Origin of the sequence: Streptomyces rubrogriseus (assembly GCF_027947575.1) — a bacterium.
Classification (GTDB): Bacteria; Actinomycetota; Actinomycetes; order Streptomycetales; family Streptomycetaceae; genus Streptomyces; species Streptomyces rubrogriseus.
The window spans coordinates 7,733,423-7,789,577 of record NZ_CP116256.1; the positions used below are offsets into that span (position 1 = coordinate 7,733,423).

Annotated in this window: 56 protein-coding genes and 1 pseudogene (2 of these 57 cut by a window edge); 23 read left to right on the forward strand and 34 right to left on the reverse strand. The window is 70.8% G+C overall.

Features of this window, described 5'->3' with window-relative positions:
• From Sru02f_RS34765 to Sru02f_RS34795, 7 genes are all read left to right on the forward strand, one after another.
• Positions 1-118, forward strand: the final stretch of a protein-coding gene (locus Sru02f_RS34765) for a M56 family metallopeptidase (RefSeq protein ID WP_109035760.1). The gene continues 821 nt to the left of window position 1, outside the view; the window shows 118 of its 939 coding nt (coding positions 822-939); its start codon lies beyond the left edge, outside the window; it ends in the stop codon at positions 116-118.
• 167 nt (positions 119-285) lie between these two features.
• Entirely contained in the window at positions 286-1,074 is a 789-nt protein-coding gene (locus Sru02f_RS34770; protein ID WP_109035757.1) for a GntR family transcriptional regulator, read from the forward strand.
• Positions 1,075-1,116: 42 nt separating this feature from the next.
• The gene (locus tag Sru02f_RS34775) at positions 1,117-1,344 is read left to right on the forward strand and encodes a 4Fe-4S dicluster domain-containing protein (protein WP_030145386.1); all 228 of its coding nucleotides are present in this window, start codon (positions 1,117-1,119) and stop codon (positions 1,342-1,344) included.
• A gap of 14 nt (positions 1,345-1,358) precedes the next feature.
• Entirely contained in the window at positions 1,359-2,744 is a 1,386-nt protein-coding gene (locus tag Sru02f_RS34780) for an ABC transporter substrate-binding protein (RefSeq protein ID WP_109035755.1), read from the forward strand.
• Positions 2,741-3,640, forward strand: coding sequence for an ABC transporter permease (locus tag Sru02f_RS34785; protein WP_109035753.1), 900 nt, complete (start codon positions 2,741-2,743; stop codon positions 3,638-3,640). The genes Sru02f_RS34780 and Sru02f_RS34785 overlap by 4 nt, the downstream gene beginning before the upstream one ends.
• Positions 3,618-4,436: an ABC transporter ATP-binding protein gene (locus Sru02f_RS34790; RefSeq protein WP_109035751.1), complete on the forward strand. Its 819-nt coding sequence runs from the start codon at positions 3,618-3,620 to the stop codon at positions 4,434-4,436. The genes Sru02f_RS34785 and Sru02f_RS34790 overlap by 23 nt, the downstream gene beginning before the upstream one ends.
• Positions 4,437-4,447: 11 nt before the next feature.
• Positions 4,448-7,168 carry a fumarate reductase/succinate dehydrogenase flavoprotein subunit gene (locus Sru02f_RS34795; protein ID WP_109035749.1) on the forward strand — a complete coding sequence of 907 codons (2,721 nt, stop codon included), beginning with the start codon at positions 4,448-4,450 and terminating at the stop codon, positions 7,166-7,168.
• A 30-nt stretch (positions 7,169-7,198) separates the two neighbouring features.
• Here the strand turns inward: Sru02f_RS34795 and recQ are convergent, their stop codons facing one another.
• Complete coding sequence (recQ, locus tag Sru02f_RS34800; RefSeq protein ID WP_109035854.1) at positions 7,199-9,223, reverse strand: DNA helicase RecQ; 2,025 nt, start codon at positions 9,221-9,223, stop codon at positions 7,199-7,201.
• 192 nt (positions 9,224-9,415) lie between these two features.
• Between recQ and Sru02f_RS34805 the strand changes: the two are divergent.
• Positions 9,416-10,014, forward strand: a pseudogene (locus tag Sru02f_RS34805) (Uma2 family endonuclease).
• 84 nt (positions 10,015-10,098) lie between these two features.
• On the opposite strand, the gene nuoN reads toward Sru02f_RS34805, so the two are convergent.
• Genes nuoN through Sru02f_RS34875 form a run of 14 tightly spaced genes read right to left on the reverse strand, consistent with a single transcriptional unit; the run spans position 10,099 to position 26,237 of the window.
• Positions 10,099-11,757, reverse strand: coding sequence for an NADH-quinone oxidoreductase subunit NuoN (nuoN, locus tag Sru02f_RS34810; RefSeq protein WP_109035747.1), 1,659 nt, complete (start codon positions 11,755-11,757; stop codon positions 10,099-10,101).
• Positions 11,754-13,325 carry an NADH-quinone oxidoreductase subunit M gene (locus Sru02f_RS34815; RefSeq protein WP_109035745.1) on the reverse strand — a complete coding sequence of 524 codons (1,572 nt, stop codon included), beginning with the start codon at positions 13,323-13,325 and terminating at the stop codon, positions 11,754-11,756. The genes nuoN and Sru02f_RS34815 overlap by 4 nt, the downstream gene beginning before the upstream one ends.
• Positions 13,326-13,330: 5 nt before the next feature.
• Entirely contained in the window at positions 13,331-15,295 is a 1,965-nt protein-coding gene (gene nuoL, locus Sru02f_RS34820; RefSeq protein ID WP_109035744.1) for an NADH-quinone oxidoreductase subunit L, read from the reverse strand.
• A gap of 14 nt (positions 15,296-15,309) precedes the next feature.
• A complete protein-coding gene (gene nuoK, locus Sru02f_RS34825; protein ID WP_003974374.1) occupies positions 15,310-15,609 on the reverse strand; it encodes an NADH-quinone oxidoreductase subunit NuoK in 300 nt (99 codons plus the stop codon).
• Positions 15,606-16,463 (reverse strand): NADH-quinone oxidoreductase subunit J, encoded by an 858-nt coding sequence (locus Sru02f_RS34830; protein WP_109035742.1) that lies wholly within the window; start codon positions 16,461-16,463, stop codon positions 15,606-15,608. Before Sru02f_RS34830 ends, nuoK begins: the two co-directional genes overlap by 4 nt.
• Entirely contained in the window at positions 16,460-17,137 is a 678-nt protein-coding gene (gene nuoI, locus Sru02f_RS34835; RefSeq protein WP_162833256.1) for an NADH-quinone oxidoreductase subunit NuoI, read from the reverse strand. Before nuoI ends, Sru02f_RS34830 begins: the two co-directional genes overlap by 4 nt.
• A complete protein-coding gene (gene nuoH, locus Sru02f_RS34840; protein ID WP_109035740.1) occupies positions 17,130-18,527 on the reverse strand; it encodes an NADH-quinone oxidoreductase subunit NuoH in 1,398 nt (465 codons plus the stop codon). The genes nuoI and nuoH overlap by 8 nt, the downstream gene beginning before the upstream one ends.
• Positions 18,524-21,028 (reverse strand): NADH-quinone oxidoreductase subunit G, encoded by a 2,505-nt coding sequence (locus Sru02f_RS34845; RefSeq protein ID WP_109035738.1) that lies wholly within the window; start codon positions 21,026-21,028, stop codon positions 18,524-18,526. The genes nuoH and Sru02f_RS34845 overlap by 4 nt, the downstream gene beginning before the upstream one ends.
• Positions 21,025-22,374: an NADH-quinone oxidoreductase subunit NuoF gene (gene nuoF, locus Sru02f_RS34850; protein WP_003974379.1), complete on the reverse strand. Its 1,350-nt coding sequence runs from the start codon at positions 22,372-22,374 to the stop codon at positions 21,025-21,027. Before nuoF ends, Sru02f_RS34845 begins: the two co-directional genes overlap by 4 nt.
• A complete protein-coding gene (gene nuoE / locus Sru02f_RS34855; protein ID WP_109035736.1) occupies positions 22,371-23,243 on the reverse strand; it encodes an NADH-quinone oxidoreductase subunit NuoE in 873 nt (290 codons plus the stop codon). Before nuoE ends, nuoF begins: the two co-directional genes overlap by 4 nt.
• Positions 23,240-24,562 carry an NADH-quinone oxidoreductase subunit D gene (locus tag Sru02f_RS34860; protein ID WP_030145370.1) on the reverse strand — a complete coding sequence of 441 codons (1,323 nt, stop codon included), beginning with the start codon at positions 24,560-24,562 and terminating at the stop codon, positions 23,240-23,242. Before Sru02f_RS34860 ends, nuoE begins: the two co-directional genes overlap by 4 nt.
• On the reverse strand, positions 24,559-25,314 hold the full coding sequence (locus Sru02f_RS34865) for an NADH-quinone oxidoreductase subunit C (protein ID WP_109035734.1): 756 nt from the start codon (positions 25,312-25,314) through the stop codon (positions 24,559-24,561). Before Sru02f_RS34865 ends, Sru02f_RS34860 begins: the two co-directional genes overlap by 4 nt.
• Positions 25,311-25,865: a NuoB/complex I 20 kDa subunit family protein gene (locus Sru02f_RS34870; RefSeq protein WP_031035164.1), complete on the reverse strand. Its 555-nt coding sequence runs from the start codon at positions 25,863-25,865 to the stop codon at positions 25,311-25,313. Before Sru02f_RS34870 ends, Sru02f_RS34865 begins: the two co-directional genes overlap by 4 nt.
• Before the next feature lie 12 nt (positions 25,866-25,877).
• Positions 25,878-26,237 carry an NADH-quinone oxidoreductase subunit A gene (locus tag Sru02f_RS34875; RefSeq protein WP_003974383.1) on the reverse strand — a complete coding sequence of 120 codons (360 nt, stop codon included), beginning with the start codon at positions 26,235-26,237 and terminating at the stop codon, positions 25,878-25,880.
• Positions 26,238-27,002: 765 nt separating this feature from the next.
• Between Sru02f_RS34875 and Sru02f_RS34880 the strand changes: the two genes are divergently transcribed.
• Together Sru02f_RS34880 and def are read left to right on the forward strand one after the other, a co-directional pair.
• Complete coding sequence (locus tag Sru02f_RS34880) at positions 27,003-27,830, forward strand: C40 family peptidase (RefSeq protein WP_109035732.1); 828 nt, start codon at positions 27,003-27,005, stop codon at positions 27,828-27,830.
• 131 nt (positions 27,831-27,961) lie between these two features.
• Positions 27,962-28,588: a peptide deformylase gene (def, locus tag Sru02f_RS34885; protein ID WP_109035730.1), complete on the forward strand. Its 627-nt coding sequence runs from the start codon at positions 27,962-27,964 to the stop codon at positions 28,586-28,588.
• A 76-nt stretch (positions 28,589-28,664) separates the two neighbouring features.
• Here the strand turns inward: def and Sru02f_RS34890 are convergent, their stop codons facing one another.
• On the reverse strand, positions 28,665-29,957 hold the full coding sequence (locus Sru02f_RS34890; protein ID WP_109035728.1) for a geranylgeranyl reductase family protein: 1,293 nt from the start codon (positions 29,955-29,957) through the stop codon (positions 28,665-28,667).
• A 97-nt stretch (positions 29,958-30,054) separates the two neighbouring features.
• Here Sru02f_RS34890 and Sru02f_RS34895 point away from each other — a divergent pair, with 97 nt between their 5' ends.
• Both Sru02f_RS34895 and Sru02f_RS34900 read left to right on the forward strand, forming a co-directional pair.
• Positions 30,055-30,618 (forward strand): GNAT family N-acetyltransferase, encoded by a 564-nt coding sequence (locus Sru02f_RS34895; protein WP_109035726.1) that lies wholly within the window; start codon positions 30,055-30,057, stop codon positions 30,616-30,618.
• 59 nt (positions 30,619-30,677) lie between these two features.
• Positions 30,678-31,025 (forward strand): PASTA domain-containing protein, encoded by a 348-nt coding sequence (locus Sru02f_RS34900; protein WP_109035850.1) that lies wholly within the window; start codon positions 30,678-30,680, stop codon positions 31,023-31,025.
• Here the strand turns inward: Sru02f_RS34900 and Sru02f_RS34905 are convergent.
• From Sru02f_RS34905 to Sru02f_RS34920, 4 genes are read right to left on the reverse strand one after another with little or no spacing between them, the layout of a single operon-like run.
• The gene (locus tag Sru02f_RS34905) at positions 31,012-31,707 is read right to left on the reverse strand and encodes a demethylmenaquinone methyltransferase (RefSeq protein WP_109035724.1); all 696 of its coding nucleotides are present in this window, start codon (positions 31,705-31,707) and stop codon (positions 31,012-31,014) included. The two genes, Sru02f_RS34900 and Sru02f_RS34905, sit on opposite strands and share 14 nt — an antisense overlap.
• A 43-nt stretch (positions 31,708-31,750) precedes the next feature.
• Complete coding sequence (locus tag Sru02f_RS34910; RefSeq protein WP_109035722.1) at positions 31,751-32,842, reverse strand: acyltransferase family protein; 1,092 nt, start codon at positions 32,840-32,842, stop codon at positions 31,751-31,753.
• A complete protein-coding gene (locus Sru02f_RS34915; protein ID WP_109035720.1) occupies positions 32,842-35,088 on the reverse strand; it encodes a bifunctional polysaccharide deacetylase/glycosyltransferase family 2 protein in 2,247 nt (748 codons plus the stop codon). The genes Sru02f_RS34910 and Sru02f_RS34915 overlap by 1 nt, the downstream gene beginning before the upstream one ends.
• A gap of 18 nt (positions 35,089-35,106) precedes the next feature.
• Positions 35,107-35,499: a hypothetical protein gene (locus tag Sru02f_RS34920; protein ID WP_109035717.1), complete on the reverse strand. Its 393-nt coding sequence runs from the start codon at positions 35,497-35,499 to the stop codon at positions 35,107-35,109.
• Positions 35,500-35,692: 193 nt separating this feature from the next.
• Here Sru02f_RS34920 and Sru02f_RS34925 point away from each other — a divergent pair, with 193 nt between their 5' ends.
• The gene (locus Sru02f_RS34925) at positions 35,693-36,697 is read left to right on the forward strand and encodes a chitinase (protein WP_109035715.1); all 1,005 of its coding nucleotides are present in this window, start codon (positions 35,693-35,695) and stop codon (positions 36,695-36,697) included.
• A 36-nt stretch (positions 36,698-36,733) separates the two neighbouring features.
• On the opposite strand, the gene Sru02f_RS34930 is transcribed toward Sru02f_RS34925, so the two are convergent.
• From Sru02f_RS34930 to Sru02f_RS34945, 4 genes are all read right to left on the reverse strand, one after another.
• Entirely contained in the window at positions 36,734-37,333 is a 600-nt protein-coding gene (locus Sru02f_RS34930; protein WP_109035713.1) for a hypothetical protein, read from the reverse strand.
• Positions 37,334-37,340: 7 nt separating this feature from the next.
• On the reverse strand, positions 37,341-38,540 hold the full coding sequence (mqnC, locus tag Sru02f_RS34935; protein WP_109035711.1) for a cyclic dehypoxanthinyl futalosine synthase: 1,200 nt from the start codon (positions 38,538-38,540) through the stop codon (positions 37,341-37,343).
• A 78-nt stretch (positions 38,541-38,618) separates the two neighbouring features.
• On the reverse strand, positions 38,619-39,401 hold the full coding sequence (locus Sru02f_RS34940) for a prepilin peptidase (RefSeq protein ID WP_109035709.1): 783 nt from the start codon (positions 39,399-39,401) through the stop codon (positions 38,619-38,621).
• Positions 39,398-42,406 (reverse strand): bacterial transcriptional activator domain-containing protein, encoded by a 3,009-nt coding sequence (locus Sru02f_RS34945; RefSeq protein ID WP_109035707.1) that lies wholly within the window; start codon positions 42,404-42,406, stop codon positions 39,398-39,400. The genes Sru02f_RS34940 and Sru02f_RS34945 overlap by 4 nt, the downstream gene beginning before the upstream one ends.
• 283 nt (positions 42,407-42,689) lie before the next feature.
• Here Sru02f_RS34945 and Sru02f_RS34950 point away from each other — a divergent pair, with 283 nt between their 5' ends.
• Together Sru02f_RS34950 and Sru02f_RS34955 are read left to right on the forward strand one after the other, a co-directional pair.
• A complete protein-coding gene (locus Sru02f_RS34950) occupies positions 42,690-43,355 on the forward strand; it encodes a hypothetical protein (protein WP_109035705.1) in 666 nt (221 codons plus the stop codon).
• Positions 43,352-44,461, forward strand: coding sequence for a hypothetical protein (locus tag Sru02f_RS34955; protein ID WP_373103666.1), 1,110 nt, complete (start codon positions 43,352-43,354; stop codon positions 44,459-44,461). Before Sru02f_RS34950 ends, Sru02f_RS34955 begins: the two co-directional genes overlap by 4 nt.
• Here the strand turns inward: Sru02f_RS34955 and Sru02f_RS34960 are convergent.
• Positions 44,451-44,696: a hypothetical protein gene (locus Sru02f_RS34960; RefSeq protein ID WP_167469799.1), complete on the reverse strand. Its 246-nt coding sequence runs from the start codon at positions 44,694-44,696 to the stop codon at positions 44,451-44,453. The two genes, Sru02f_RS34955 and Sru02f_RS34960, sit on opposite strands and share 11 nt — an antisense overlap.
• A gap of 35 nt (positions 44,697-44,731) precedes the next feature.
• Positions 44,732-45,157, reverse strand: a complete 426-nt coding sequence (locus Sru02f_RS34965; RefSeq protein WP_109035703.1) for an ATP-binding protein — start codon at positions 45,155-45,157, stop codon at positions 44,732-44,734.
• A gap of 293 nt (positions 45,158-45,450) precedes the next feature.
• On the opposite strand from Sru02f_RS34965, the gene Sru02f_RS34970 reads away from it, so the two are divergent.
• The 8 genes from Sru02f_RS34970 (at position 45,451) to Sru02f_RS35005 (ending at position 50,628) form a co-directional block, all read left to right on the forward strand.
• On the forward strand, positions 45,451-46,224 hold the full coding sequence (locus tag Sru02f_RS34970; RefSeq protein ID WP_244941938.1) for a DUF5753 domain-containing protein: 774 nt from the start codon (positions 45,451-45,453) through the stop codon (positions 46,222-46,224).
• An 8-nt stretch (positions 46,225-46,232) separates the two neighbouring features.
• Positions 46,233-46,424: a DUF397 domain-containing protein gene (locus Sru02f_RS34975; protein ID WP_109035699.1), complete on the forward strand. Its 192-nt coding sequence runs from the start codon at positions 46,233-46,235 to the stop codon at positions 46,422-46,424.
• A 78-nt stretch (positions 46,425-46,502) separates the two neighbouring features.
• A complete protein-coding gene (locus Sru02f_RS34980) occupies positions 46,503-48,089 on the forward strand; it encodes a putative T7SS-secreted protein (protein ID WP_109035697.1) in 1,587 nt (528 codons plus the stop codon).
• A 76-nt stretch (positions 48,090-48,165) separates the two neighbouring features.
• Positions 48,166-48,849 carry a hypothetical protein gene (locus Sru02f_RS34985; protein WP_109035695.1) on the forward strand — a complete coding sequence of 228 codons (684 nt, stop codon included), beginning with the start codon at positions 48,166-48,168 and terminating at the stop codon, positions 48,847-48,849.
• On the forward strand, positions 48,849-49,472 hold the full coding sequence (locus Sru02f_RS34990; RefSeq protein ID WP_109035693.1) for a hypothetical protein: 624 nt from the start codon (positions 48,849-48,851) through the stop codon (positions 49,470-49,472). The genes Sru02f_RS34985 and Sru02f_RS34990 overlap by 1 nt, the downstream gene beginning before the upstream one ends.
• A gap of 22 nt (positions 49,473-49,494) precedes the next feature.
• On the forward strand, positions 49,495-49,836 hold the full coding sequence (locus Sru02f_RS34995; protein WP_109035691.1) for a hypothetical protein: 342 nt from the start codon (positions 49,495-49,497) through the stop codon (positions 49,834-49,836).
• Between the two features lie 2 nt (positions 49,837-49,838).
• Positions 49,839-50,213 carry a hypothetical protein gene (locus Sru02f_RS35000; RefSeq protein WP_109035689.1) on the forward strand — a complete coding sequence of 125 codons (375 nt, stop codon included), beginning with the start codon at positions 49,839-49,841 and terminating at the stop codon, positions 50,211-50,213.
• Entirely contained in the window at positions 50,161-50,628 is a 468-nt protein-coding gene (locus tag Sru02f_RS35005) for a hypothetical protein (RefSeq protein ID WP_109035687.1), read from the forward strand. The genes Sru02f_RS35000 and Sru02f_RS35005 overlap by 53 nt, the downstream gene beginning before the upstream one ends.
• Positions 50,629-50,650: 22 nt before the next feature.
• On the opposite strand, the gene Sru02f_RS35010 is transcribed toward Sru02f_RS35005, so the two are convergent.
• From Sru02f_RS35010 to Sru02f_RS35045, 8 genes are all read right to left on the reverse strand, one after another.
• Complete coding sequence (locus tag Sru02f_RS35010; protein WP_109035685.1) at positions 50,651-51,112, reverse strand: TadE/TadG family type IV pilus assembly protein; 462 nt, start codon at positions 51,110-51,112, stop codon at positions 50,651-50,653.
• Positions 51,109-51,546, reverse strand: a complete 438-nt coding sequence (locus Sru02f_RS35015; RefSeq protein WP_109035683.1) for a TadE/TadG family type IV pilus assembly protein — start codon at positions 51,544-51,546, stop codon at positions 51,109-51,111. The genes Sru02f_RS35010 and Sru02f_RS35015 overlap by 4 nt, the downstream gene beginning before the upstream one ends.
• Positions 51,547-51,927: a TadE family protein gene (locus tag Sru02f_RS35020; protein ID WP_202493508.1), complete on the reverse strand. Its 381-nt coding sequence runs from the start codon at positions 51,925-51,927 to the stop codon at positions 51,547-51,549. It abuts the gene before it with no gap.
• A 219-nt stretch (positions 51,928-52,146) separates the two neighbouring features.
• Positions 52,147-52,407: a hypothetical protein gene (locus tag Sru02f_RS35025; protein ID WP_016326983.1), complete on the reverse strand. Its 261-nt coding sequence runs from the start codon at positions 52,405-52,407 to the stop codon at positions 52,147-52,149.
• 89 nt (positions 52,408-52,496) lie between these two features.
• Positions 52,497-53,417, reverse strand: a complete 921-nt coding sequence (locus tag Sru02f_RS35030) for a type II secretion system F family protein (RefSeq protein ID WP_003974413.1) — start codon at positions 53,415-53,417, stop codon at positions 52,497-52,499.
• A complete protein-coding gene (locus Sru02f_RS35035) occupies positions 53,414-54,454 on the reverse strand; it encodes a type II secretion system F family protein (RefSeq protein ID WP_109035679.1) in 1,041 nt (346 codons plus the stop codon). The genes Sru02f_RS35030 and Sru02f_RS35035 overlap by 4 nt, the downstream gene beginning before the upstream one ends.
• Before the next feature lie 13 nt (positions 54,455-54,467).
• A complete protein-coding gene (locus Sru02f_RS35040; protein ID WP_109035676.1) occupies positions 54,468-55,775 on the reverse strand; it encodes a CpaF family protein in 1,308 nt (435 codons plus the stop codon).
• Positions 55,772-56,155, reverse strand: the final stretch of a protein-coding gene (locus Sru02f_RS35045; RefSeq protein ID WP_109035674.1) for a hypothetical protein. Its footprint extends 507 nt past the window's final position; 384 of the gene's 891 nt are visible here — the last part of the coding sequence; the start codon falls outside the window, past its right edge — the gene reads right to left on this strand; the stop codon is at positions 55,772-55,774. Before Sru02f_RS35045 ends, Sru02f_RS35040 begins: the two co-directional genes overlap by 4 nt.

Below are 56,155 nucleotides of genomic sequence, written 5' to 3' on the forward strand. Positions count from 1 at the left end.
GGAACCCCGCCCTCGCCTGCCGCGCCGCCACCGGGCCCTGACCACGGCAACGGCTGCCCTGGTCCCGCTCATCCCCCTCCTCATCACCTTCGCCCCGGGCCTGACCGCCCTGGCCTAGCCGCACCCCCACGACCGGGCCCACCCCGCACACGCCGGCGCACCCTGGTGGCAGAACTCCCCCACCCGCCGCAGAAACCCCAGCTCACCCCCACGACCGGCGGAGCTCCCGGTGGCGCAACATTCCAGCAACACCACTAATCCGACCGGATAGGTATGGTTCCAGCCATGCCGCCCACCGACCGCATCCGAGACCACGCCGGCCAGGGCGCGACCACCGTCGCAGCCCACCGCACGCGGCGCCGGCTGCGCGCCGACCGGGCCCGGCAACTCGCCGACCTGCTCCGCCGCCAGCTCCTCGACGACGCCTTCACCGACGGCACCCTCCCCCACGAGGCCACCCTCGCCGCCGACTACGACACCACCCGCAACACCGTCCGCCAGGCGCTCGACCTCCTGCGCGCCGAAGGCCTCGTGGCCCGGCAGCCCGGCATCGGCACGGTGGTCGTGGCCCGCAAGTACGCCCACGGGCTGGACCGCCTGATGGGCCTCGCCGAGACCCTGCACGAACACGGCCGCGTCACCAACGAGGTCCGCACCACGGTCCCCGTCCCGGCTCCCGCCCCGGTCGCCGAACGCCTCCGCGTCCCACCCGGCGCCGACGTCCTGTACATCGAGCGCCTGCGCCGCCTGAACGGCGTCCCCCTCTCCCTGGACCTCACCTACCTCCCCCTCGACATCGGCACCGCCCTGCTCGGCGCCGACCTGGAGAACACCGACGTCTTCCGGCTCCTGGAATCCGTCACCGGCCGGCCCCTCGGCCACGCCGAGATCACCCTGGAGGCCGTCACCGCCGACGCGCACTCCGCCGCCGTGCTGGAGGCCCCGCGCGGCACGGCGGTCCTCATGCTGGAACGGCTCACCCATCTCGCCGACGGCCGCCCCGTCGACCTGGAGTTCGTCCGCTTCCGCGGCGACCGCATCGCGATGAGCGGCCTGCTGCACCGTTCCCTGTAATCCCCCTCACCACCCTTTCGCGCACCCTCCCTGGAGACAGCCATGCCTTTGGCGCCCCAGCGGGCCGACGTGCCCGTGACCATCGACGAGTCGAAGTGCATCGAAGGCTGCACGCTCTGCGTGGACATGTGCCCGCTGGACTCCCTCGCCATCGACGAGCGCAACGGCAAGGCGTACATGCACGTCGACGAGTGCTGGTACTGCGGCCCGTGTGCCGCCCGCTGCCCCACCGGGGCGGTCACGGTCAACATGCCCTACCTGCTCCGGTGAGAGGCCGACTCCCCATGAAACCGAAACGCACCACGCTCCCCCTGCCTGCCATTCCCGCCCTGCCCGCCACCGCTGCCTCCGTGGCCCTGCTCCTCTCCGTCACCGCCTGCGGCGGCGACGCCTCCGCCGGCGGGGACGGCTCCACGGTCACCGTGACCGTCGGCTACCAGTCGAGGACGATCAACACGGTCACCGCCGGCACCCTGCTGCGCTCCCTCGGCTACTTCGAGAAGCAGCTCAACTCCCTCGGCGACGGCGTCACCTACAAGGTCGACTGGCAGGACTACGCGACCGGCGCGCCCATCACCGCCCAGATGACCGCCGGGAAGATCGACATCGGCTCGATGGGCGACTTCCCCCTGCTCATCAACGCGGCCCGCGGCAAGCAGCTCGGCAAGCCGACCCGCCTGGTCTCGGTCACCGGCTACAACCTCCGCGGCGGCCTCAACACCATCGTCGTCGCACCCGGTTCCTCCCTCGCCTCCCTGAAGGACCTCAAGGGCAAGAAGGTCTCGACCAGCGTCGGTTCGGCCGCCGACGGCACCCTCGTACGCGCCCTGCAACGCGCCGGCCTCGACCCCGCCGAGGACATCGAGAAGCTCAACCAGCAGCCCGCGGTGGGCGCCTCGGCCCTGGACTCGGGGAGCGCGGACGCCCTGTCGCAGTTCGTCGCCTGGCCCGGCCTGCTCGCCCACCAGGGCAAGGCCAAGGCGCTGTACGACGGTGCGCGGCTGAACCTGCCCACGTTCCACGGCGTCACCGCCGCCGAGGACTTCGCGAAGGAGCGCCCCGCCGTACTGGAGGCCTTCCTGAAGGCTCAGACGCAGGCGACCGACTACCTCGACGCGCACCCCGTGGCCGCCGCCGAGAAGGTCGCGAAGGCCACCGGTCTGCCCGCGGAGGCCGTCTACCTCTACAACGGCGCCCAGGGCATCGCCACCTTCGACCCGGCGATCAAGCCGCAGCTCGTCGCGGCCCTCAAGGAGGACGTCTCGATCCTCAAGGACGCGAAGCTCACCGGCGACGTGGACGTGGACGCCTTCGTCGACGACCGGTACGTGAAGAAGGCGCTCGGCCCGGCCGGGTACGCCGAGCGGCTCGCCTCCACGCCCCCGGAACCGGCCGGCGAGGTCTGGCCCAAGGGTGCGCAAAAGACCCTGGCCTTCTCCTCCCCCACGGCGCTGCTGCAACACGTGGCCGGACATCGCGAGGAGATCCGCGCCGCGTACGTCCCCGACACCACCACCGGCACCCTGTGGTTCGCCGACCGGGCGGTGTGGGTGGCCGACGGCGGTGACCTGCTGCCCTTCGTCACACCGGAGACCGCGCAGGCGTACGTCGCCGGACACGGCGGAGCGCGCGTCGTCCCGTACGCCGAGGCACTGGAGCGGGCCTCGTGAACCGCTCCGCCCGATACGCGCTGCGGATCGCCTCGCTCGCGCTGGCCCTCGGCCTGTGGCAGCTGCTGACCAGCCGGGACGTCGACCTGTGGCTGCGCTTCTCGCAGTTCCCGACCGTCACCGACGTGGCCCGCACCTTCGCCGACCGGCTGGCGGGGCCCGACTACTGGACGGACCTCACCGACAGCCTGACCCGCATCCTCACCGGCTTCGTGCTCGCCGCCGTCCTGGGCGTGGCCACCGGTGTGCTCGTGGCCCGCTCGCGGCTGGCCGAGGACCTGCTCGGCCCGGTCCTCGAGGTGATCCGGCCCATTCCCGCAATCGCCCTCGTCCCCGTGGCGATCCTCCTGTTCCCCTCCAACGAGCAGGGCATCGTCTTCATCACCTGCACCGCCGCCTTCTTCCCCGTGCTGGTCTCCACCCGGCACGCGGTACGCGCGCTGGCGCCCGTGTGGGAGGAGGCGGTCCGCACCATGGGCGGCGGCCGGTGGCGGGTCCTCGGCTCGGTGGTCCTGCCGGGCGCGCTGCCCGGTGTCTTCGGTGGGCTGTCGGTCGGCATCGGCGTCTCGTGGATCTGTGTGATCTCCGCCGAGATGATCTCCGGCCAGTACGGCGTGGGGTACCGCACCTGGCAGGACTACACGGTCGTCGACTACCCGGGCGTCTTCGTCGGCATGGTCACCATCGGCGTGCTCGGCTGGCTGACCTCCACGGCCGTGGAACTGCTGGGCCGCCGCCTGACCCGCTGGCTGCCCCGCACCGCGCAGGGCACCGCCGCCCGCTCGAAGACCTCGCGGTCCGGGGCGGCTCCCCCGCCCGCCGGCACCTCCGCCGCACGCAAGGACACCCGCGCCCGTCCCGAGGAGGCACGCGATGAGCACCTCGTCCGAGACTGAGACCGAGAACGAGACCGCGACCCGGACAGCAACCGCGACCGCAAGGGAGCCCGGGGCGGCTCTCCGCGGCACCCGGCTCACCCTGCGCGGCGCCACCCTCGGCCGCCCGGACGCCGCCGCGGTGAGCGGTGTGGACGTCGACGTCGCCCCCGGCGAGATCCTCACCGTGGTCGGGCCCTCGGGCTGCGGCAAGTCGACGCTGCTGCGCACGCTGGCCGGCCTGCTGCCGCCGCTGGGCGGGACGGCGGAACAGGACGGGCGCCCCATCGACGGCCCGGGGGCGGACCGCGCACTGGTCTTCCAGGAGGACGCCCTCCTGCCCTGGCGCACCCTGCGCGCCAACGTCGAACTCCCGCTCGCCGTCCAGGGCCTGCCCCGCACCGAACGCCGGGACCAGGCGACGGCCTGGCTGGAACGGGTCGGACTCGCCGCCCAGGCCCGGCACTTGCCGCACCGCGTCTCCGGGGGACAGCGCCAGCGCGCCCAGCTGGCCCGCGCGCTGGCCGGGCGTCCCCGTGCCGTCCTGATGGACGAGCCCTTCGGCGCCCTCGACGCCCAGACCCGCGCCGGCATGCAGGACCTGCTGGTGGAGGTACTGAACGGCACGGGAGCCACCGTCGTCTTCGTCACCCACGACGTGGACGAGGCCCTGTACCTCGGCGACCGCGTCGCCCTGCTCGGCACCGGCCGCCTGACCGGCGTGCGTGACGTGCCCCGCCCCCGGGACCGCACCGCACACGACGACCCGGCCCGCACGGCGCTGCGGCGCGACGTCCTGACATCCCTCGGCACCTGAAAGGCCCCCTGGTGGAGATCCCCGCCCTCACCGACGCCGAAGAACTCTCCTGCGACGTACTCGTCGTCGGCGGCGGCACCGCCGGCACCATGGCCGCGCTGACCGCCGCCGAGCACGGCGCGAACGTACTGCTGCTGGAGAAGGCCCACGTCCGCCACTCCGGGGCCCTCGCCATGGGCATGGACGGCGTCAACAACGCCGTCGTCCCCGGCCGCGCCGAACCCGACGACTACGTCGCCGAGATCACCCGAGCCAACGACGGCATCGTCGACCAGTCCACCGTCCGCCAGACCGCCACCCGCGGCTTCGCCATGGTCCAGCGGCTGGAGTCGTACGGGGTGAAGTTCGAGAAGGACGAGCACGGCGACTACGCCGTCCGCCAGGTGCACCGGTCCGGCTCCTACGTGCTGCCGATGCCCGAGGGCAAGGACGTCAAGAAGGTCCTGTACCGGCAACTGCGGCGGCGCGAGATGCGCGAGCGCATCCGCATCGAGAACCGCGTGATGCCGGTGCGGGTCCTGACGGCGGAGGGCCGGGCAGTGGGTGCGGCGGGCTTCAACACCCGTACCGGGCGGTTCGTGACCGTCCGCGCGGGTGCCGTGGTCCTCGCCACCGGCGCCGCCGGCCGGCTCGGTCTGCCGGCCTCCGGCTACCTCTACGGCACCTACGAGAACCCCACCAACGCCGGCGACGGCTACTCCATGGCCTACCACGCCGGCGCCGAGCTGACCGGCATCGAGTGCTTCCAGATCAACCCGCTGATCAAGGACTACAACGGCCCGGCGTGCGCCTACGTCGCCAACCCCTTCGGCGGCTACCAGGTCAACCGGCACGGCGAGCGCTTCGTCGACTCCGACTACTGGTCGGGCCAGATGATGGCCGAGTTCGCCGCGGAGGTCGCCAGCGACCGGGGTCCGGTGTACCTGAAGCTCAGCCACCTCCCGGAGGAGTCGGTCTCCGCCCTGGAGTCCATCCTGCACTCCACGGAGCGGCCGACGCGCGGCACCTTCCACGCGGGCCGCGGGCACGACTACCGCACCCACGACGTCGAGATGCACATCTCCGAGATCGGGCTGTGCGGCGGCCACTCCGCCTCGGGCGTCCGCGTCGACGACCACGCCCGCACCACCGTCCCCCGCCTCTACGCCGCCGGTGACCTGGCCTGCGTGCCGCACAACTACATGATCGGCGCGTTCGTCTTCGGCGATCTGGCGGGCGCGGACGCCGCCCAGTACACGGCCTACGCGGGTGAACTGCCGCCGGAGCAGCTGCGCGAGGCGCACGAGCTGGTCTACCGCCCGCTGCGCAACCCCGACGGGCCGCCGCAGCCCCAGGTCGAGTACAAGCTGCGGCGCTTCGTCAACGACTACGTGGCGCCGCCGAAGTCCGGTGCCCGGCTGTCGCTCGCCCTGGAGTCCTTCGAGCGGATGCGCACGGACATCGCGGCGATGGGCGCCCGCACCCCGCACGAGCTGATGCGCTGCGCCGAGGTCACCTTCATCCGCGACTGCGCGGAGATGGCCGCCCGCTCCTCCCTTGCCCGCACGGAATCCCGCTGGGGCCTGTACCACGAGCGCGTCGACATCCCCGAGCGCGACGACGCGTCCTGGTTCCACCACCTCGACCTGCACAAGTCCCCCTCCGGTGCGATGGAGTTCACGGCACGTCCCGTGGCTCCCTACCTGGTTCCCATCGACGAGTTCACGCCGGTCGGCGGCCCCTCCCGGCACCTCGGCGAGGTGCATCCGGAGCAGGTGGCGACAGCCGGGGACCGCGATGCCGCGCCCCTCGCCACCGGGGGCCGCCCCACGGCCACCGCGGTCACCGCAGCCGCCGAACCCGGCGCCGCCGGAACCCCCAGGCTGCTGGAACTGCTCGCCCTGGCCGAGAACGAACCCGACCTCGCCGCCCTCCGTCCGTACCTGTCCGACCCCGCACCGGGCGTCCGGCGCACGGCGGTCAGCGTGCTCACCGAGACCGTCCCGGCCGGTACCGGCCCGGCGCTCGCCGCCGCCCTGTCCGATCCCGACGGCGAAGTGCGCGCCGCCGCGGCCGCCTCCCTGCGTGAACTGGCCGAGACGCTGACGCCCGAACCCGCCCTGGGCGAGCCCCTCGCCGAGGCCCTGGCCCGGACCGACCCCGTCGTCCGCGCCACCGCACTCGACCTGCTGCGCATCCTGCGGCTGGGCCACGCCGACACGTTCGCCGCCGCTCTCCGCGACCCCGACGCCACGGTGCGCATCGAGGCGGTGCGCGGGCTGGTGTCGCTGGACGCCGCGGAGTCGCTCTCCCCGGCCGCCGGTGATCCGTCCCGCGAGGTGCGGGTCGCGGTCGCCAAGGCGCTGGGGACGCTGCGGTCGGCGCCCCGCACCGGCGGGGCCCTCGACCGGCTCACCGAGGACCCCGACGTCCTGGTCCGCGGCGCCGCCCTCGCGGCCCTGGCGGACACGGGCTGCCCGGCTCACCTGGCGGCCCGTGCGGTCACCGCGCTGTCCGACCCCGCCTGGCAGGTACGGGCGGGCGCGGCCACCGCGCTGTCCGCCGCCGGGTCCGACCGCGCCGTCCCCGTCCTCGCCAAGGCCCTCGCCGACCGGAACGCCGACGTCCGCAAGGCGGCCGTCCTCGCCCTGACCCGGCACACGGCCACCACCGAGGACGCCCGGACGGCACTCGCGACGGCCACGGGCGACACGGACGCCGACGTCAGGGCGTACGCGACCCGTGCGCTGTGACGCGCGGCGGGCGCGAGGCTCCGCCCACCCCTATATCCAGTCGTCGGGCTCGGGCTCGGGCTCCGGCTCGTGCTCGGGCCAGTCGACCGCGCCGGCCCGCGCACCCGAACCGGTTCCCGGTCCGTCCGACGGGGCGGGCGGGGGCGCCGGGGCCGAGCCCGGTCCCTCCAGTCCGGCCAGCGCCTCGACCACGCCCTCCCCGTACGTCGCCAGCTTCTTCTCACCGACCCCGCTGATGCCCCCGAGCTGGCCGACCGAGGTGGGCCACACGGTGACGATCTCCCGCAGGGTGGCGTCGTGGAAGATGACGTACGCCGGGACGCCCTGCTCGCGGGCCTGTTCCGCGCGCCAGGCGCGCAGTGCCTCGAAGGCGGGGACCAGCTCCTGGGGCAGCTCGGCGGCGGCCGCCTTCGCCTTGCGCTCGCCGCGTCCGCCGCCCGCCGACTTGGCCGCGGCGGGCTTCTTGGGCTCCTTGCGCAGCGGCACCTCCCGCTCCCGCCGCAGGACCTCACCACTGGTGTCGGTCAGCACCAGCGTGCCGTACTCCCCCTCGACCGCGAGCAGGCCCTGGGCCAGCAGCTGCCGGGCGACACCCCGCCACTCGCCCTCGGTCAGCTCCTCGCCGATGCCGAACACGGAGAGCTGGTCGTGATCGAACTGGATCACCTTGGCGGTGCGCTTGCCCAGCAGGATGTCGATGATCTGCCCGGCGCCGAACTTCTGCCCCCGCTCGCGCTTCAGCCGCACCACCGTCGACAGCACCTTCTGCGCCGCCACCGTGCCGTCCCAGGTCTCGGGCGGGGTCAGGCAGGTGTCGCAGTTGCCGCAGGCGGACCCGTCCGGGTCCTGACCGAAGTAGGCGAGGAGCTGACCCCGGCGGCACCGGGCGGTCTCGCACAGGGCGAGCATGGCGTCCAGGTGGGACTGGGCCCGGCGGCGGAACGCCTCGTCGCCCTCGCCGGACTGGATCAGCTTGCGCTGCTGTATGACGTCGTTGAGGCCGTACGCCATCCAGGCCGTGGAGGGCAGGCCGTCCCGCCCCGCGCGGCCGGTCTCCTGGTAGTAGCCCTCGACCGACTTCGGCAGGTCGAGGTGGGCGACGAACCGCACGTCCGGCTTGTCGATGCCCATGCCGAAGGCGATGGTGGCCACGACCACCAGGCCCTCCTCGCGCAGGAACCGCGACTGGTGCGCCGAGCGGGTGCCCGCGTCCAGTCCCGCGTGGTACGGCACCGCCTCGACGCCGTTGCGCGACAGGAACTCAGCGGTCTTCTCGACCGAGTTGCGCGAGAGGCAGTAGACGATGCCCGCGTCGCCGGGGTGCTCCTCGCGCAGGAAGCCCAGGAGCTGCTTCTTGGGGTCGGACTTCGGCACGATCCGGTACTGGATGTTGGGGCGGTCGAAGCTGGCCACGAAGTGCCGCGCCGCCGGCATGTGCAGCCGCTCGGTGATCTCGCGGTGGGTGGCGTCGGTGGCCGTCGCGGTGAGCGCGAGCCTGGGCACGTCCGGCCAGCGCTCGCCCAGCAGCGACAGGGCGAGGTAGTCGGGCCGGAAGTCGTGGCCCCACTGCGAGACGCAGTGCGCCTCGTCGATGGCGAAGAGGGAGATCTTGCCGCGGGAGAGCAGGTCGAGGGTGCTGTCCAGGCGCAGCCGCTCGGGAGCCAGGTACAGCAGGTCCAGCTCCCCGGCGAGGAACTCGGCCTCGGTCACGCGCCGCTCGTCGAAGTCCTGCGTGGAGTTCATGAACCCGGCCCGCACGCCGAGCGCCCGCAGCGCGTCGACCTGGTCCTGCATCAGCGCGATCAGCGGCGAGACCACGATGCCCGTGCCGGGCCTGACCAGGGACGGGATCTGGTAGCACAGCGACTTCCCGCCGCCGGTCGGCATGAGCACCACGGCGTCACCGCCGGCGATCACGTGCTCGACGATCGCCTCCTGCTCGCCGCGGAAGGCGTCGTATCCGAAGACCCGGTGCAGGGTGGCCAGCGCCTCGCTGTCCCCGTCCCTCACCTGCGCCGTCTCTGCCATCTCGCCGATCACGCCCGTCCCGCCCATCGTCTCGTCCCCCGTACGTACTGCCTCGCCCGTCCGGTCTGTCCGGTCCATCTGGTCCGTCCTGCCCCGACCACTGCCTCAACGATAGGGGTCCGCACCGACAGCCCGGGAGTTATCCACAGGCTCCACCCCTCACGGAAAGCTACGAGCCGACAACCTGCTGCACTGTCCGCCTCCTATCAGCAAGGACGAGTGAGATTGGCGCCCGAAGCCCCGCCCTTTGAATGGCCGGTGCCTCCCGATGGCGGCTGGACCGCTGACGACCTGGACCGCCTTCCCGGCCTGCCCTGCACACGCAACTTGTCGACGCGGCACTCGTCTTCCCCTGCCCGCAGTCGGCCTTTCACGAGCGGGCCACGAGCTTCTTCGGACGGCAGCTCTCCACAGCCGCCGTACAAGGGCTCGACGTTCTGTGCAGGTTCAGCATCGACGTGGACCGGCAGAACCGGTTGGAGGCTGACCTGATCGTCCTGCGGGAAGCGGGATTGACGTGCCTCGAACAGACCCGTGTACCTGCGACCGAGGTCATGCTGGCGGTGGAGGTCACCTCGCCGGACTCCGTCTCCCGCGACCGCGAGACCAAGCCCCTGAAGTACGCCCGGGCGGGCATCGCCCACTACTGGAGGGTGGAGAACGAGAAGGGCCTCGCCGTCGTCCACGCCTTCGAGCTGGAGCCCACCACCGGCGCCTACACCAGCGTCGGCATCTTCAGGGAGCGCATGAAGGTGAGTGCGCCCTTCCCGATGGATCTGGACCTGACCGCCATCAAGCCGCGCCGCGTCGGCGAGTAGCCCGGCACACACGGCTGTGGTCCGGCACCCCTGCGCAGAGGTGCCGGACCACAGCCGTGAAGCCACAAAGCCGCAAGCGCCGCGTCAGCGCACGAACACCCCCGCCTGACCCGCCAGGTCCAGGAAGTACTGGGGCGCCACGCCGAGCACCACCGTGACGGCCACGCCCACGGCGATCGCCGTCATCGTCAGTGGTGACGGCACCGCGACCGTCGGGCCCTCGGGGCGGGGCTCGCTGAAGAACATCAGCACGATCACCCGGATGTAGAAGAAGGCGGCGATCGCCGACGAGATCACACCGATCACGACCAGCGGGGCCGCACCGCCCTCCGCCGCCGCCTTGAACACGGCGAACTTCCCGGAGAAACCGGAGGTCAGCGGGATACCGGCGAAGGCCAGCAGGAACACCGCGAAGACCGCCGCCACCAGCGGCGACCTCCGGCCCAGCCCGGCCCACTTCGACAGGTGCGTCGCCTCGCCGCCCGCGTCGCGGACCAGCGTGACGACCGCGAAGGCGCCGATCGTCACGAAGGAGTACGCGGCCAGGTAGAAGAGGACGGACGAGATGCCCTCCGGCGTGGTCGCGATGACACCGGCGAGGATGAAGCCCGCGTGCGCGATCGACGAGTACGCCAGCAGCCGCTTGATGTCGGTCTGCGTGATCGCGACGATCGCGCCGGCCAGCATCGTGACGATCGCCACGCCCCACATCACCGGCCGCCAGTCCCAACGCAGGCCGGGCAGGACGACGTACAGGATGCGGAGCAGGGCGCCGAAGGCGGCCACCTTGGTCGCCGCCGCCATGAAGCCGGTCACCGGCGTCGGCGCACCCTGGTACACGTCCGGCGTCCACATGTGGAACGGCACCGCGCCCACCTTGAACAGCAGGCCCATGACGACCAGCGCGGAGCCGACGAGCAGCAGCGCGTCGTTGCCCATGGTGTCGGCGAGCGCCGGGCTGACGTTCTGGACGGTGCCGTCGACGACCTGGGCGATCGTGCCGTACGACATGGAGCCCGCGTAGCCGTAGAGCAGGGCGATGCCGAACAGGGTGAACGCGGAGGCGAAGGCGCCGAGCAGGAAGTACTTGACCGCCGCCTCCTGCGACATGAGCCGCTTGCGGCGGGCCAGCGCGCACAGCAGGTACAGCGGGAGGGAGAAGACCTCCAGCGCCACGAAGAGCGTCAGCAGGTCGTTGGCCGCCGGGAAGACCAGCATGCCGGCGACGGCGAAGAGCAGGAGCGGGAAGACCTCCGTCGTGGTGAAGCCGGCCTTGACCGCCTTCTGCTCGCTCTCACTGCCGGGTACGGCGGCCGCCTGCGCGGCGAAGGAGTCGACGCGGTTGCCGTGCTGCTCCGGGTCGAGGCGCCGCTCGGCGAAGGTGAACAGGCCGACCAGGCTGGTCAGCAGGATGGTGCCCTGCAGGAACAGGGCCGGTCCGTCGACGGCGACGGCGCCCATCGCCGCGATCCCGGCCTTGGTCGTGCCGTACCCGCCCGCCGCGAGCGCGACGATCGCCGCGAACGCCGCGACCAGGGCGACGGCGGACACGAACATCTGCGCGTAGTAGCGGGACCTGCGCGGCACGAAGGCCTCGATCAGGATTCCGATGATCGCCGCGCCGAGGACGATGAGGACGGGCGACAACTGCCCGTACTCGATCTTCGGTGCGTCGATCTTGGCGATCGGGTCGGCCGCCGTCGCCGCCGTTGTCCACAGGCTGTGGACGGCTGATGCGCTCACTTGGCCGCCTCCACCTCAGGCTGGGGGTCCGTCTTGTGTACGTCGGACATGGTCTGCTCCACCGCCGGGTTGACGATGTCCGTCACGGGCTTCGGGAAGACGCCCAGGAAGATCAGCAGCGCCACCAGCGGTGCCACCACCACCAGCTCGCGCACCCGCAGGTCGGGCATCCCGTTCACCTCGGCCTTCACCGGGCCCGTCATCGTCCGCTGGTAGAGGACGAGGGTGTAGAGCGCGGCGAGGACGATGCCGAGGGTGGCGATGATGCCGATCACCGGATAGCGGGTGAACGTGCCGACCAGGACCAGGAACTCACTGACGAAGGGCGCGAGGCCCGGCAGGGAGAGGGTCGCGAGGCCGCCGATCAGGAAGGTGCCGGCCAGGATCGGGGCGACCTTCTGCACTCCGCCGAAGTCGGCGATGAGCCGCGAGCCGCGCCGCGAGATCAGGAACCCGGCGATCAGCATCAGCACGGCGGTCGAGATGCCGTGGTTGACCATGTACAGCGTGGCGCCGGACTGGCCCTGGCTGGTCATCGCGAAGATGCCCATGATGATGAAGCCGAAGTGCGAGATCGACGCGTAGGCGATCAGCCGCTTGATGTCGCGCTGGCCGACCGCGAGCAGCGCGCCGTAGATGATGCTGATGACCGCCAGGACCAGGATGACCGGCGTCGCCCACTTGCTGGCCTCCGGGAAGAGCTGGAGGCAGAAGCGGAGCATCGCGAAGGTGCCGACCTTGTCGACGACCGCCGTGATGAGCACGGCGACGGGAGCGGTCGACTCCCCCATGGCGTTGGGCAGCCAGGTGTGCAGCGGGAACAGCGGCGCCTTCACCGCGAAGGCGAAGAAGAAGCCGAGGAACAGCCAGCGCTCGGTGTTGGTCGCCATGTCCAGCGAGCCGTTGGCCCGCGCCTCGGCGATCTCGGTGAGCGAGAAGTTCCCGGCGACCACGTACAGGCCGATCACCGCGGCCAGCATGATCAGGCCGCCGGCCAGGTTGTAGAGGAGGAACTTCACCGCGGCGTACGACCGCTGGGTCGCCGCCGTCTTCTCACCGTGCTCGTGCGCCCGGTCCCCGAAGCCGCCGATCAGGAAGTACAGCGGGATCAGCATGGCTTCGAAGAAGATGTAGAAGAGGAAGACGTCGGTGGCCTCGAAGGAGATGATCACCATCGCCTCGACGGCCAGGATCAGGGCGAAGAAGCCCTGTGTCGGCCGCCACCGGCTGCTGCCGGTCTCCAGCGGGTCGGCGTCGTGCCAGCCCGCGAGGATGATGAACGGGATCAGCAGGGCGGTCAGCGCGATCAGCGCCACCGCGATGCCGTCCACGCCCAGTTCGTACCGGACGCCGAAGTCCGCGATCCAGGAATGGGACTCGGTGAGCTGGTAGCGGTCGCCGTCGGGGTCGAAGCGGACCAGGACCGCGATCGCCAGCCCGAGCGTGGCCAGCGAGACCAGCAGCGCCAGCCACTTGGCCGCGGTGCGTTTCGCGGCCGGCACGGCTGCCGTGGCGATCGCCCCGACGGCCGGGAGGGCCGCCGTGACTGTCAGCAGGGGAAAGGACATCGGTATCAGACCGCCCTCATCAGCAGGGTCGCGGCGACGAGGAGTGCCGCACCGCCGAACATCGAGACCGCGTACGAGCGCGCGAAGCCGTTCTGCAGCTTGCGCATCCGCCCGGACAGGCCGCCGACCGAGGCCGCCGTCCCGTTGACGACTCCGTCGACCACGGTGTGGTCGACGTAGACCAGGGAGCGCGTCAGGTGCTCGCCGCCACGGACCAGGACGACGTGGTTGAAGTCGTCCTGGAGCAGGTCGCGCCGGGCCGCCCGGGTGAGCAGCGACCCGCGCGGGGCGACGGCCGGGACCGGACGGCGCCCGTACTGCGCCCAGGCGACGGCGACGCCGATGACCATGCAGGCCACCGTCGCCCCGGTGACCGCCCCGGCGCTGATCGGGGAGTCGCCGTGGCTGTGCCCGGTGATGGGCTCCAGCCAGTGCATGAAGCGGTCGCCGATGCTGAAGAAGGCACCGGCCCCGACCGACCCGACGGCCAGCACGATCATAGGAATCGTCATGAGACCCGGCGACTCGTGCGGGTGCGGCGGCTCGTACGCGCCGCGCGTCTCGGCGGCGGGCTCCACGTCGGGCTTGGCCGGCGACGGCGTCGGGGCGTTCCGCCAGCGCTCCTCGCCGAAGAACGTCATCAGCATCACGCGCGTCATGTAGTACGCGGTGATGGCCGCGCCCAGCAGGGCACAGGCGCCGAGGATCCAGCCCTCGGTGCCGCCCTTGGCGAACGCCGCCTCGATGATCTTGTCCTTGGAGAAGAAGCCGGACAGGCCCGGGAAGCCGATGATGGCGAGGTAGCCGAGGCCGAAGGTGACGAAGGTGACCGGCATGTACTTGCGCAATCCGCCGTAGCGGCGCATGTCGACCTCGTCGTTCATGCCGTGCATGACGGAGCCGGCGCCGAGGAACAGCCCGGCCTTGAAGAAGCCGTGCGTCACCAGGTGCATGATCGCGAAGACGTAGCCGATCGGGCCGAGGCCCGCGGCGAGCACCATGTAGCCGATCTGCGACATGGTCGAACCGGCCAGGGCCTTCTTGATGTCGTCCTTGGCACAACCGACGATCGCACCGAAGAGCAGCGTGACCGCGCCCACGATGGTGACCACCAGTTGCGCGTCGGGCGCGCCGTTGAAGATCGCGCCGGACCGGACGATCAGGTACACGCCCGCCGTCACCATGGTCGCGGCGTGGATGAGGGCCGAGACCGGGGTCGGGCCCTCCATCGCGTCGCCGAGCCAGGACTGCAGCGGCACCTGGGCGGACTTGCCGCAGGCGGCGAGCAGCAGCATCAGGGCGATCGCGGTGAGCTTGCCCTCGTCCGCCCCGGCCGCCAGTCCGGCCTCCCCGTGGCCGCCGAGCACCGGCCCGAAGGCGAAGGTGCCGAACCACAGGAACATCAGCATGATGCCGATGGACAGGCCCATGTCGCCGACGCGGTTGACCAGGAAGGCCTTCTTCGCGGCGGTGGCGGCGCTGGGCTTGTACTGCCAGAAGCCGATCAGCAGGTAGGAGGCGAGGCCGACGCCCTCCCAGCCGACGTACAGCAGCAGGTAGTTGTCGGCGAGGACGAGGATCAGCATCGCCGCGAGGAACAGGTTCAGGTAGCCGAAGAAGCGGCGGCGGCGCTCGTCGTGCTCCATGTACGCGACCGAGTACAGGTGGATGAGCGAGCCGACTCCGGTGATCAGCAGGACGAACGTCATCGACAGCTGGTCGAGCCGGAAGGCGACGTCGGCCTGGAACCCCTCCACCGGGATCCAGCTGAACAGGTGCTGCGTCAGGGTGCGGTCCTCGGCGCCGCTGCCGAGCAGGTCGGCGAAGAGGACGACGCCGATCACGAAGGACACGGCGGCCAGCAGCGTGCCGATCCAGTGGCCGACGCGGTCCAGCCGGCGTCCGCCGCACAGCAGGACGACCGCTCCTAGCAGGGGCGCCGCCACCAGCAGCGCAATCAGGTTCTCCACGTTTCAGCAGCCCCTCACAGCTTCATCAGGCTGGCGTCGTCGACCGAGGCCGAGTGGCGGGAACGGAACAGGGACACGATGATCGCGAGCCCGACCACGACCTCCGCGGCGGCGACGACCATCGTGAAGAAGGCGATGATCTGGCCGTCGAGGTTGCCGTGCATGCGGGAGAAGGCGACGAACGCGAGGTTGCAGGCGTTGAGCATCAGCTCGATGCACATGAAGACCACGATCGCGTTGCGCCGGATCAGCACGCCGGTGGCACCGATCGTGAACAGCAGGGCCGCGAGGTAGAGGTAGTTGACGGGGTTCACTTCGACGCCTCCTCGGACTGCTTGGAGTTGTCGGGGCCGACCGCCTTGCGTTCCAGCCGGTCCTCGGCCCGCTGCTCCAGCGCCTTCAGGTCGCCCAGCGCCTCCATCGACACGTCGCGGATCTGGCCCCGCTCGCGCAGCGTCTTGCTGACGGTCAGCTCGGAGGGGGTGCCGTCGGGGAGCAGCCCCGCGATGTCGACCGCGTTGTGCCGGGCGTACACGCCGGGTGCCGGCAGCGGCGGCAGGTGCTTGCCCTCGCGGATGCGCTGCTCGGACAGCTCGCGCTGGGTCCTGGCGCGCTCGGTGCGCTCGCGGTGGGTGAGCACCATGGCACCGACCGCCGCCGTGATGAGCAGGGCGCCGGTGATCTCGAAGGCGAAGACGTACTTGGTGAAGATGAGGGACGCGATGCCCTCCACGTTGCCGTTCGCGTTGGCCTGGGCGAGTCCGGTGAACTCGGAGACGGAGGCGTTGCCGATGCCGGCGATCAGCAGGATGCCGAAGCCGAGTCCGGACAGCAGGGCCAGCCAGCGCTGGCCCTTGATGGTCTCCTTCAGCGAGTCCGCCGCGGTGACGCCGACGAGCATCACCACGAACAGGAACAGCATCATGATGGCGCCGGTGTAGACGACGATCTGCACGATGCCGAGGAAGTAGGCGCCGTTGGCGAGGTAGAACACCGCCAGAATGATCATCGTCCCGGCGAGGCACAGCGCGCTGTGCACGGCCTTCTTCATGAAGACGGTGCACAGGGCGCCGATCACCGCGACCGTGCCGAGGATCCAGAACTGGACGGCCTCTCCGGTGGAGGTGCCGGCGGAGAGGGTCGCCGCGGCGGCGAGCTGCGCGCTCATCGGCGGATCACCTCCTCCGACGCCGGCTCGGTCGCGCCGAAGGTCGAGTCGCCCTCCTGGACGACTTCCCCCTTGGAGTGGGCGACCTGCTGGACCGTGCCGGGCGCGGCCTCGGTGACCAGGCCCCGGTAGTAGTCCTGCTCGTCGGTGCCCGGGTAGATGGCGTGCGGCGAGTCGACCATGCCCTCCTCGAGACCGGCGAGCAACTGGTCCTTGGTGAAGATGAGGTTGGCGCGGCTGGAGTCGGCCAGCTCGAACTCGTTGGTCATCGTCAGCGCGCGCGTGGGGCACGCCTCGATGCACAGGCCGCACAGGATGCAGCGGGCGTAGTTGATCTGGTAGACGCGGCCGTACCGCTCGCCCGGCGAGTAGCGCTCCTCGTCGGTGTTGTCCGCGCCCTCGACGTAGATGGCGTCGGCGGGACATGCCCAGGCGCACAGCTCGCAGCCGACGCACTTCTCCAGACCATCCGGATGGCGGTTGAGCTGGTGCCGTCCGTGGAAGCGCGGAGCGGTGGTCTTCTGCTGCTCCGGGTACTGCTCGGTCAGCCGCTTCTTGAACATGGCCTTGAAGGTCACGCCGAAGCCGGCCACGGGGTTCATGAATCCGGGGTCGGTCCCCTTGTGATCCACGTGTTCCGTGTTGTCCCTGTGTTCTTCGCGTTCCTCAGCCATCGGACGCCTCCTTTCCATCCGTAGGTCCGCCCGCAGGTCCGTCACTGTGAGTATCGGGCCCACCACTGACAATCAGCTCCCGCTCCCGGCGGGGACGGCGCCTGGGCACCGGCGGCACCTGCTGTCCGGGCATCGGCGGGACGGGGAATCCGCCGGCCATCGGGTCGAAGGCGGCCTCCGTCCCGGCCCCGGTCCCGGCCTCGGCAGGCTGGTCGGCGGCCTTGCCGCCCTTGTCGCGGTACATGTCGACGAGGAAGGACAACAGCAGCAGGACCAGGACGCCGCCGCCGATGTAGAGGGCGATGTCGCTGAAGCCGTAGTTCTCGTTCCTGAGCGCCCGCACGGTCGCGACCAGCATCAGCCAGACCAGGGAGACCGGGATGAGGACCTTCCAGCCGAGCTTCATCAACTGGTCGTAGCGGACCCGGGGAAGAGTGCCGCGCAGCCAGATGAAGAAGAACAGCAGCAACTGGACCTTGACCACGAACCAGAGCAGCGGCCACCAGCCGTGGTTGGCGCCCTCCCAGAAGGTGCTGATCGGCCAGGGGGCCCGCCAGCCGCCGAGGAACAGCGTGGTGGCGACCGCCGAGACCGTCACCATGTTCACGTACTCGGCGAGCATGAACATCGCGAACTTGATCGACGAGTACTCGGTGTTGAAGCCGCCCACCAGGTCGCCCTCGGACTCGGGCATGTCGAAGGGGGCGCGGTTGGTCTCGCCGACCATGGTGACGATGTAGAGGATGAAGGAGACCGGCAGCAGCACGATGTACCAGCGGTCGTCCTGCTGGGCGACGATCTCCGAGGTGGACATCGAGCCGGAGTAGAGGAAGACCGAGGCGAACGCGGCACCCATCGCGATCTCGTAGGAGATCATCTGGGCGCAGGAGCGCAGGCCGCCGAGGAGCGGGTACGTCGATCCGGAGCTCCAGCCGGCGAGCACGATGCCGTAGATGCCGACCGAGGCGACCGCCAGGATGAACAGCATCGCGATCGGCAGGTCGGTGAGCTGCATGGCGGTGCGGTGGCCGAAGATCGAGACCTCGTTGCCGGCCGGCCCGAAGGGGATCACCGCGATCGCCATGAAGGCCGGGATGGCCGCCACGATCGGCGCGAGGATGTAGACCGCCTTGTCGGCGCGCTTGACGACGAGGTCTTCCTTGAGCATCAGCTTGATGCCGTCGGCGAGCGACTGGAGCATGCCCCAGGGGCCGTGCCGGTTCGGACCGATGCGCAGCTGCATCCAGGCGACGACCTTGCGCTCCCACACGATGGAGAACAGCACGGTCACCATCAGGAAGGCGAAGCAGAACACCGCCTTGACGACGACCAGCCACCAGGGATCGGTGCCGAACATCGAGAGGTCTTCAGCGGCGAGGTACGGGCTCATGCCTCCACCTCCTTGGGGGCGGCGCCCGCGGGCGTCGCCGGACCGATGCGGACGAGGGTTCCGGGCAGTACCCCGGCGTCGGAGGCGACGCCGGAGCCTGCCGAGTTCAGCGGAAGCCAGACCACCCGGTCGGGCATCTCGGTGACCTGCAGCGGGAGTTCGACGGCTCCGGCGGGACCGGTGACGGCGAGGACGTCGCCGTCCTTGACGCCCGCCTCGGCGGCGGTTGCGGCCGACAGCCGCGCGCGGGCGGCGTGCCGGGTGCCTGCGAGTGCCTCGTCGCCCTGCTGCAGCAGTCCCTGGTCGAGCAGCAGCCGGTGCCCGGCCAGTACGGCCTCTCCGGCGGCCGGCCGCGGCAGCGCGCTCGCGGTCTGCAGCGGCTCACCGGCCCGCGGCCCGTCCCAGGCGCCGAGCCGGTCGATCTCCGCGCGCGTGGTGCGCAGATCGGGCAGGCCCAGGTGTACGTCCATGGCGTCGGCCAGCATCTGCAGGACGCGGGCGTCGGTGGGAGCCAGGCGCCGGGTCATCTGGTCGGGCTTGAGCGCGGCCTCGAAGAAGCGCACCCTGCCCTCCCAGTTGAGGAAGGTGCCGGGCTTCTCGGCGACCGCGGCGACGGGCAGGACCACGTCGGCGCGTTCGGTGACCTCGCCGGGCCGCAGCTCCAGCGACACCACGAACCCGGCCTCGTCCAGTGCCGCACGCGCACGCGTGGGGTCGGGCAGGTCGGCGACCTCCACGCCCGCCACGAGCAGCGCCTGGAGTTCGCCCCGGGCCGCGGCCTCGACGATCTCGCCGGTGTCGCGCCCGTAGCGGTGCGGCAGGTCGGCCAGGCCCCACAGGGCGGCGACCTCCTCACGCGCGCGCGGGTCGGTCGCCGGGCGTCCGCCGGGCAGCAGCGACGGCAGCGCACCCGCCTCGATGGCGCCGCGCTCCCCGGCCCGGCGCGGGATCCACACCAGCCGGGCGCCGGTCGCCGCCGAGGTCCGTACGGCGGAGGTGAGGCCTCCGGCCACGGACGCCAGCCGTTCACCGACGACGATCACGGCGCCCTCGGCGCGCAGGGCCTCGGCGGCCTGGGTGCCGCCCTCCTCCAGGCCGACGCCGCTGGCGAGGGCGTCCAGCCACTCGGTCTCGGTGCCGGGAGCGGCGGGGAGCAGGGTGCCGCCCGCCTTCTCCAGGCCCCGCGTGGCGTGCGTGGCCAGCGAGAAGACCTTCTGGCCGTGCTTGCGCCAGGCCTTGCGCAGCCGGAGGAAGACGCCGGGCGCCTCCTCCTCGGCCTCGAAGCCGACCAGCAGGACGGCGGGCGCCTTCTCCAGCGAGGTGTAGGTGACGCCGGTGCCGTCGAGGTCGCGGCCGTGTCCGGCGATCCGGGCGGCCAGGAAGTCGGCCTCCTCGGCGCTGTGCACGCGCGCGCGGAAGTCGATGTCGTTGGTGTCGAGCGCCACGCGCGCGAACTTGCTGTACGCGTAGGCGTCCTCGACGGTGAGCCGTCCGCCGGTCAGGACGCCGGTGCGGCCCCTGGAGGCGAGCAGTCCCTGCGCGGCGATCTGCAGCGCCTCGGGCCAGGAGGCCGGCTCCAGCTCGCCCTCGGCGTTGCGCACCAGGGGCGTGGTGAGCCGGTCGCGCTGCTGGGCGTACCGGAAGCCGAAGCGCCCCTTGTCGCAGATCCACTCCTCGTTGACCTCGGGCTCGTTGGCCGCGAGGCGCCGCATGACCTTGCCGCGCCGGTGGTCGGTGCGGGTCGCGCAGCCGCCGGAACAGTGCTCGCACACGGACGGCGAGGAGATCAGGTCGAAGGGGCGGGAGCGGAACCGGTAGGCCGCAGAAGTCAGGGCGCCGACCGGGCAGATCTGGATGGTGTTGCCGGAGAAGTACGACTCGAAGGGGTCGCCCTCGCCGGTGCCGACCTGCTGGAGCGCGCCCCGTTCGATCAGCTCGATCATCGGGTCGCCCGCGACCTGGTTGGAGAACCGGGTGCAGCGGGCGCACAGCACGCAGCGCTCGCGGTCGAGCAACACCTGCGTGGAGATCGGTACGGGCTTCTCGTAGGTCCGCTTCTTGCCCTCGAAGCGTGAGTCGGCCTGGCCGTGCGACATGGCCTGGTTCTGCAGCGGGCACTCGCCGCCCTTGTCGCAGACCGGGCAGTCCAGCGGGTGGTTGATGAGCAGCAGCTCCATCACACCGTGCTGGGCCTTCTCGGCGACGGGCGAGGTGAGCTGGGTCTTCACCACCATGCCGTCGGTGCAGGTGATGGTGCAGGACGCCATGGGCTTGCGCTGGCCCTCGACCTCGACGATGCACTGGCGGCAGGCGCCGGCCGGGTCGAGGAGGGGGTGGTCGCAGAACCGGGGGATCTCGATGCCGAGCTGCTCGGCGGCCCGGATGACCAGGGTGCCCTTGGGCACGCTGATCTCGGCGCCGTCGATCGTCAGCGTGACGAGATCCTCCGGCGGGACCGCCGCCGCTCCCCCTCCCGAGGGAGTACTGGTGGTCACGGTCATGCCTTCACCTCCGTGCGGTCGGCCCAGGCCGTCGACTTGGCCGGGTCGAAGGGGCAGCCGCGGCCCGTGATGTGCTCCTCGTACTCCTCGCGGAAGTACTTGAGCGAGGAGAAGATCGGCGAGGCGGCACCGTCGCCGAGGGCGCAGAAGGACTTGCCGTTGATGTTGTCGGCGATGTCGTTCAGCTTGTCGAGGTCGGACATCTGTCCCTTGCCGGCCTCGATGTCGCGCAGCAACTGGACGAGCCAGTACGTGCCTTCGCGGCACGGTGTGCACTTGCCGCAGGACTCGTGGGCGTAGAACTCGGTCCAGCGGGTGACGGCGCGCACGACGCAGGTTGTCTCGTCGAAGCACTGGAGCGCCTTGGTGCCGAGCATGGAACCGGCGGCGCCCACTCCTTCGTAGTCGAGGGGGACGTCGAGGTGCTCGTCGGTGAACATCGGCGTCGAGGAACCGCCGGGCGTCCAGAACTTGAGCCGGTGGCCGGGGCGCATGCCGCCGCTCATGTCGAGGAGCTGGCGCAGCGTGATGCCGAGCGGGGCCTCGTACTGGCCGGGTCCCGCGACGTGGCCGCTGAGCGAGTAGAGCGTGAAGCCCGGGGACTTCTCGCTGCCCATCGACCTGAACCAGTCCTTGCCCTTGTTCAGGATCGCGGGAACTGAAGCGATCGATTCGACGTTATTCACCACAGTCGGGCACGCATAGAGGCCCGCGACGGCAGGAAAGGGGGGACGGAGCCGCGGTTGACCCCGGCGGCCTTCGAGCGAGTCGAGCAGCGCGGTCTCCTCACCGCAGATGTACGCGCCCGCGCCCGCGTGCACGGTGAGGGTGAGATCGAGTCCGCTGCCCAGGATGTTCTCGCCGAGGAAGCCGGCCGCGTAGGCCTCGCGCACGGCCTCGTGCAACCGCCGCAGCACTGGGACGACTTCACCACGCAGATAGATGAAGGCATGCGAAGACCTGATGGCGTAACACGCGATGACGATGCCCTCGATGAGGCTGTGCGGGTTCGCGAAGAGGAGCGGGATGTCCTTGCAGGTCCCCGGCTCCGACTCGTCGGCGTTGACAACTAGATAGTGAGGCTTGCCGTCCCCCTGGGGAATGAACTGCCACTTCATCCCCGTCGGGAACCCGGCACCGCCGCGTCCACGCAGACCGGACTCCTTGACGTACGCGATCAGGTCGTCCGGCGCCATCGCCAGCGCCTTGCGGAGCCCCTCGTACCCCTCGTGCCTCCGGTAGACGTCGAGAGTCCACGACTCGTCCTCGTCCCAGAAGGCCGACAGCACGGGTGCGAGCAGCTTCTCCGGGTTGCTGCCCCTGATCTCGGCTGCCACGGTCATCACTCCCCCTCCTCGGCGGTAGGCCCTGCCGGGTTGGAAGGGTCGGATGCCGATGTGTCCTGCGGCGCGTCGTGCGAGCTGAGGTGTTCCGTCGGGGACGGGTCGTGCACGGCCCGGTCCTGCGGCGCGTCGTGCGGTCCGCCGTCCCGCGGGTGCACCACGCGCGCGGCGGACGCCTCGCCCTTCGCCAGCCTCAGGCCGGCCAGGGAGGCGGGACCCGCGCTGCCGCCGGCCGCGACGGCGCCGTCCCGCTCGTCCGGGAAGCCCGCCAGGATCCGGGCGGTCTCCTTGAAGGTGCACAGCGGAGCACCGCGCGTCGGCGTCACCGGCCGTCCCGCGCGCAGGTCGTCGACGAGGGCCTTGACGCTCGCCGGGGTCTGGTTGTCGAAGAACTCCCAGTTGACCATCACGACCGGCGCGAAGTCGCAGGCCGCGTTGCACTCGATGTGCTCCAGGGTGACCTTGCCGTCCTCGGTGGTCTCGCCGTTGCCGACGCCGAGGTGGTCCTGGAGGGACTCGAAGATGGCGTCGCCGCCCATCACCGCGCACAGCGTGTTGGTGCAGACCCCCACCTGGTAGTCGCCGCTCGGCCGGCGCCGGTACATGGTGTAGAAGGTGGCGACCGCGGTGACCTCGGCCGTGGTGAGGTCCAGCACGTCCGCGCAGAACTGCATCCCGGTGCGTGTGACGTGTCCCTCCTGCGACTGCACGAGGTGCAGCAACGGCAGGAGGGCGGACCGGGAGTCCGGGTAGCGGGCGATGATCTCGCGCGCGTCGGTCTCCAGCCGGGCCCGGACGTCGTCCGGGTAGGCGGGCGCGGGCAGTTCCGGCATGCCCAGGCTGACGCCCCGCTCCGAAGAAGAGGTGGTCACCGGTCGACGCCTCCCATCACGGGGTCGATGGACGCCACCGCGACGATGACGTCGGCGACCTGGCCGCCCTCGCACATCGCCGCCATGGCCTGCAGGTTGGTGAAGGACGGGTCGCGGAAGTGGACCCGGAAGGGGCGGGTGCCGCCGTCGGAGACGACGTGCACTCCCAGTTCGCCCTTGGGTGACTCGACCGCCGTGTACGCCTGTCCCGGCGGTACCCGGAAGCCCTCGGTGACCAGCTTGAAGTGGTGGATCAGGGCCTCCATGGAGGTACCCATGATCTTCTTGATGTGGTCGAGGGAGTTGCCCAGGCCGTCCGGCCCCAGGGCGAGCTGCGCGGGCCAGGCGATCTTCTTGTCGGCGACCATGACCGGGCCGGGCTGGAGCCGGTCCAGGCACTGCTCGACGATCCTGAGCGACTGGCGCATCTCCTCCAGCCGGATCAGGAAGCGGCCGTAGGAGTCGCAGGTGTCGGCGGTCGGGACGTCGAAGTCGTACGTCTCGTAGCCGCAGTACGGCTGGGTCTTGCGCAGGTCGTGCGGGAGACCGGTGGACCTGAGGACGGGGCCGGTGGCGCCGAGCGCCATGCAGCCGGCCAGGTCGAGGTAGCCGACGTCCTGCATGCGGGCCTTGAAGATGGGGTTCCCGGTGGCGAGCTTGTCGTACTCCGGGAGGTTCTTGTTCATCTTCTTCACGAACTCGCGGATCTGGTCCACCGCGCCCGGCGGCAGGTCCTGGGCGAGGCCGCCCGGGCGGATGTACGCGTGGTTCATCCGCAGGCCGGTGATCAGCTCGTAGATGTCGAGAATCAGTTCACGATCGCGGAAGCCGTAGATCATGATCGTGGTGGCGCCCAGCTCCATGCCGCCGGTGGCGATGGCCACCAGGTGCGAGGAGAGCCGGTTCAGCTCCATCAGCAGGACCCGGATGATCGTGGCCCGGTCCGGGATCTGGTCCTCGATGCCGAGGAGCTTCTCGACGCCCAGGCAGTACGCCGCCTCGTTGAAGAACGGCGTCAGGTAGTCCATGCGCGTCACGAACGTGGTGCCCTGCGTCCAGGTCCGGTACTCGAGGTTCTTCTCGATGCCGGTGTGCAGGTAGCCGATGCCGCAGCGGGCCTCGGTGACCGTCTCGCCGTCGATCTCCAGGATGAGGCGGAGCACGCCGTGCGTGGACGGGTGCTGCGGACCCATGTTGACGACGATGCGCTCGTCGTCGGCGCGGGCCGCGGACTGGACGACCTCGTCCCAGTCGCCGCCGGTGACCGTGTAGACGGTGCCCTCGGTCGTCTCCCTGGGGGAGGCGTGGGAAGTGCTCACGAGTACGACCTCCGCTGGTCCGGAGCCGGGATCTGGGCGCCCTTGTACTCGACGGGGATGCCGCCGAGGGGGTAGTCCTTGCGCTGCGGAAAGCCCTGCCAGTCGTCCGGCATCATGATCCGCGTCAGGGCCGGGTGATCGTCGAAGACGATGCCGAAGAAGTCGTACGTCTCGCGCTCGTGCCAGTCGTTGGTCGGGTAGACGGAGACCAGCGACGGGATGTGCGGGTCCCCGTCGGGGGCGCTGACTTCGAGGCGGATCAGCCGGTTGTGGGTGATCGAGCGCAGGTGGTAGACGGCGTGCAGCTCGCGGCCCTTGTCGTGCGGGTAGTGGACGCCGCTGACGCCGGTGCACAGTTCGAAGCGCAGGGCCGGGTCGTCGCGCAGGGTGCGGGCGACGCGGACCAGGTGCTCGCGCTCGATGTGGAAGGTCATCTCGCCGCGGTCGACGACCGTCTTCTCGATGGCGTTGTCGGGCAGGAGACCCTGCTCCTCCAGCGCGCCCTCGAGCTCGTCGGCGACCTCGTCGAACCAGCCCCCGTAGGGCCGGCTCGCCGGTCCGGGGAGCCGGACGGAGCGGACCAGGCCGCCGTAGCCGGAGGTGTCGCCGCCGTTGTTGGCGCCGAACATGCCGCGCTGGACGCGGATCTCCTCGCCGCCCTGGCCCCGCTGGCCGGGGAGGTTCTCCGCGGACAGGTCCTTCTCGGGGTTGACCTCGTTCGCGTCACCCGCGGTGTTGTTCGCGTCGCTCACCGCAGCAGCCCCTTCATCTCGATCGTGGGCAGGGCCTTGAGCGCCGCCTCCTCCGCCTCGCGGGCCGCTTCCTCGGCGTTGACCCCGAGCTTGGAGCCCTGGATCTTCTGGTGGAGCTTGAGGATGGCGTCCATCAGCATCTCGGGCCGCGGCGGGCAGCCGGGGAGGTAGATGTCGACGGGGACGACGTGGTCGACGCCCTGGACGATGGCGTAGTTGTTGAACATGCCGCCCGAGGAGGCGCAGACCCCCATGGAGATGACCCACTTCGGGTTCGGCATCTGGTCGTAGACCTGCCGCAGCACCGGCGCCATCTTCTGGCTGACCCGGCCCGCGACGATCATCAGGTCCGCCTGCCGCGGCGAGCCGCGGAAGACCTCCATGCCGAAGCGCGCCAGGTCGTAGCGGCCGGCGCCGGTGGTCATCATCTCGATGGCGCAGCAGGCGAGGCCGAACGTGGCCGGGAAGACCGACGACTTGCGCACCCAGCCCGCGGCCTGCTCGACGGTGGTCAGCAGGAAGCCGCTCGGCAGTTTTTCTTCGAGTCCCATGTCAATGGCCCCTCAGTCCCATTCCAGGCCGCCGCGCCGCCATACGTACGCGTACGCGACGAAGACGGTGAGCACGAAGAGCAGCATCTCCACGAGCCCGAAAATCCCCAGGGCGTCGAAGGTGACGGCCCAGGGGTAGAGGAAGACGATCTCGATATCGAAGATGATGAAGAGCATCGCCGTCAGGTAGTACTTGATGGGGAAGCGCCCGCCGCCGGCCGGCGTGGGGGTCGGCTCGATGCCGCACTCGTAGGCCTCGAGCTTCGCCCGGTTGTACCGCTTCGGACCGATCAGCGTGGCCATCACCACGGAGAAGATCGCAAAGCCTGCCCCGAGGGCTCCCAGTACGAGGATGGGCGCATACGCGTTCACCGCTCCTCGCTCCTCTCAGTCGGCACTGACTGCTGGCGGTTGCACTGGACTCACAGCCGCCCCAACAGCCCCACGAGCCCCGCCCGTCCCGACGAAGATCGCGAACATGTGAAGCAGGTCACAAGCCCAACTGCCTCGCATCCTATGCCCGACACTCTGTGATCTGCGACACGGGGTATTGCACAAGCTTTGTGATCTCCACCACCTGACGAACGATCATGAAGTCGGATGAGCAGTGATCTTCACACAAGAAGCGTTCACCTGATCACCAGAGGTGACATTTTCGCTCGTCGTCGCTGGCCAGAGGGCTTGAGCGGGGTGCGTCTCAATATCAAGATGGTTCCCTTGCATGCAAATTGGCGCTGGACGTCCGCCCTTGATAGAGGAGGCGTTCACACGTCAGGGGGAGCACCGTGAGTGATGTGGACACGTGCGCGCGTTCACGAGCGGGCGCGGGTGACACGGCCGACGCCTCGCACGCGACGGACGCGTGCGCCGGGGTAACCGTTCCGTGACCTGTGCCACATTCATGAGAGGCGTCTGAGAACCGGGCTTGGCCAAGTGCCCCAACAAGTGGTAAGCGCGGGGCAATTCGGGCGTAACGATCAAAGACCGTGATCACAGGCCGGTTACGGCCCGTCCGCAATGTCCGTTACGGCGTCAATAAAGAGCGACACGCCCGGGATTCGGCGGCCCGATTGAACAACTGTGGCGCAGGACACGTTTCTTGAAGGTATGGAGGAGCTACTGATACCGGTTGTCCCTATGTCCCACACCGCTCACATACGCAGCCACCGGAAGCCCCGCCGCAGCGCGTCGACGATCGCGATGCGGACCGGAGTTGCCGGTGGCGTCCTCAGCACCCTGGCAGTGGCCGGTGCGTCGGGGGCGGCCCACGCGGCCGAACCCGTGACGCAGACCCTCGAACTGCCCACCCTGACGGCCGACCTGGCCGCTCAGGTCGCCCAGTCCGCGGACGTCACGCAGCAGGCGGCCGCGAGCTACCAGCTGCAGGCCGAGCGTGACGCGGCGGCCGCCAAGGCCGCCAAGCAGGCCAAGACGGACCTCGCCGAGGCCAAGAAGAAGGCCGCGGAGGCCAAGAAGAAGGCCGAGGAGGCCGCGCGCAAGGAGGCCGCCGAGCGCGCCTCGCGCGCCGCCGAGCGCACCACCCTGAGCGCATCCTCGGACACCGGCTCCTCCACCGGCAGCAGCACCGGCACCAGCACGTCCACGGCGACCGGTTCGGCCGCCGCCGTCGTCTCCTTCGTGCAGGCCCAGGTCGGCAAGGCGTACGTCTCCGGCGCCACCGGCCCGTCCGCCTACGACTGCTCCGGTCTCGTGCAGGCCGCCTTCAAGCAGGTCGGCATCAGCCTGCCCCGCGTCTCCCAGGCGCAGTCGACGGCCGGCACCCAGGTCGGGCTGGACAACCTCCAGCCGGGCGACATCCTCTACTGGGGCGGCGCGGGCAGCGCGTACCACGTGGGTGTCTACGTCGGCGGCGGCATGTTCGTCGGCGCGCAGAACTCCTCCACGGGCGTCGTGGAGAAGCCGCTCTCCTACGACCCGCCGAGCGGCGCGGTGCGCGTGCTGTAAGCCGCACCCACCCGTACACGCGCGACAGGGCCGCAGCCGCTCGGGGGCTGCGGCCCTGCGGCCTCTCCTGGCATGCTCGGCGCGCGGGCCGGTTCCCGCCGGCCCGTCCACGAGCCGAAGGAGAGAACGTCATGCCGAGCGTCTTCGTCCAGGGGCGGCCCACCGCCTCCTACCCCCCGTTCGCGCCCGAGGCACGGCGCGGAGCGGTGCGGCGCGTCACCGAGGTCGGCGAGCAGGTGCTGCACCGGCCGTGCCGGGACGTCACCGAGTTCGGACCCGACCTCGCCGCGCTGATCGACGACATGTTCCGCACCATGTACGTCGCGGAAGGGGCCGGACTGGCGGCCAATCAGGTCGGGGTGGACCTGCGCCTGTTCGTCTACGACTGCCCGGACGACGACGGTGTCCGACATGTCGGACACATCGTCAACCCTGTCCTCGACGCCCTCGACCCGGCCGCGCGCCGGCTGCTCGACGAGGGCGAGGGGTGCCTGTCCGTGCCGGGCGCCGTCATGGCCGTACCGCGGCCCGACCGGGCCGTCGTGCGCGGCCTGGACAAGGACGGCGCGCCGCTCGCCATCGAGGGCACCGGCTACTTCGCGCGCTGCCTCGCCCACGAGACCGACCACGTGAACGGGCACGTCTACCTGGACCGGCTCTCCGGCCGGGAGCGGAAGGCGGCGCTGCGGCAGTCGGCGGACCGGCGCGAGGAGGTCTTCGCGCGCCGGGCCGCCAACGCCGCGGCCTTCGCCGCCTGACCGGCCCCCGGGCCCGGCACCGGAGCCCGGCACCGGAGCCCGGCCTCAGGGCCCAGCCTTCGGCCGGGCCCTCGGTTCACGCCTTCGGCGCGACCTTGCTCAGTCCGTTGATGATGCGGTCCATCGCGTCGCCGCCCGTCGGGTCCGTCAGGTTGGCGAGCATCTTCAGGGTGAACTTCATCAGGACCGGGTGGGTGAGGCCGCGCTGGGTCGCGATCTGCATGACCTTCGGGTTGCCGATGAGCTTCACGAAGGCGCGGCCCAGGTTGTAGTAGCCGCCGTAGGTGTCCTTCAGGACGCGCGGGTAGCGCTGCAGGGCGATCTCGCGCTGGGCCGACGTCGCCCGCGCGTGGGCCTGCACGACGACGTCGGCGGCGATCTGGCCGGACTCCATGGCGTAGGCGATGCCCTCGCCGTTGAAGGGGTTCACCAGGCCGCCGGCGTCGCCGACGAGGAGCAGGCCCTTGGTGTAGTGGGGCTGGCGGTTGAAGGCCATGGGCAGCGCGGCGCCGCGGATCGGGCCGGTCATGTTGTCCGGGGTGTAGCCCCAGTCCTCGGGCATGGACGCGCACCAGGCCTTGAGGATCTCGCGCCAGTCCAGTTCCTTGAAGGCGGCGGAGGTGTTCAGGACGCCCAGGCCGACGTTGGAGGTGCCGTCGCCCATGCCGAAGACCCAGCCGTAGCCGGGCAGCAGGCGGTCCTGCGGGCCGCGCCGGTCCCACAGCTCCAGCCAGGACTCCAGGTAGTCGTCGTCGTGGCGGGGCGAGGTGAAGTAGGTGCGGACGGCGACGCCCATCGGGCGGTCCTCGCGGCGGTGCAGGCCCATCGCCAGGGACAGCCGGGTGGAGTTGCCGTCGGCGGCCACGACCAGCGGCGCGTGGAAGGTCACCTCGCGCTTGTCCTCGCCCAGCTTGGCGTGCACGCCGGTGATGCGGCCGGTGCGGTCGTCCACGATCGGCGCGCCCACGTTGCAGCGCTCGTACAGCCGGGCGCCCGCCTTCTGGGCCTGCCGGGCGAGCTGCTCGTCGAAGTCGTCGCGCTTGCGGACGAGTCCGTAGTCGGGGAAGGAGGCGAGATCCGGCCAGTCCAGCTGGAGGCGCGAGCCGCCGCCGATGATGCGCAGGCCCTTGTTGCGCAGCCAGCCGGCCTCCTCGGAGATGTCGATGCCCATGGCGACGAGTTGCTTGACCGCGCGCGGGGTGAGGCCGTCGCCGCAGACCTTCTCCCTGGGAAACGCGGTCTTCTCGAGGAGCAGGACGTCCAGTCCCGACCTGGCCAGGTGGTACGCGGTCGTGGAGCCGGCCGGCCCCGCGCCCACGACGATGACGTCGGCGGTGTTCTCGGAGAGCGGCTCAGTCTCGACGGTCACGGCGGGATCTCCCCAAGTTCGGAATCTGCGTGCCGACCGGCACTGGTCATGGGCAGTCTATTCAGCGTCACCGACCACCCGGCTGAAGGGCTGCCCAGTGAAGCGACCTCTCCCCGTTGTACGGCTGCGCGTCCCCACCGACGAGGACGCCGTCGCCTGGCACCGGATCTTCGACGACCCGGACGTCATGGAGTTCCACGGCGGGAGGGCGGCGGAGCTGTCCGTCTACGAGGAGCTGACCGCCCGCCAGCGCCGGCACGACGCCGAGCACGGCTTCTGCCTGTGGACCGTGGTGGACGAGTCCGGGCAGGTCGTGGGGTTCACCGGCGCCCAGCCGTGGCCGGGGGACTGGGGCCCCAAGGGCGAGATCGAGATCGGCTGGCGGCTCGGCCGGGCGCACTGGGGCAGGGGGTACGTCACGGCGGCCGCGCGGCAGACGCTGGAGCGGGTGCGCGGTGCGGGTGTGGCGGAAGTGGTCGCGATGGTCGACGCGCGCAACGCCCGGTCCATCGCGGTCACGGAGCGGCTGGGCATGCGGCTCGCCGAGGTCTTCACGATCCCGTCCTCCGAGCAGCGGGGGCACTGCTACCGCCTCGACCTGCACCAGCGGCAGAACCCCGACATCACTCAGGGTAACCGAATGTCACAGTCAGCCACTTGACGCTTCCGGGCGGTGCGCGGGCGGCGCTACTGTGCCGGGTACCGCTGGGGGTGACGTCCGTGCGACTGGTGTCCGAGCAGCCCGATGTCCGCGTCCCGCGCCTGGTCGGCCTCATGGCCGTGGACGCGTACGAGACCGCCCACGTCCAGGGTCTGTCCCTGTACGCGCCGGACCGGCCCGATCTCCGGGCCGCCGTCGTCGACCACGTCGTACGCCAGTATCCGCGGCCCGGTGCGCAGGTGCCGCGCGAGTCCGTGGTGTACGTGTGGTTCGACTTCGGCGAGGGTGAGGGCGGCGGGGGCATCCGCGAGCCGCGCGTGCCCCGTCCGCCGCTGGGCGGGCTCCGCCGGGAGCTGGCGGAGCCGGGGGAACCGCCGTCCTACTGCGCCGCGCTCAGCTCGCCTTGAAGCCGCGGTGCAGGGTCACCACGCCGCCCGTCAGGTTGCGCCACGCGACCCTGGACCAGCCGGCCTTGCCCAGCCGCGCGGCGAGCGCCGGCTGGTCGGGCCAGGCCCGGATGGACTCGGCGAGGTAGACGTACGCGTCGGGGTTGGACGACACCGCGCGGGCCACCGGCGGCAGGGCGCGCATCAGGTACTCGGTGTAGACGGTGCGGAACGGCGCCCAGGTCGGGTGCGAGAACTCGCAGATGACGACCCGGCCGCCGGGCCGCGTCACCCGGTACATCTCGCGCAGCGCGGCGTCCGTGTCCTGGACGTTGCGCAGCCCGAAGGAGATGGTGACGGCGTCGAAGACGTCGTCCTTGAACGGCAGCCGCGTCGCGTCGCCCGCGGTGAACGGCAGCCAGGAGTGCCGTTCCTTGCCGACCTTGAGCATGCCCTGGGAGAAGTCGCAGGGGACGACGTAGGCGCCGGTGCGGGCGAAGGGGAGGGACGAGGTCGCCGTGCCGGCCGCCAGGTCCAGGACCTTCTGCGCCGGGCGGGCGTCGACGGCTCTGGCGACCGCCTTGCGCCACGCCCGGTCCTGGCCGAGCGAGAGCACGGCGTTCGTCAGGTCGTACCGTTCCGCGACGTGGTCGAACATCGAGGCGACTTCGTGCGGCTGCTTGTTCAGGGAGGCGCGGGTCACGGGCCCATTGTTGCAGCACCCGCCCCTGCCGCCGCCGACGGGCTCACGGCAGCAGACGGGGCCGCTTCCGCGCGGCGACGTCCTCCACCCACCCGAACAGCAGCACGAACACCGCGACCAGCGCCCAGCCCACCCCGAGCAGGAACCACTGGCTCTCCAACGGCAGGTACGCCTCGAAGGCGGGCACGTCCCAGCACCGGTCGATCAGCGGTACGGCCAGGACGAGGGCCAGCTCGTGCCAGAGGTAGACGGTCACCGCGCGGGCGTTGAACACCGTGACCAGCCGGTCCAGCCGCCGCAGCCGGACCAGTCCCGAGAAGTCGACCCGGAACCGCGCCTTGGAGTACATCAGCAGCGTCACGAACCCGGCCGACCAGAAGGCCTGCGCGAGCGGGATGTCGTCGAGGTCGTAGGTGCCGTACTCCGCCCGGTGCGCGAAGGCGTACCAGGCGCCGCAGACGAGGGCCGCGAGCGACAGGACGACGACCGCGGCCGGCTTCAGCCGTCCCAGCACGCCCTCGCGGTGGGCGAAGCCGAGGATCCAGCAGAAGAGGTACGTGGCGAGGTCGAGCAGCCCGGTGCCGAAGCGGTTCTCCGGCGGCTGCCAGAGGAACTGGAACGCCACGACCGGCGCCAGCGACAGCAGCAGCACCGGCACGGGCGCGAGCCGGAAGACCCGCAGCAGCAACGGGGAGAGCAGCACGAACCACAGGTACGTCCTGAGGTACCAGAGGATCTCCCAGGCCTGCTCGCCCCACGCGCTGCCCGGCGGGTCGCCGAGCGGCACGACCCAGTAGACGATCTGCCACCCCGGCATCCAGCCGCGCGCCAGCATCGCGCCCACCACGAACAGGCCCCAGCACCAGAACGGCGGCAGCAGGCGGCGCAGCCGGTTCCTGAGCACCGTGGCGGCGGGACGCCGCAGCGAGCGGGCCATCAGGGTGCCGCCCAGGCCGAACATGATCCCCATGGACGGGAAGACCAGCCCGGCCCAGGGCCAGCCGAACGCGTGGTACGCGACGACCCGGACGAGGGCGAGGGCCCGCAGGGTGTCGAAGTAGCGGTCCCGGACCGCCGGGGCGGCCCCCTCCTCACCCGGCACGGTGCGCACGGCGCCCCTGCTGTGCGCGCCCATCAGCCGGTCCCCGCCGGCGTCCCCACCTCGCCGGTCCGTTTCAGTTTCTGCCAACGCAGCCGCCCGCCGGTCAGCGCGGTGACGCAGGAGTGGATGAGGACGAGGTACATCATCTGCCGGTACGCCAGCTGCTGGAGCGGCATCATCAGCAGGTACCGGTACTTCTCCCGGTCGAGCCGGAAGGCGTACGCCGCGCACACCAGCTGCACGCCCAGCACCGCGAGCCACGCGAGGAGCGCCGCGCGGAAGTCGACGAACAGCATCGAGTAGACGGTGAACACGTCGATGAGCGGCGCGAAGACCGGCGTGACCACCTGGAAGAGCACCACCAGCGGCATCCCGACCCGCCCGAAGCGTCCCGAGGGGCCCTTGTCCGTCAGCGACCGGCGGTGCTTCCACAGCGCCTGCATCGTGCCGTAGGACCAGCGGTAGCGCTGCGACCAGAGCTGGCCGAGCGACCCGGGCGCCTCCGTCCAGGCGCGGGCGTGCTCCTCGTAGACCACCCGCCAGCCCGCGCGGTGCAGGGCGATGGTGATGTCGGTGTCCTCGGCGAGGGTGTCGTCGCTCATGCCGCCCACCTGGAGGACCGCCGCGCGCCGGAAGGCGCCGATCGCGCCGGGGATGGTGGGCATGCAGCGCAGCAGGTCGTACATGCGCCGGTCGAGGTTAAAGCCCATCACGTACTCGATGTGCTGCCAGGCGCCGATGAGGGTGCGCCGGTTGCCGACCTTGGCGTTGCCCGCGACCGCGCCGACGCCGGGGTCGGCGAAGGGCTGCACCAGGTGCCGTACGGTGTCGGGCTCGAAGACGGTGTCGCCGTCCATCATCACGACGATGTCGTACCGGGCGTGCCGGACGCCGTTGTTGAGGGCGGCGGGCTTGCCGGCGTTGGCCTGCCGCACGACCCGGACGCCGGGCAGTCCGAGGGACTCGGCGATGTCCGCCGTGCCGTCCGTCGAACCGTCGTCCACGACGATGATCTCGATCGGGTGCGTACTGCGGGCCAGGGATCTCAGGGTCGCCTCGATGCACTCCTTCTCGTTGTACGCCGGGACGATCACGCTCACCGGTCCGGTGACGGGCGGGCCCCAGCTGAAGCGGCGTCTGTTGCGCTGCCGGTGGTGGCGGCGGGCGAGGACCAGCATCATCGCGAACCGGCCCATGACGGCCACGCCCACGACGACGAGCCCGACCGACAGCGCGGGGACCGTCCACTCGGCGACGGCGACGGCCGCGATCAGCGCCCTGCCCTCGTAGAGGGTGGCGCCGGTGGCCTCGTGGTGGGCGGCCTGGAGGCTGTCGCCGGAACCGGTCGTGTCCGGCGCCGCGGCGGAGGGCCCGCCCGTGGGCCGCTGATCGGCCATGACACCGCTGACCGTGGTGAAGGTGTACCCCTTCGCCTTCATCTTCTCGATGTACTTCGGCAGCGCCTCGATGGTCTGCGACCGCTCGCCCCCGGCGTCGTGGAAGAGGACGGAGGCCCCCTCGTCGTCCTCCGGCGTGGCCCACTCGACGATCTTCGAGACGCCGGGCCGTTTCCAGTCGTCGCTGTCGGTGTCGATGAAGACGCTGGTGTAGCCGTCCGCGCCGAGGCTCTCGTAGACGGGCCAGCTGTAGTTGTCGATGGCGTCCGTCTGGGAGGAGTACGGCGCCCGGAACAGCGTGGTGGTGATGCCGGCCGCACCCGCCAGGGCGAGCTGGGTCTGCTCGATCTCTCGGGTGACGCGGGCCTGGCTCTGGTAGGAGAGGTCGACGTGGGTGAAGGTGTGGACGCCCACCTCGTTGCCCTGCTCGACCATGTCCCGCACGATCCCCGGGTGGCGCGAGACCATCGAGCCGACCAGGAAGAACGTGCCGGGCACGTCGTACTTCTCGAGAATGTCCAGCACCTGGGGCGTCCAGGTGGGGTCGGGGCCGTCGTCGAAGGTCAGCACGATCGTCTTGTCCGGGACGGAGACGGTGGTGGGCTGTCCGCCGGGGAAGGACAGGATCGGCCCGCCGTCGAGCACGTCGTCGGGGACGTCGCTCGCCGAGGCCCCGGTGCGTACCCGCTGGTCGCCGCCGACCTCGGCGCGCAGATAGCCGTCGAGGAGCATCACGCAGGTCAGCGCGAGCAGGAGGAGCAGGGCGAGGAGGACACGCGGGCGTTGCAGTGCGGCGGCCCGGCCGGCGGCCCGTTCCATCCGGGAGGGGGCACGGCGGCGGCCCCGCGCGGGCGGGGTGGGGGATGAGGTGGGCGTGGTCATGAGCGTGGGGGCGTCCGGTCAGTCGGTGGGGGCGGTGGTGGCGGCGCTGGGGACCGCACTGGGCGAGACGGAGGGTGCGGGGCTCGGCGGCACGCCCGTGGGCGCGACGCCGCCCTGCGGACGCGTACCGCCGCCGGGACCCGGGCCGCCCTCGGGTCCACCACCGCCGCCGACGCCGAAGGGCAGCAGCGACGACGGGTTGACCGAGATGCCGACACCCATGAAGGCCAGGCCCAGGACGGCCGTGTAGCCGACGCACACGGCTCCCACCAGCAGACCCAGCCGGCGCAGCAGCCGGGCCCGGCGTCCGGTGCTGTCGACGAACACGGGCCCCTCGGCGGGCGCGGTGCCGCGTTTGCGACGACGACCGCGCGTGGCGGCTCGGGAGGCGGTGACAGGCTCGGATCGCATGCCCCGGACGTTAGGGAGCCTTGCCTGTCGCGAACTGTCAGTTCCTTGAGAGATCCCGGTGAGAAGCGGCTCTTCCTGTCCGTTTCCTGGGAGATGACGCCGAACACTGCCCTTTCCTCAGCGAACGCCCAGGTAGGCGTGGCACCTTCACTGGTCCGACGACGACATTGGACGAGAACGGGAGAGTGCGCTCATGAGGGTTCACCGGACCGCGACAGCCGGGTGCGCCCTGTTGTTCGCCCTGGCCACCGCGGGCTGCGCCGGACAGGACGACGGCACCACCGACGCGGCCCCCGCATCGCCGTCGGCATCGTCCGAGCCGACCACCGCCTACGCCCCCTACGTCAGCGCCACCACCGCGTCCGCCACCGACATGGCGGGCTCCCCCACGACGTACAACCTGGCGTTCGTCATCTCGTCCGGCGACGACTGCGTCCCCCGCTGGAACGGCGTCCAGGACATCGCCGACGCCTCCGTCGCCTCCCGCGTCGAGAAGCTGCGGGAGTCCGGCGCCACCGTCCGCGTCTCCTTCGGCGGCGCCTCCGGCACGGAGCTGGCGGCGGCCTGCGGCAGCGCCTCCGCACTGGCGGCGGCGTACGGCACCGCCCTGGACGCGGCCGGTTCGACGCGGGCGGACTTCGACGTCGAGGGCGACGCGCTGACCGACGCCGACTCCGTCGCGCTGCGCTCGGAGGCGATCGCGCTGCTCCAGGAGCAACGGGACGACCTGGAGGTCTCCTTCACCCTCCCGGTGATGCCCACGGGCCTGGACACCGACGGCCTGGCGCTGCTGGCGTCGGCCAACGACCACGGCGTACGGGTCTCCGCGGTCAACCTCATGACCATGAACTACGGCGAGTCGTACACCGCCGACATGGGCGACTACGCCCTCGCCTCGGCGAAGGCGGCGCACACCCAGCTGAGGAAGGTCTTCGGCACCTCCGACGCGGACGCCTGGCGGGGCATGGCGCTCACCTCGATGCTCGGCGTCAACGACGTCGCCGGTGAGACCTTCACGCTCGCGGACGCCGCCGAGGTCCGCGCCTTCGCCGAGGAGAAGGGCATCGCCTGGGTGTCGATGTGGGCGGCGTTCCGGGACGTGCAATGCGCCGAGGACGCGTCGGCCACCGACGCGCTCACCACGTGCAGCGGCGTGGCGCAGGAGGACGGGGCGTTCGGGACGGCGTTCGGCGCGTAGGCCGGGGCGTCGGACGAGCCCCGCGGGGCCGCGCGGTCAGCGCCCCCGGTACACCAGACGGCCGCCCACGACGGTGGCCACGCATGTGGACGCGCCCTCCCGCACGAGCGCGGCCCGGTCGGGTACGTCGAACACCGCGAACCGGGCGGGCTTCCCGGCAGCGAGTGCGGGCAGCAGCACCAGCGGCACCGGCGAGAAGGACGCGGGTCCGGGCAGGGTGGCCGGACGCCCCGCCAGGGCGAGCCCCGCTCCGCGTACCGCGTCCAGGGCCGCGCGACTCCGCAGCTCGCCGGCGACGGCGACCGTTCCGTGCGCCAGCATGCGTTGCACCCCTCGGCGCGCGCTGGCGCCCCGCGCGGACGCCTCCGCACCGAGGAGGGCGAGCGCGCGCTGCCCGAAGACCGGCTCGGTGCCCAGCCGGTCCGCTTCGCGCGGGTCGGGGTGGTACGCCTGCTCCAGCAGTTCCGGGCCGTACGGGTTGAGCAGTCCGGGCGTCAGGATGCCGGGCCACCGGCGCACCCGCGCCCGCGGGTGGTCGGCGGCCAGCGCCTCGTACGGGCCGACGGCGGCGAGCTGCGCACCGTCGACCACGACGGCCGCCTCGGGCGAGGCCTCACAGACGTGGATCGTCAGCACGGCGGCCTCAGTTGGGGGCCAGCAGCTTCAGCTCGGGGTGGGCCGTGCCGCCCTCGATCGCCGTGGAGGAGATGTGGGAGACGACGCGCTCGTCGACGGGGTCGTTCGCCGGGTCGTCGTGCACGACGAGGTGCTCGTACGTCGTGGCCCGCTGCGCCGGGACCCGCCCCGCCTTGCGGATCAGGTCGATGATCTCCAGCCGGTTGGACCGGTGCTTGGCGCCCGCGGAGGAGACGACGTTCTCCTCGAGCATGATCGAGCCGAGGTCGTCCGCGCCGTAGTGCAGGGAGAGCTGGCCGACCTCCTTGCCGGTGGTCAGCCAGGAGCCCTGGATGTGGGCGACGTTGTCGAGGAACATGCGGGCGATGGCGATCATCCGCAGGTACTCGAAGAGCGTGGCCTGCGTGCGGCCCTTCAGGTGGTTGTTCTCGGGCTGGTAGGTGTACGGGATGAAGGCGCGGAAGCCGCCGGTGCGGTCCTGCACGTCCCGGATCATCCGCAGGTGCTCGATGCGCTCGGCGTTGGTCTCGCCGGTGCCCATCAGCATGGTGGACGTCGACTCGACGCCCAGCCCGTGCGCGATCTCCATGATCTCCAGCCAGCGCTCGCCGGACTCCTTCAGCGGCGCGATGGCCTTGCGCGGCCGCTCGGGCAGCAGCTCCGCACCGGCACCGGCGAAGGAGTCGAGTCCGGCGGCGTGGATGCGGGTGACGGCCTCCTCGACCGACACCTTCGAGATCCGCGCCATGTGCTCGACCTCGCTCGCCCCCAGGCTGTGGATGACGAGCTGCGGGAACTCCTTCTTGATGGCGGCGAAGTGCTCCTCGTAGTACTCGACGCCGTAGTCCGGGTGGTGGCCGCCCTGGAACATGATCTGCGTACCGCCCAGTTCGACCGTCTCCGCGCAGCGGCGCAGGATGTCGTCGAGGTCGCGGCTCCAGCCCTTCTTGGTGTCCTTGGGGGCCGCGTAGAAGGCGCAGAACTTGCACGCCGTGACGCACACGTTCGTGTAGTTGATGTTGCGCTCGATGATGTACGTCGCGATGTGCTCCGTACCCGCGTACCGGCGCCTGCGTACGGCGTCGGCGGCGGCGCCCAGCGCGTGCAGCGGGGCGTCGCGATAGAGGTCGAGCGCCTCTTCGGGGGTGATTCGCCCACCGGCGGCGGCGCGGTCGAGGATGGGCTGAAGGTCGGCCTTCTCGGTCACCGGCGTCCCTTTCGCAAGGTTCGTAAGGGTTGTGGACGGACCGCACCAGCGTACGCCAGGCGTTTGGGACGCTCGTGCTCAGGCCGCGTAGGCCCCGGCCAGGACGCCGAGGAAGGCGCCCGCGATCAGGAACGGCCCGAAGGGGATGGCCGTCTTGCGGTCCGCGCGCCGGGCGACGAGGAGGGCGCCGCCGTACAGCGCCCCGAGCAGGAACCCGGCGAAGGTGCCCAGCATCAGCGTGGGCCAGCCGTACCAGCCGAGGACGGCACCGGCCGTGAGGGCGAGCTTGACGTCGCCGAAGCCCATGCCGGCCGGGTTGATGAGGAACAGCACGAGGTAGCCGGCGCCGAGGGCGAGGGCGCCCAGCAGGGCGGTCGTCCACTCCCCCGCGTGCTCGGGCACGAGCGCGGTGAGCCCGAGCAGGACGAGCGCGGCGCCGGCCAGCGGCAGGGTGAGCGGGTCGGGCAGCCGCCGTACCTTCAGGTCGACGACGGCCAGCAGCACGCCGACCGGGGCGAGCAGCAGCCAGACGGCGACCTCGGGCCGGGTGCCGGTGGCGGCGGCGAGCGCGGCGCAGACGAGGGCGGTGGCGACGGCGAGGGACGCGGTGCGCGGACCGTAGGACGCCTGACCGGCCGGGCACCGCGCGCACCGGGCCCGGCCGAGCCAGCCGGGTACGGGGTGCCGCCCGTCCGGGCACCGCTCGCGCCAGGCCTCCCCGGACGGGGCGGAGAACCGGTAGGCCGCACGGGGCAGCGACGCGCCCGCCGCCGCGCCCCACACCGCGGCGACGAGGACGACCACGAGATCGATGTCGACGGCGCTGTCCATGACGGAGTCGATGGCGGAGTCGATGCTCATCCGGCGGCGGAGACGCCCTCGCGCCAGGTCGGCAGCAGCTCGTCGAGCAGCGCCTCGGTGCGCGGCGGCACCCCGCGGGCCCCGCTGCGGGCGACGAGGTCGGCGGCGAGGACGCGCAGTCGGCCGGGATCCCCGGTGGTGTGGGTGGCGCGCAGCAGCTCGTGCCACAGGCGTTCGTCGGCGGGGGCGGTGCGCAGCGCCGCGGTCAGCGCCTCGATGGCCTTCTCCGCGCGGTCCTTCTCCAGGTGGAACTCGGAGAGCGCCAGCCCGGTGTCGGCGACCAGCAGCGGGAGCTGGGCGTCGACGATCTCGTGGGTGAGCCAGCGGTAGCGGCCCTCGGGCCGGTCGGCCAGCAGCGGCCCGCGCACCAGCACCAGCGCGTCGGTGAGCAGCCGCCCGCGCACCTGGCGGCTGCCGACGCCCCGGCCCTGGGTGGCCTCGTAGTAGAGGGAGCGCAGGACGTCGAGGTCGGAGACGACGGACTTGGCGAGGGTGAGCCGGCCGGTGGCGTCGGTGCCGAGCCGAGGGGTGCCGTCGGGGTCGGAGCCGAGCCAGGCCCGCAGTCGCTCCAGCAGCGCGTCGCGCACGTCCGCCGTCACGCCGCGCGGCCACAGCGCGGAGGACAGCACCCGCGGGTGGACACCCTCGCGGTGCAGCAGGAGCAGCGCCAGCGCCTCGTGCAGCAGGGCGCTGCGCTCACCGTCGGGCGTGTCCAGGCCGATGATCTCGTACGACCCGACGAGGCGGGCGTACACCGCGGGCCGCCCCTGCTCGCTGATGTCGACGAGGAACGGCGGGGCGTTGGCCGGCCGGCCGGGCCCGCCCTCCGGGTCGGAGCCGGGGCCGGAGCCGGGATCGGCGTCGGTGAACAGCTCGACGACGGCACGCCGCTGGGCGGCCGGCAGCATCTGGGCGTCCAGTTCGAGCCCGAGCAGCGGCGCGAGCAGGCGGCCCGCGCCGGTGATCTCCATCTCCCAGGCGGCGCCGGGCAGGTCGGTGCCCTCGGTGCCGACGAGGTAGCCGATGCCGAGCCGACCGGCGTCGGCCGCGAGTTCGGCCAGTCGCAGCGCGTCGTCGTCGGAGGGCTGGGCGGCCAGCAGGACGAGGTGCGGGGCCCAGCGGGTGTGCTGGGCGGGTCCGGTGCGGCCGGTGAGTACGGAGTCGTGCCCGGCGGCACCGAGCGCGCCGCGCCGCTGCCGGGTCTCGGCGGACATGGTCTCGAAGAGGTCCTCGAACCCGTCGAGATGGCGGATCCGGTTGGGCGCGAGGGGCGTGAGGTCGTCCCCGAACCCGACCAGGGTGATGGTCATCCGGTCCGACCAGCCGTTGGTGGCCAGTTCGGCGGCGACCGACGCGAACACGGCGGCCCGGTCGGCCTCGGTGCCGCCGAGCGAGACGATGCCGGGCACGGCCTCCAGGTTGAGCAGCAGCCGGGAGTCGTCCATGGTGCCGAGACTGACGAGCCCGGGGTACGGCGCGGCCGTCTCGGCCTCCTCGTACCCCTCGGCGTCGGTGCGGGCCAGCATCCAGAAGGTCTGGTCCTGACCCTGCTGCCACGGGGCGGGCGGCTTCCCGGCCGGCTGGGCGAGCTGGAGGTGCAGGTCGCCGTTGCCGCTCATCCAGGCCGCGTAGACGACGGGCAGCGGACGGGACTCGGCGGTGAGGGAGGCGGCCAGCCCGCGCAGCGACCGGTCGAGCAGGCGTACGCCCTCGGGGTCGGCGCCGACGAGCAGCGCGTCCTGCACGTCCTGGGCGTCACCGGTCGGCGTGGGCGGCTCCATGCCGCGCCGTCCGCCGACCGCGCCGAGCGCCGACTGCCACATCGCCTGCCGGCGCCGGCGCCCGAGGGCGCCGAGGAGACCGGCGGCGAGCAGCGGTGCGGCGAGCAGCGCCTCGGGCAGCCCGAACGAGTCCCCGGCCTGTCCGGCGGCGGGGGTGGCGTGCTCCTGACCCGTGCCGGGGACGGGAGTGGCCGGTGTGACGGGGTTGGCGGGCGTGGGCGCGGGCCGCTGCTCGGGCAGGGACACCTGGGCGTCACCACCGCCACTTCCCTGGGCGTGGTCCCCGCTCTTGGCGTAGTCGCTGATCTGCTGCTGCACCTGCTCGGAGACGTTGGGCGCCTCGTCGGGCATCTCGACCAGCTCGCCGCCGCGGGCGTCGCCGGGCATCTCCATGATCCAGCCCGGCCGGATGAGGCTGGCCTCGGACAGCCTGGACCCGTCCGGCTGCACCCGGTCCTTGTTGAGCTCGAAGATCTCCTTGTACCGCCGCCCGTCACCGAGGTGCCGTTCGGCCACCTCCCAGAGGGAGTCGTGGTGACGACCCTCGGGCGGCTGGATCCGGTAGTACTTCGTGTCGCCGTGCGCGGCGGAGGAGCCGCCGTCGGCGCGGGCGGCGTCCTGGCCCGCCTGTCCCGCCTGCTCGGCCAGGGCGCCCGCGGTGGCGGCCGCCTGTTCCTGCTGCTGGGCGAAGATCCCCGGCGTCTGCTGGGCGGCGGCGACGGACGGCTTCTGGTTCCCCTCCAGACTCTGCCCCAGCTGCGACAGCCCCGGTGTGAGGCTCGCCGCGGTGGCACCGACGAGGAGCAGGGCGGCGACCAGCTGCCGGGCCAGCAGCTGACTGGGCCCGGACCCGGGCACCCGCCCCGGCACCCCGACACCGGACAGCGCGGCCTTGACCTCGACGAGCACACAGGCGGTGAACTGCGCCCAGGCGAGCCAGACGATGACGGTGAGGATGTGCAGGAAGGTGGAGACGGTGATCTCGCGCTGCAGCCAGTCGAGGCTCGGCGCCCCACCCGGGAACGGCCACCCCGCGGTCACGGCCAGCGCGAACGGCACCCCGACGACCAGCCCCGCCAGCACGACGAAGGCAAGGAACGCCTTGACGAAGTCCCCGAACGACCGCCGCCGCACCCGCACGGGCTGCGGCGTGCGGTTTCTCGGTGCCGAGGGTGCCGAGGAAGCCGTCGAGCTTGACGAGCTGGTGGTGCGGCGTCGCGGCATGGGCGGAGTCCTGGGTCGTGGTCGTGGGCGGCGAAAGCCGCGGGGGCGTCCGGTAAGAGGGGTGTGCTGAGCCTACCGAGATCTTATGGACTCCCACCGGCGGCGGCGAAGGGGCGAGGGAGGCCCACATCACAACGTCCGCCCGTTTCACGCCCTTTGCCCGCCTCTACGGAGACCCCCTTCACACACCGCACACAATCCCCGAAAACCGGTCAGAGGCCGTGCACGCACCCCTGGTAGCTTCGTTCCCTCTCGCACACGCCGCATCCCGGGGGGAACACCAGTGGCCCGCAGCGCCCTCACCATGACCGCCGCCACCTTCGCCGCGACGGCGGCCCTGCTCCTGACCGCCTGCGGCGGAGACGGCGACGAGTCGTCCCCGGACGACATCAAGGGGGCGGGGACGGGGGCGAGCACCTCATCTCCGTCGGCCTCGGCGTCGGGAGCGGCCGACGTGGACCGGCCGGACGTGAGCCTGCCCGAGGACCTGAAGCTGGTCTTCGACTTCCAGCGGCCGTCGGACGCGGACCAGGCCGCAGCGCTGGAGGACGCCGCGAACTACATCCGCGCCCTGGACCACGGCATCGCGCAGCAGGATCCGAACGACCCCGCGTATCAGTTCTATTCGACCGGCGGCGCCGAGAAATACGCGAAGTCCCAGATCGAGGCGTGGGTCAAGGACGGCTGGACGGTCACCGGAGACGACCGGTACTTCAACGCCAGTATCGACCCCGTGGGTGAGGGCAAGTCGGTGCTCGTCAGCTTCTGCCGCAACCAGGCGAAGTTCTACAGCAAGAAGGTCGAGACCGGGAAGGTCAACTACACCGAGGAGAACCTGGACAGCTACCAGAAGTTCAGCCTGCTGATGAGCCCTTCCGAGGCGTCGGCGGCGGTGTGGCAGGCGCGGCAGATCGAGGTGCAGGGACGGGTGAAGGAGTGCAAGGGATGACCGTGCGTCGTCGCCGCCTCTACTGGTCGTCCGCAGCTCTGTCGATCGCCATGGTCGGAGGCCTGGCCCCGGCGGCCCATGCCAACGGCACCCCCGGCAACACCACGACGCCTCCAGCCGACGAGAGCCCCAAGGGCGACGCGAACGGCCGCACCCTGCTGTCGTCGGTCTCCCAGTCCAGGATCCAGGTCACCTATCCCGACGGCCGGACCGGCAGCGGCTCCATGGAGGATCTGACCTCCGTCGACCCCAACTGGGAACCGCCCGTCTGCTGGTACGAGCCGGTGTTCACGCCGGAACAGCTGAAGTCCGCGGTCGCGGACCTGAAGAGAAACGGCGGCCTGGGTGCCGTGAACGCCCATGAGTTCTGGACCTCGGGCATCTTCGTGGATCACTACGAGGAGGGCGAGGAACAGGACAACTTCGACATCAACTCGTCGAAGAACACCATGGCCAAGGGCTACAAGGACTACAACGTGGGCAAGGACGGGATGTTCTGGCGCAGCGTGGTCCGCAAGGGGCACGAGCACGACACCAAGGCCTGGGACTGCGGCCGCGTCATGTTCTGGCAGGACGCCGGCACGATCCCGGACGACGAGCACGCCCCCACCCCCGAGACGCTCGCGGCCTACGCGTACGACCAGATCGACGTACCCAAGACCGAGGTCGAGCTGAAGCCCCGGACGAAGTCCACCGTCAATCTCCCCACCTGGGTCTGGCTGGACAAGGGCACCTTCAAGGAGGTCAAGGTCCGGGCCGAGCTGCCGGGCACCGGTCTGTGGGCGGAGACGACCGCGAAGCCGATCGCCCTCCATCTGGAACCCGGCACGGCCGACGCCGAGACCTTTCCCGCCTCCGGCGACTGCGAGATCAACGCCGACGGCTCCATCGGTACGCCGTACACGAAGGGCAAGGCCGACGAGACGCCTCCCTGCGGCATCCGCTACCTACGCGCGTCGAACGGCGAGCCGTACCAGCTGAAGGCCTCGATCACCTGGGAGATCTCCTGGGAAGGCAACGGCGGCGCCCAGGGCGACCTGCCGGACGGCACCTTCGAGACGACCCAGGACATGGAAGTCCAGGAGATCCAGTCCATCAACCGCTGAACAGTTCCTCGGCCCGCTCCACGGTCAGCGCACGCCGCGCCCATACCTCGAGCTGGTCGAGGTCCCAGCAGTCGAGCACGCGCTCCCGCAGAGCGAAGCACACCGGGATGTCCCGCCATTCGAGAATGCGGAGCGTCATCCTGGCTCGCTCCTGGATCCGGCCCTCCACCCGGCCTTCCTCGCGGACCTGCACAGCCACTGGGTTGTCGAAGAAGTAACGGATCTTCCTAGGCACGCGTCCCACCTCTCCGGTACGGCCCGATCGTCCCGCTACGCCGCGACAAGGTCACACCACACGTACTTGCCCCGGTTCCCGTCCCTGGCCAGCGGTTGCCACCCCCACAGGTCCGCGCACGCCCGCACGAGCGCGAGGCCGCGGCCCTCCTCCGCTTCCGTGAGCGCGTCCAGGTTCCCGGGCGGCTCCGGTGGTCCCGGGTCGGCGTCCCACGCCCCGACCCGCAGCACACCCGCCGCCCACCGCACCCGCAGCGCGGCGGGCCCCTTGGTGTGCCGTACGGCGTTGGAGACCAACTCGGTCGCGAGCAACTCGGCGGTGTCCACGAGGCGGATGAGGCCGTGCATGGTGAGGATGAGACGAAGAGTGCGGCGACAGATGGTCACCGCGCGCAGGTCGTTGGGGATGGAGAGGGTGTACTCCCAGGGGGCAGCCAGATCGATGGGCTCGGATTCGGGCATGGGTGAACTCCGTTCGGCGGTCGGATGGTTGGCCGGTGGCTCCGCCGCTCGCCAAGGCATGGCGAAACGGTGCACTTCCGGCACTCGTCGGCATCACACAGTGCGCGTTACGTCACCGACGGTATTTCCTAGTTTTAGGAAACCGCAAGCGCCTGCCGTATTCTGACCCTCGAACGAGCTACACAGTGCGATCAGTTGAAACCAGGAGGCGTCGGTTGCCGCCGAAGAGACACCTCACGGCCCGCAGGGTGCGCCTGGGCTCTGAGCTGCGCAAACTGCGCGAGTCAATGGGTATGAAGTCCAAGGAGGCCGCCGAACTTCTCGGCGCCGACTCGGTCCAGATGAGTCAGATCGAGTCCGGGGTCGCGGGAGTGAGCGCCAATCGCATACGCCGTCTCGCGGCCCATTACGCCTGCACGGACGAAGGGCTGATCGAGGCGCTGGTGGCCATGGCCACCGACCGCACCCGTGGCTGGTGGGAGGAGTACCGGGGTGTACTGCCTCCGGTGTTCCTGGACACCGCCGAGGTCGAACATCACGCGACAGCCCTGCGCGAGATCGTGATCACCCACGTCCCCGGGTTGCTCCAGACCACCGACTACGCCCGTGCGGTGTACACGTACATGATGCCGGGCCTGCCCGACAGCGAGCTGACGCCGCGAGTCGAACACCGGATGCGGCGGCACTGCGTGATCGAGGGTGCCGACCCGACGCCGTACGAGACGATCATTCACGAGTTCGCGCTCAGGGTTCGTGTTGCCGACCGTGCCGTGGCCCAGACTCAGCTTCGCCGGATTCTGGCCCAGATCGAGGGCGGCCACGCGATCGTCCGCGTCATCCCCGCGGACCAGGACGGCTTCGCCGGCGCCGAAGCTTCGATGATGCAGGCATGCGGCCCCGTTCCCCAGTTGGACACGGTGCTCCGGGACGCGCCCACGGGCACTGCGTTCATCGATGCGGAACCGCAACTGAATCAGCTTCGAACACTGTTCCGTAAGGTGGAGAAGGCGTCGCTGAGCCCGGCGGCGTCCCGGGACTTCATCCACCGTTTGACGAAGGAACTGTGAGGCGAGCAGTGACCGAGAGGCTGCGCTGGCGGAAGTCGTCGTTCTCCGGCGGTGGCGACGGCAACACCTGTGTGGAGATCGCGGCGCTGCCCACCCGCGTGGCCATACGCGACTCGAAGGCTCCCTCCCGGGGCACCCTCACCATCCCGGTCGGATCCTTCGCCGCCCTCATACAGAGCCTCAAGAGGACCACTGTCTGACCGGCGATACGCTCGTGTGCGCTAAGTTCAGACGCGCGTTCCAAGCGAGGGCATCGCACGTGCACGGGGGAGAACACGGTGTCGCACAGGCCGGCGGACTGGTACGTACTCGACCTGGACAATGACCCGACGCCGGGCGACCCCGACCGCATTCGCAAACTCGCCGGCACCCTGCACGACTTCGCCGACGACGTGTCCGACGTACTGCGCGACCTCAAGGGCATCGCCAAGGAGGAGGAGATCCTCTCCTGGGCGGGCAAGACGGCGGAGGTGTTCGCCGAGGAGTTCGAGGACGCCCCGAAGAAGCTCCGCAAGCTGAAGAAGTCGTACGGCCTGGCGGGCGACGCGCTGGCCACCTTCTGGCCCGATCTCCAGGACGCCCAGGAGAAGGCCGACAAGGCGCTGCGTGACGGCCGCAAGGCCCGCGAGGAACTCACCACCGCCCAGACCGCACTGACCGGTGCTGATGACTGGGTGCGCAGGGCGACCGAGAAGAGCGACTCGTACGACCCGGCCAAGAACGGCGGCAAGGACGTCCCCAAGCCCGACGAGGCCGACGTCCGCCGCGCCACGCGTGACGCCCAGCACGCCAAGGCCCGGCAGGCGGCGGCCGAGCGGAACGTGGAGAGTGCCCAGAGCGCCCTCGACGCGGCCAAGAAGCTCGCCGGTCAGGCGAAGGGGCTGCGCGAGGAGGCCGCCCGCCGGACGGTGACCAAGCTCCGGGAGGCCTCCGACGCCGGTATCCCCAACCGGCACTGGTGGGAGGAGATCGGCGACTGGGTCTCCGACCACTGGGACGAGATCGTCACCATATGCAAGTGGGTCGTGACGATCGTCGGCATCATCGTGATGATCGTGGGCGGCCCGCTGGGCTGGCTGGTGTTCGCTGCGGCACTCGTCGTGATGGCGGACACGATAAGAAAAGTCATCAAAGGCGAGGCCGGCTGGGGTGATCTCCTATGGGCCGCCCTGGACTGCATACCCGCCACCAAGGGCTTCACCAGCCTCGCCAAGCTCGGCAAGCTGTGGAAGGCGGGCGGCCTGCGGGCCTTGGGCACCGGTTTCATGAAGGGAATCGGTGGAGGGCTGCTCAAGAAGATCCAGCAGCTGAGGTCCGGAGAGGGCCTACGCGGCATCTACCGCCCGTTCAAAGGATCTACCCGTCTCTTCGGCGGCACGATCCCCTACCGGGCCCTCACCCCCAAGGCGCGGCAATTGGCAAGGGACCTGACCAAAGGGCCCGTTCGCATTTCACCCAACGAAGTCAACATATCTCACATGTCCGAACTTCAGCAGTTCCACGGAGTGGAGCACGCGGTCGTACAGAACCCCTCGGGACAGATGCGCCTCTTCCAGGGGGACGAGGTTACGACGATCGTCCCGAAGGAACTGCGCGACGAGGGCTACAAGTTCACCGTGCACACGCATCCCGAAGACCGCCTGCCCGGGCCGCCCGACGAGATGGAAGCCGCTCGTGGCATGAAGAACAGCATGAGCCGCGACCTGGACAACAAGAGGTCCCCTCATATGGAAGCGGTCATCAGCCGCGACGGGCAGGTCCGGTTCTTCGACAACACCGGCGTTCTGGAATTGCCTCCGGGCACTTACCCTCCGGGCGGCCCCATCGGCGAGCGCGGCGGAATCGTCCCAGTGACCGGCCTATGATGATAGAAGGATCGACGCACTGCCCGCCTTCCGCTGCGATTCAAGTGACCCCGACCCGGACCGACAGGCGATCAAGATGCCAGACGTGAATGAGTGCCAGATCTGTGGTGCTCCGGCTCCACTCATCACGGGACAGTGCGACGGTGTCGCCGGGTACCGTCTGCTGCGGGATCCGTGGGCCCCGAAACCGTCCTTCCTCGACGGCAACCTCCATTTCTCCTGTCTGTCGGAGTCGGATCGAAGCGGGCTCTTCTTCGACGAGTTCACCCACATGCTGCGCGCCGGTCATGAAGAGGTCGAAAGCCTTGATGGTTCTCCTCCTCCCCTTACCAGGATGGGCCTGGGCATGACGGAGATCTTTTCCGGCGCCGAATGCTGCGTGTTCCAGAGCGGCGTTGCCGACCGGTGGATGGTGGTGAAGCGCAACGGACCGTGGTTCCGGCTGCGCCTGGAGGACATCACTGAACTCGCCCGCGGCGCCGCTCTCCGGTCTTCCTCGGACGTCGTCCCGTACCGTCTCCCGGTCGACCTCGGTGACGACGTCAGGGAGTTGAGCCTTGCGTCCCTGCTGTCCGTCCTGGGCGTGACGGACCGCTACGAGCCGGACGTCGTGGAATACGAAGCGGTCGACTACTACCCGCCGAAACTGCTGCTCGAGTACGTGGCTCGCGCACCGCTGCGCCTACCTCGTGAGGCGGTGGCATTCCTCACTGAGTACGTTCAGAATTACACCCCGGTAAGTTACGACGACGAGGCCTGATGTCCACACCTTCCACGCCCATTGGTGTATCCCTTTCGGTCCCGGAATCGTGGTGGGAGTTCGACATCCGTCCCGAAGGCCGGGAAGCTACGATCCGCGCCTTGGTGGAGGAACGCCTCGCCGAGACGCCCGAGCTGGCGCCGTATCGCGCCGACCTGACCGCCATGCTCCGGAAGATGGCCAAGGACGCCCACGACTCCGGTGCCCTCTACCTGGGCTGCATGGCGGAGAACTTCGACGGTGTCCCGCTCACCGCGACCGTCACCGTGTCCGTGCTCGGCGCCAAGAACAAGCAGGGGGTCGCTCTGTCCACCGATCCCCGGGCCATCGCCGACAGCCTGCGGACGATCACCGCGCGGCGTGAAGGCGACGCCTGGCGCAAGGTGACGACCGTCGACGTCCCCGAAGTGGGCCCGGCCGCGCGGACGTACGGCGTGGAGGACGTGCCCGTGGCGCCGGGCGACAGTCGTACCCTGCGTATGGCGCTGACGCAGACGTACATCCCCGTCCCGGGAACCACCGACCGGGTCGTCCTCGTCTCCGGAGCCAGCCCGGTGCTGGACCTCGCTGAGGCGTTCCACGACATCTTCGACGCTGTGACCAGCACCTTCCGTTTCGCCTGACCTGCAGAGAGGACTCCGGGCCATGGGCAAGAGCGACCTCGCACTCCCGTTGACCGAGCTGGAGGACTACGGGCGCCGGCTGCGGTCGCTCAAGACGCGGCTGAACCACACGAAGAAGCTCTTCGAGTCCTACAAGGACGACATCGGCGACGGCAGCGTCAACGACGCCCTCGGCGACTTCGAGTCCAACTGGGAGGACGGCCGCGAGGACATCACCCAGCAGCTCGACGCACTCGCGAGCATGTCGGACGCCGTGGTCCGCGAGTTCAAGAAGCTCGACGACGAACTCACCAAGCAGGTCAACGACGCCGTGAAGACGGAGGACAAGCGGGGCGGCAAGGGCGGCAAGGGCGGCGACAAGTAGCGATGGTCAGGGTGCCTGTGCCGCATCTCGTCGGCGAGCCGCAGCTGGAGTCCGACTTCGCCCCCGGCACGCTCTCCGACGAGCTGGCCGAGTCTCTGGCCGGATTCCTGGAGGAGGCGGAGCCCGTCCTGTTCTCACCGGGCACTCTGCCGGATCCGTTCTCCGACTCGGCTGACGTGCGCGTACGTGTGGGAGTCATGACCGACGGACGCTGGGTCTGGCCCCTCGCCTGGGCAGACCACGTCCGGCAGCACCGCGTGGCGCCGCCACCGGCATTCGTCCGGCACGCCGTCTCGCTCCGTTTCTCGGCCCCGGAGGTCAGCGTTGAACGAGCACTCGCCATCGCGCGGGCCGAAGGGCTCCCCCTGCCCGACTGAGGGCACCCGGGCGGCACGTACGGTCCGGGCCGTCGGGTTCTTCGACGAGCTCTCGCCCGGCTGGGGGTTCCCCACCGACGGCACGATCAAGGATGCGGTCAGGTCGTCGGCGGACAGCGACGGGCAACGACTCGTCGAGTACCTCCGGCAAGGCTCCGGCATCTGGTCGGAGATGGGCGCGCAGGCCGACGTGCTGGATCCCGAAGGGCCGGTCCTGGTGAGCGCCGGCTCCCTCCTCACGGACGGGGTCTGGCTCTGGCGGGAGGATCTCGCGTACTACGTGGGCAGGTACCACCTGGCTCTGCCCGGAGACTTCGTCGCGCGCGTCAGAGAGCTGGGCCACCGGCCACCGGAGGTCCCGGAAACCAGGCTCGTCGAGATCCTGACCCGGGATCTCGGGATCCCCATGGACTGAGCGCCGCCACTCAGCTCGCCGTTCACCCCACCTCGTTCTCCGCCACCGCCTCGCCGTGGACCACCACGTCGCCGCCGTAGAACATGCCGGTGAAGACCGGGGAGTAGGTGAGCTGGACCTCGACCTGCACCTGGGCCGCGTCGGCCGTGACGCAGTGGGTCGCGGCGATGTCCGCGCCGGTCATGTCCATCTCGGCGGCGAAGGCCTTGACCCGGGCGTTGCAGTTCTCGTAGTTGATGGGGGCGGGGCCGCCCACGTCGTCGTAGAGGGCCTCGCGGTCGATGTCCTGGGCGGCGTAGCGGGCGGCCTGTTCGGCGATGTCCGCCGCGCGTTCGCGCTTGGAGATGGACATGCCGCCGTCGATGACGAAGGCCGACAGGGACAGGAAGACCAGCGCGAAGATGATGACCGCGCCGGCGCCCGAGCCGCGGTCGTCCAGCCGGGTGCGTCGGTCCGCGAGCCAGTCGCGCACCTGGGTTCTCACGCCGTCCTCCGGTACGGGTCCAGCGGGGAGCTGAAGGTCGCCGACAGGGTCGTGGGGATGTTCAGGCCGATCGAGTCCAGGCCGCGCACCTCGCAGCTCACCTCGACCGTGAAGAGGGTGTCCGGTTCGAAGCCCGCGCTCTTCTGGACGACCGAGACCGGGCCGGAGCACACGTCCGCGAGGTTGGCCTCGGCGGCCTTCTTCGCCTCCGCCATCGCCGTACCGTGGTCCTTCTGGATCGAGCCCGCGCGGGCCGCGTCCCTGGCGGCGCCGTCGAGTGCGCCGCGGCCGTCGACGAGCTGGCCGAAGGCCACCAGGACGAGGATGAAGAGGATCATCACGGGGGCCAGGATGACCACCTCGATGGTGGACAGCCCCCGGTCGTCGCCCTCGTTGCGCAGCAGCCGACCGCCGCTGCGGCGGAAGGGGTTCATCTAGTTGCCCCCCTCCTGCACGAAGCGCTCGACCGGGCCCATCGACTGGGCGTGCACCGTCAGGTCCAGGCCCGGGAAGACGGTGGGGATACGGGCCGTGATCTCCACCCCGACCGTGTTCTGCTCCGGCTGGACCATCTTCACGTCGGGGGACAGGACCAGTTGCGGGCCGAGTTGGCGGATGTAGCTGTCGACCACGTCCCGGGCCTCGCCCCGCCACGCGCCGGGCTGGGCGTCCGCCGTCGCGCGGGCCTTGCGCGCGCCCGCCTGGGCCGCGGCCTGCGCCACGTGGTCCGCGAAGAAGTACAGACCGAACTGCACCGTCGCGAAGATCATGAAGAACAGGACCGGAGTGAGCAGCACGAACTCGATCGCGGTCATGCCGGAGTCGTCGCCGCGGGTGGTCGCGGCCTCCCGCGCGGCGTCCACCCTGCGGCGCACCCGTCTGTGCACGCCCCCGAGTGCGCCCTTGAGCACGCCGCGCACAGCGCCCGGCGTCCTCGTCCCCGTCCCCGTCCCCGTCTGTCCCGTCACGTCGTCCCCGTCACAGCGCCCATAGCTCTGGAGCCGCACGGCCGTACAGCGGCCGTGTACGGCCGGTCAGCAGGTCTTGCCCGCGTCCGCGCCCTTGATGCAGTCGCCGACCTTGTTGGCGCCGTCGCTGAGCGCGGCGTTGATGATGGCGGCCACCACGCCGACGATCGCGACGACGACCGCGGAGATGATGACCCACTCGACCGCGGAGGCGCCGCGGTCCAGCTCGCCGGAGCGGGCGCGCTCCACGCGGGCCCGCAGGAAGGTGATCAGGAAGTCGACGGGCACGATGCCCGTGGTGCCGGTGCGGAGGTTCCGTCCGTTCATGGTGGGTTCTGTCCTCTCGTGTCAGTTCTGGGAGCGAAGCGGCTCGGAGCTGCTCCATCTGGGCTGCGGCGGGTACGCCGGAAACTGCGTCACACCTGGAACACCCGCATCGCCGCCGGATAGATCAGGAACACCAGGAACCCGGCGCACAGCAGGAGCTGGGCCACGAGCATCGACTGGGACTTCTCGCCCGCGCTGCCCTCGATCTCGGAGAGTTCGCGGTGGCGCATGGTCTCGGCGCGGGAGGCGAGGGACTCACGGACCTTGGCGCCGTCGTCCGCCACCAGGGCGAGGGAGGCGGAGAGGTCCTTGAGTTCCTCGACACCCAGGTCCTCGCCGAGCTGTCCCAGCGCCTGCCACTGGCTGATGCCCGTGATGCGCGCGTCCGCCAGCGCGTTGCGGATGCGGTGGGTGGCCCAGCCGTCCGACACCTCCGCCGCCGCCATCAGCGCCTCCGGCAGACCGCGGCCGCCGGCCAGGCTCATGGAGACCAGGTCCAGGTACGCCCCGATCACACGCCGCAGGTCACGGCGCTTGTCGGCGGCGTCCCTGCGTACCTCCAGGTCGGGGAGGAAGAAGAAGAGCGCCGCGCAGAGCAGGGCCAGCCAGACCGGGATGATCGGACTGTCCCCGAAGCCGAGCTGCCAGACGATCGCGAACAGGAACGGGCCGAAGAACAAGCCGCCCACCGCCAGCAGCGCCTTCGTCGCCAGGAACTTCTCCCAGCTGCGGTCCAGCACCGCCAGGTCCGCGCGCAGCGAGCGCTGCTCCCAGCCCTGCTGGAGGTACAGCTCGGCGACCCGGGCGCCGACCTGGGCCCGCAGCGAACCGAGACGGCTGGTGTCCTTCGCCGCGCGGGACGACTCGTAGGCCGCCCCGCGCGCCCGCATCGCGTCGATGCGGGCGACCTGCTGGATCGGGCTGCGTCTGCTCGGCATCAGAGCACGGACCAGGGCGTAGATGCCCAGGCCGGTGACGGCGCCGACCAGGACCGGCATGGTCAGGTTCATCGTCGTACCCCCTCGTCCCCAGACGCCGGCGACGGCTGGGACGGTTGCGGCAGGCGCTGTACGGGCTGACCGGGGTGACCCGGCTGGCCCGGTGTGCGGGGGCGCACGAACTGGACGTCGGCGCCGTCCCGGACCAGGAAGCGCTCCGGGGTCTCGATGGTCGACAGCTTGCGCAGCCACCAGAAGCCCAGCGCGAACAGGCCGCACACGCAGACCAGGACCAGCTGGCCGACGGGCGAGCCGTACGGCTCGACGAAGTCCCGGTTGAAGATGGACAGGCCGAGGACGAAGAGGACCGAGACCGCGACCACGATCTGCACCGACCGGCGGGTCGACGCGCGCTGCGCCATCACGCGCTGGCGCATGTCGACCTCCTCGCGCGCGGACTTGGCGAGCGCGCCGAGGACCTGGCGCAGACCCGGGCCGCGCAGCCGTGCGTTGAGGATGAGGGCCGCGACGATGATGTCGGCGGACGCGTCGTCGATCTCGTCGGCGAGGTGCTGGAGCGCCTCGGGCAGCGGGGTACGCGAACGCAGCCGGTCGACCAGGGCGTCCAGGTGGGGGCGGAGTACGGGCGCGGCGGCTCGGGCGGAGGCCGGGATGGCCTGCTCCAGGCCGACGGCGCCCGCGATGGTGTCCCGCAGCGACTCGGTCCACGAGGCGAGGGCCTCCACCCGCTTCATGGCGGCGCGTTCCTCGGCGGCGCCGCCGAAGAGGCGGTCCCAGAAGAAGACCAGGACGCCGGCCGCGATGCCGAGCACTGCCCAGCGGGTCAGGAGCAGGACGACGAGTCCGGCCAGGGCCGCGGCGGAGCCGCGCCGGCCCGCCCACCGGATCAGCTCGTTGACGCGCTCGCTGGCCTGCCGCTTCTCGTGCTCGGGCTTGGCGGGCAGTCCGCGTACGGCGACGAGGAAGAGGGCCAGGCCGCCGCCGACGGCGACACCGCAGCCGAGCGCGTACAGGACCGTCGTGGAGAACAGTCCGCCCATGGAGCCGAGCGAGTCCAGCGCCGCGAGTGTCGTGGTGGTCGTCGTCATCCCCATGTATCCCTCACCCCCACGTTCCGTTGGGCCGGTAGCCGTAGGCGATGAGTTCCTCCAGGCAGGCGATGGGGGCGTGCGGGACGACCTGGCCGTCGGGCGTCTCGGCGAACACCTCGCTGGACAGCACCCGGCCGTCGACGCCGTTGACCTCGCGGACCGAGGTGACCATGCGCTGGAGACGGCCGCCGCTCTGGAAGTCGTTGCGCCGCTGGACGAAGACGACGAAGTTGACGGCGCCGGCCACCAGCATCTGGCTGGCCTCGATCGGCAGCCGCTCGGTCGCCTGGAGGGCGTACGTGGAGATGCGGTTGAAGACCTCGTGCGAGCTGTTGGCGTGGATCGTGGAGAGCGAGCCGTCGTTGCCCTGCGACATCGCGTTCAGCATGGTGACGATCTCGTCGCCGAGCACCTCGCCGACGATGACGCGGGAGGGGTTCATGCGTAGGGAACGGCGGACCAGTTCCGCCATGGTGATGGCGCCCTGGCCCTCGGAGTTGGGCAGCCGCTCCTCGAACGCCACGACGTTGGGGTGGAGTTCGGGGAAGGTGTCCAGGCCCAGCTCCAGCGCGCGTTCCACCGTGATCAGCCGCTCGTGCGGCGGGATCTCGTTGGCGAGGGCGCGCAGCAGTGTCGTCTTGCCGGCGTTGGTGGCGCCCGCGATCATGATGTTCTTGCGGGCCCGGACCGCGCAGGCCAGGAAGTGGCCCAGCTCGGGGGTGAGGGTGCCGTTGCCGACCAGGTCGGAGATGAAGACCTTGCCCAGGCGGGCGCGGCGGATGGAGAGCGCCGGGCGCCGGGCGACGTCCATCACCGCCGACAGACGCGAACCGTCCGGGAGCCTCAGGTCCAGCTGCGGGTTGGCGGAGTCGAAGGGGCGGGAGGACAGGCCGGAGTAGGCGCCGAGGATCTGGATCAGCTCGATGAGTTCCTCGTCGGTCTCGGCGACCGCCTCGCCGCGCGTCTCGCGCCCGTCGGCGTAGCCGACGAAGACGTGGTCGCAGCCGTTGATGTCGATGTTCTCGACCTCGGGGTCGTCGAGGAGCGGCTGGAGCCGGCCGACGCCGAAGAGCGCGGCGTGCACGGCGGCCGCGTACGCCTCCTCCGTCTCCGCGTCCAGCGGTGTACGCCCGCCGTTGATCTCGGCGCGGGCGTACTCCTCCAGTATCTGCGCGATGACGGCGCGCGCGTAGTGCCGTTCGTCCTCGGTGGACATCGGAGTGACGCCGCTGACCTGGTCCTGGCGGCGCTGCTCGGAGATGCGGTCGCCGGCGTCCTGCCGGAACCGCTTGACCAACGAGTGGTCGACAGCGGTCATCGGCCGGCCCCCGCGTGGCCGGACATGCCGGGTCCGGCGGGTCCTGCGGCACCGGGGCCGGTGGGACCGGTGGGACCGGTGGGCATGGACCAGGCGGCGCCGAACTGCTGGTACAGGTCCGAGGTGACCTTGCGGGCCGAGCGGATGAGCAGCGACTTCTCCAGCCGCCCGCGCCTGCGCCCGGCCAACTGGTCGGCGCCGGCCGGGTCGTCGGCGATCGTGCCGACCACGCGGGCTCCGGTCTGGGCGTGCACCAGCATGTCGTTGACCTGGCCGGAGAGCTTGGCCGCGTTGTTCGTGTCGGCGACGAGGACGACGCCGACCAGCGGCAGGCCGAGGCCGGCGGCGCCCCGCGATCCGCCGTGCAGCTTGTTGGACAG

Bases quoted from the DNA above. Each gene is read 5' to 3' on its own strand.
- Sru02f_RS34970 (WP_244941938.1), top strand. From the start codon at position 45,451: ATGAAGTCCAAGGAGGCCGCCGAACTTCTCGGCGCCGACTCGGTCCAG.
- Sru02f_RS35025 (WP_016326983.1), bottom strand. From the start codon at position 52,407: ATGAACGGACGGAACCTCCGCACCGGCACCACGGGCATCGTGCCCGTC.
- Sru02f_RS34965 (WP_109035703.1), bottom strand. From the start codon at position 45,157: ATGCCCGAATCCGAGCCCATCGATCTGGCTGCCCCCTGGGAGTACACC.
- Sru02f_RS34955 (WP_373103666.1), top strand. From the start codon at position 43,352: ATGACCGTGCGTCGTCGCCGCCTCTACTGGTCGTCCGCAGCTCTGTCG.
- nuoH (WP_109035740.1), bottom strand. From the start codon at position 18,527: ATGAGCCCGTACCTCGCCGCTGAAGACCTCTCGATGTTCGGCACCGAT.
- Sru02f_RS34790 (WP_109035751.1), top strand. From the start codon at position 3,618: ATGAGCACCTCGTCCGAGACTGAGACCGAGAACGAGACCGCGACCCGG.
- Sru02f_RS35035 (WP_109035679.1), bottom strand. From the start codon at position 54,454: ATGACGACGACCACCACGACACTCGCGGCGCTGGACTCGCTCGGCTCC.
- Sru02f_RS34915 (WP_109035720.1), bottom strand. From the start codon at position 35,088: ATGACCACGCCCACCTCATCCCCCACCCCGCCCGCGCGGGGCCGCCGC.
- Sru02f_RS34880 (WP_109035732.1), top strand. From the start codon at position 27,003: ATGTCCCACACCGCTCACATACGCAGCCACCGGAAGCCCCGCCGCAGC.
- Sru02f_RS34780 (WP_109035755.1), top strand. From the start codon at position 1,359: ATGAAACCGAAACGCACCACGCTCCCCCTGCCTGCCATTCCCGCCCTG.
- Sru02f_RS35000 (WP_109035689.1), top strand. From the start codon at position 49,839: ATGGTCAGGGTGCCTGTGCCGCATCTCGTCGGCGAGCCGCAGCTGGAG.
- Sru02f_RS34775 (WP_030145386.1), top strand. From the start codon at position 1,117: ATGCCTTTGGCGCCCCAGCGGGCCGACGTGCCCGTGACCATCGACGAG.
- Sru02f_RS34945 (WP_109035707.1), bottom strand. From the start codon at position 42,406: ATGCCGCGACGCCGCACCACCAGCTCGTCAAGCTCGACGGCTTCCTCG.
- Sru02f_RS34925 (WP_109035715.1), top strand. From the start codon at position 35,693: ATGAGGGTTCACCGGACCGCGACAGCCGGGTGCGCCCTGTTGTTCGCC.
- def (WP_109035730.1), top strand. From the start codon at position 27,962: ATGCCGAGCGTCTTCGTCCAGGGGCGGCCCACCGCCTCCTACCCCCCG.
- Sru02f_RS34770 (WP_109035757.1), top strand. From the start codon at position 286: ATGCCGCCCACCGACCGCATCCGAGACCACGCCGGCCAGGGCGCGACC.
- Sru02f_RS35015 (WP_109035683.1), bottom strand. From the start codon at position 51,546: ATGAACCCCTTCCGCCGCAGCGGCGGTCGGCTGCTGCGCAACGAGGGC.
- Sru02f_RS34870 (WP_031035164.1), bottom strand. From the start codon at position 25,865: ATGGGACTCGAAGAAAAACTGCCGAGCGGCTTCCTGCTGACCACCGTC.
- Sru02f_RS34990 (WP_109035693.1), top strand. From the start codon at position 48,849: ATGTCCACACCTTCCACGCCCATTGGTGTATCCCTTTCGGTCCCGGAA.
- recQ (WP_109035854.1), bottom strand. From the start codon at position 9,223: ATGGGCGGGACGGGCGTGATCGGCGAGATGGCAGAGACGGCGCAGGTG.
- Sru02f_RS34845 (WP_109035738.1), bottom strand. From the start codon at position 21,028: ATGACCGTGACCACCAGTACTCCCTCGGGAGGGGGAGCGGCGGCGGTC.
- Sru02f_RS34815 (WP_109035745.1), bottom strand. From the start codon at position 13,325: ATGTCCTTTCCCCTGCTGACAGTCACGGCGGCCCTCCCGGCCGTCGGG.
- Sru02f_RS35040 (WP_109035676.1), bottom strand. From the start codon at position 55,775: ATGACCGCTGTCGACCACTCGTTGGTCAAGCGGTTCCGGCAGGACGCC.
- Sru02f_RS34940 (WP_109035709.1), bottom strand. From the start codon at position 39,401: ATGAGCATCGACTCCGCCATCGACTCCGTCATGGACAGCGCCGTCGAC.
- Sru02f_RS34910 (WP_109035722.1), bottom strand. From the start codon at position 32,842: ATGGGCGCGCACAGCAGGGGCGCCGTGCGCACCGTGCCGGGTGAGGAG.
- nuoI (WP_162833256.1), bottom strand. From the start codon at position 17,137: ATGGCTGAGGAACGCGAAGAACACAGGGACAACACGGAACACGTGGAT.
- Sru02f_RS34995 (WP_109035691.1), top strand. From the start codon at position 49,495: ATGGGCAAGAGCGACCTCGCACTCCCGTTGACCGAGCTGGAGGACTAC.
- Sru02f_RS34920 (WP_109035717.1), bottom strand. From the start codon at position 35,499: ATGCGATCCGAGCCTGTCACCGCCTCCCGAGCCGCCACGCGCGGTCGT.
- Sru02f_RS35030 (WP_003974413.1), bottom strand. From the start codon at position 53,417: ATGAACCTGACCATGCCGGTCCTGGTCGGCGCCGTCACCGGCCTGGGC.
- Sru02f_RS34830 (WP_109035742.1), bottom strand. From the start codon at position 16,463: ATGAGCGCGCAGCTCGCCGCCGCGGCGACCCTCTCCGCCGGCACCTCC.
- Sru02f_RS35020 (WP_202493508.1), bottom strand. From the start codon at position 51,927: ATGACCGCGATCGAGTTCGTGCTGCTCACTCCGGTCCTGTTCTTCATG.
- Sru02f_RS34985 (WP_109035695.1), top strand. From the start codon at position 48,166: ATGCCAGACGTGAATGAGTGCCAGATCTGTGGTGCTCCGGCTCCACTC.